At 35.3% G+C, this 57,671-nt stretch carries 55 protein-coding genes and 1 pseudogene (1 of these 56 cut by a window edge); 36 read left to right on the top strand and 20 right to left on the bottom strand.

What is annotated here, in order from left to right; all coding sequences use genetic code 11:
* Together DPQ31_RS02295 and lepB are read left to right on the top strand one after the other, a co-directional pair.
* A protein-coding gene (locus tag DPQ31_RS02295; protein WP_001102002.1) for a lysoplasmalogenase crosses the window boundary here: on the top strand, nucleotides 1–168 show its 3' portion. 513 nt of this gene lie to the left of the window's left edge; 168 of the gene's 681 nt are visible here — the last part of the coding sequence; the start codon falls outside the window, past its left edge; the stop codon is at nucleotides 166–168.
* A gap of 277 nt (nucleotides 169–445) precedes the next feature.
* The gene (gene lepB, locus DPQ31_RS02290; RefSeq protein WP_087971187.1) at nucleotides 446–982 is read left to right on the top strand and encodes a signal peptidase I; all 537 of its coding nucleotides are present in this window, start codon (nucleotides 446–448) and stop codon (nucleotides 980–982) included.
* Nucleotides 983–1,024: 42 nt separating this feature from the next.
* Here lepB and DPQ31_RS02285 read toward each other — a convergent pair whose 3' ends face one another.
* Nucleotides 1,025–3,787, bottom strand: coding sequence for a tetratricopeptide repeat protein (locus tag DPQ31_RS02285; protein ID WP_000151398.1), 2,763 nt, complete (start codon nucleotides 3,785–3,787; stop codon nucleotides 1,025–1,027).
* A gap of 402 nt (nucleotides 3,788–4,189) precedes the next feature.
* Between DPQ31_RS02285 and DPQ31_RS02280 the strand changes: the two genes are divergently transcribed.
* Nucleotides 4,190–4,783 carry a DedA family protein gene (locus tag DPQ31_RS02280; protein WP_000434868.1) on the top strand — a complete coding sequence of 198 codons (594 nt, stop codon included), beginning with the start codon at nucleotides 4,190–4,192 and terminating at the stop codon, nucleotides 4,781–4,783.
* 11 nt (nucleotides 4,784–4,794) lie between these two features.
* Here the strand turns inward: DPQ31_RS02280 and DPQ31_RS02275 are convergent, their stop codons facing one another.
* The 3 genes from DPQ31_RS02275 to DPQ31_RS02265 form a co-directional block, all read right to left on the bottom strand.
* Nucleotides 4,795–5,223, bottom strand: a complete 429-nt coding sequence (locus DPQ31_RS02275; RefSeq protein WP_000100302.1) for an EamA family transporter — start codon at nucleotides 5,221–5,223, stop codon at nucleotides 4,795–4,797.
* Nucleotides 5,224–5,329: 106 nt separating this feature from the next.
* Complete coding sequence (locus DPQ31_RS02270) at nucleotides 5,330–5,476, bottom strand: BH0509 family protein (RefSeq protein ID WP_000817786.1); 147 nt, start codon at nucleotides 5,474–5,476, stop codon at nucleotides 5,330–5,332.
* 154 nt (nucleotides 5,477–5,630) lie between these two features.
* On the bottom strand, nucleotides 5,631–6,047 hold the full coding sequence (locus DPQ31_RS02265) for a pyridoxamine 5'-phosphate oxidase family protein (RefSeq protein ID WP_000550219.1): 417 nt from the start codon (nucleotides 6,045–6,047) through the stop codon (nucleotides 5,631–5,633).
* A 179-nt stretch (nucleotides 6,048–6,226) separates the two neighbouring features.
* Here DPQ31_RS02265 and cax point away from each other — a divergent pair, with 179 nt between their 5' ends.
* Nucleotides 6,227–7,282 (top strand): calcium/proton exchanger, encoded by a 1,056-nt coding sequence (gene cax / locus DPQ31_RS02260; RefSeq protein ID WP_002093843.1) that lies wholly within the window; start codon nucleotides 6,227–6,229, stop codon nucleotides 7,280–7,282.
* Nucleotides 7,283–7,363: 81 nt separating this feature from the next.
* Nucleotides 7,364–8,161, top strand: coding sequence for a YfkD famly protein (locus tag DPQ31_RS02255; RefSeq protein WP_002093842.1), 798 nt, complete (start codon nucleotides 7,364–7,366; stop codon nucleotides 8,159–8,161).
* 39 nt (nucleotides 8,162–8,200) lie between these two features.
* On the opposite strand, the gene yfkAB is transcribed toward DPQ31_RS02255, so the two are convergent.
* Nucleotides 8,201–9,328, bottom strand: a complete 1,128-nt coding sequence (yfkAB, locus tag DPQ31_RS02250; RefSeq protein WP_000156032.1) for a radical SAM/CxCxxxxC motif protein YfkAB — start codon at nucleotides 9,326–9,328, stop codon at nucleotides 8,201–8,203.
* 213 nt (nucleotides 9,329–9,541) lie between these two features.
* Between yfkAB and DPQ31_RS02245 the strand changes: the two genes are divergently transcribed.
* From DPQ31_RS02245 to truA, 6 genes are all read left to right on the top strand, one after another.
* Nucleotides 9,542–9,724 (top strand): SE1561 family protein, encoded by a 183-nt coding sequence (locus tag DPQ31_RS02245; protein ID WP_000513558.1) that lies wholly within the window; start codon nucleotides 9,542–9,544, stop codon nucleotides 9,722–9,724.
* Nucleotides 9,725–10,080: 356 nt separating this feature from the next.
* Nucleotides 10,081–11,601 carry a class I fumarate hydratase gene (fumA, locus tag DPQ31_RS02240; RefSeq protein ID WP_000413539.1) on the top strand — a complete coding sequence of 507 codons (1,521 nt, stop codon included), beginning with the start codon at nucleotides 10,081–10,083 and terminating at the stop codon, nucleotides 11,599–11,601.
* A 126-nt stretch (nucleotides 11,602–11,727) separates the two neighbouring features.
* Nucleotides 11,728–12,510: a delta-lactam-biosynthetic de-N-acetylase gene (pdaA, locus tag DPQ31_RS02235; RefSeq protein WP_097957055.1), complete on the top strand. Its 783-nt coding sequence runs from the start codon at nucleotides 11,728–11,730 to the stop codon at nucleotides 12,508–12,510.
* Nucleotides 12,511–12,569: 59 nt separating this feature from the next.
* Nucleotides 12,570–13,433, top strand: a complete 864-nt coding sequence (locus DPQ31_RS02230) for a DNA-3-methyladenine glycosylase family protein (protein ID WP_208731499.1) — start codon at nucleotides 12,570–12,572, stop codon at nucleotides 13,431–13,433.
* Nucleotides 13,434–13,443: 10 nt separating this feature from the next.
* Nucleotides 13,444–14,823, top strand: a complete 1,380-nt coding sequence (gene rlmD, locus DPQ31_RS02225) for a 23S rRNA (uracil(1939)-C(5))-methyltransferase RlmD (RefSeq protein WP_000615220.1) — start codon at nucleotides 13,444–13,446, stop codon at nucleotides 14,821–14,823.
* Nucleotides 14,824–14,879: 56 nt separating this feature from the next.
* Nucleotides 14,880–15,617: a tRNA pseudouridine(38-40) synthase TruA gene (truA, locus tag DPQ31_RS02220; RefSeq protein WP_000553127.1), complete on the top strand. Its 738-nt coding sequence runs from the start codon at nucleotides 14,880–14,882 to the stop codon at nucleotides 15,615–15,617.
* Nucleotides 15,618–15,665: 48 nt separating this feature from the next.
* Here truA and DPQ31_RS02215 read toward each other — a convergent pair whose 3' ends face one another.
* Together DPQ31_RS02215 and DPQ31_RS02210 are read right to left on the bottom strand one after the other, a co-directional pair.
* A complete protein-coding gene (locus DPQ31_RS02215; RefSeq protein ID WP_000063850.1) occupies nucleotides 15,666–15,869 on the bottom strand; it encodes a hypothetical protein in 204 nt (67 codons plus the stop codon).
* Nucleotides 15,870–15,950: 81 nt separating this feature from the next.
* Nucleotides 15,951–17,354, bottom strand: a complete 1,404-nt coding sequence (locus tag DPQ31_RS02210; RefSeq protein WP_199632325.1) for a sigma-54 interaction domain-containing protein — start codon at nucleotides 17,352–17,354, stop codon at nucleotides 15,951–15,953.
* 301 nt (nucleotides 17,355–17,655) lie between these two features.
* On the opposite strand from DPQ31_RS02210, the gene DPQ31_RS02205 reads away from it, so the two are divergent.
* The 3 genes from DPQ31_RS02205 (at nucleotide 17,656) to DPQ31_RS02195 (ending at nucleotide 20,938) form a co-directional block, all read left to right on the top strand.
* Nucleotides 17,656–17,910: a biotin/lipoyl attachment domain-containing protein gene (locus DPQ31_RS02205; RefSeq protein ID WP_000859494.1), complete on the top strand. Its 255-nt coding sequence runs from the start codon at nucleotides 17,656–17,658 to the stop codon at nucleotides 17,908–17,910.
* A gap of 106 nt (nucleotides 17,911–18,016) precedes the next feature.
* Nucleotides 18,017–19,456 carry an amino acid permease gene (locus DPQ31_RS02200; RefSeq protein WP_000969264.1) on the top strand — a complete coding sequence of 480 codons (1,440 nt, stop codon included), beginning with the start codon at nucleotides 18,017–18,019 and terminating at the stop codon, nucleotides 19,454–19,456.
* Between the two features lie 159 nt (nucleotides 19,457–19,615).
* Complete coding sequence (locus DPQ31_RS02195; RefSeq protein ID WP_106081024.1) at nucleotides 19,616–20,938, top strand: acetylornithine deacetylase; 1,323 nt, start codon at nucleotides 19,616–19,618, stop codon at nucleotides 20,936–20,938.
* 256 nt (nucleotides 20,939–21,194) lie between these two features.
* Here DPQ31_RS02195 and DPQ31_RS02190 read toward each other — a convergent pair whose 3' ends face one another.
* Nucleotides 21,195–21,848: a DUF1232 domain-containing protein gene (locus tag DPQ31_RS02190; RefSeq protein WP_001123710.1), complete on the bottom strand. Its 654-nt coding sequence runs from the start codon at nucleotides 21,846–21,848 to the stop codon at nucleotides 21,195–21,197.
* 129 nt (nucleotides 21,849–21,977) lie between these two features.
* Between DPQ31_RS02190 and ytaF the strand changes: the two genes are divergently transcribed.
* A complete protein-coding gene (ytaF, locus tag DPQ31_RS02185) occupies nucleotides 21,978–22,589 on the top strand; it encodes a sporulation membrane protein YtaF (protein WP_199632326.1) in 612 nt (203 codons plus the stop codon).
* A gap of 113 nt (nucleotides 22,590–22,702) precedes the next feature.
* Here the strand turns inward: ytaF and DPQ31_RS02180 are convergent, their stop codons facing one another.
* Together DPQ31_RS02180 and glsA are read right to left on the bottom strand one after the other, a co-directional pair.
* Nucleotides 22,703–23,044 (bottom strand): DUF3969 family protein, encoded by a 342-nt coding sequence (locus DPQ31_RS02180; protein WP_000766598.1) that lies wholly within the window; start codon nucleotides 23,042–23,044, stop codon nucleotides 22,703–22,705.
* A 170-nt stretch (nucleotides 23,045–23,214) separates the two neighbouring features.
* Nucleotides 23,215–24,144, bottom strand: a complete 930-nt coding sequence (gene glsA / locus DPQ31_RS02175) for a glutaminase A (RefSeq protein ID WP_001149858.1) — start codon at nucleotides 24,142–24,144, stop codon at nucleotides 23,215–23,217.
* Nucleotides 24,145–24,468: 324 nt separating this feature from the next.
* On the opposite strand from glsA, the gene nagE reads away from it, so the two are divergent.
* From nagE to DPQ31_RS02115, 13 genes and pseudogenes are all read left to right on the top strand, one after another.
* Entirely contained in the window at nucleotides 24,469–25,971 is a 1,503-nt protein-coding gene (gene nagE / locus DPQ31_RS02170; RefSeq protein ID WP_000938904.1) for an N-acetylglucosamine-specific PTS transporter subunit IIBC, read from the top strand.
* 242 nt (nucleotides 25,972–26,213) lie between these two features.
* Nucleotides 26,214–27,458 carry a serine hydrolase domain-containing protein gene (locus DPQ31_RS02165; protein WP_097954439.1) on the top strand — a complete coding sequence of 415 codons (1,245 nt, stop codon included), beginning with the start codon at nucleotides 26,214–26,216 and terminating at the stop codon, nucleotides 27,456–27,458.
* A 241-nt stretch (nucleotides 27,459–27,699) separates the two neighbouring features.
* Nucleotides 27,700–28,515, top strand: a complete 816-nt coding sequence (locus DPQ31_RS02160) for a sugar ABC transporter ATP-binding protein (RefSeq protein WP_097957049.1) — start codon at nucleotides 27,700–27,702, stop codon at nucleotides 28,513–28,515.
* A gap of 169 nt (nucleotides 28,516–28,684) precedes the next feature.
* Nucleotides 28,685–29,086 (top strand): DUF2642 domain-containing protein, encoded by a 402-nt coding sequence (locus DPQ31_RS02155; protein WP_208731498.1) that lies wholly within the window; start codon nucleotides 28,685–28,687, stop codon nucleotides 29,084–29,086.
* Nucleotides 29,087–29,102: 16 nt separating this feature from the next.
* Entirely contained in the window at nucleotides 29,103–29,297 is a 195-nt protein-coding gene (locus DPQ31_RS02150; RefSeq protein ID WP_000899471.1) for a hypothetical protein, read from the top strand.
* Between the two features lie 13 nt (nucleotides 29,298–29,310).
* Nucleotides 29,311–30,858, top strand: coding sequence for a glycosyltransferase family 2 protein (locus tag DPQ31_RS02145; RefSeq protein WP_261797497.1), 1,548 nt, complete (start codon nucleotides 29,311–29,313; stop codon nucleotides 30,856–30,858).
* Entirely contained in the window at nucleotides 30,848–32,092 is a 1,245-nt protein-coding gene (locus DPQ31_RS02140) for a nucleotide sugar dehydrogenase (RefSeq protein WP_097957047.1), read from the top strand. The genes DPQ31_RS02145 and DPQ31_RS02140 overlap by 11 nt, the downstream gene beginning before the upstream one ends.
* Nucleotides 32,089–33,054 carry a UDP-N-acetyl-alpha-D-glucosaminuronate decarboxylase gene (locus DPQ31_RS02135; protein WP_000037046.1) on the top strand — a complete coding sequence of 322 codons (966 nt, stop codon included), beginning with the start codon at nucleotides 32,089–32,091 and terminating at the stop codon, nucleotides 33,052–33,054. The genes DPQ31_RS02140 and DPQ31_RS02135 overlap by 4 nt, the downstream gene beginning before the upstream one ends.
* Nucleotides 33,047–34,591, top strand: a complete 1,545-nt coding sequence (locus DPQ31_RS02130) for a glycosyltransferase family 2 protein (protein WP_106081026.1) — start codon at nucleotides 33,047–33,049, stop codon at nucleotides 34,589–34,591. Before DPQ31_RS02135 ends, DPQ31_RS02130 begins: the two co-directional genes overlap by 8 nt.
* Nucleotides 34,560–34,779 (top strand): annotated as a pseudogene (locus DPQ31_RS29170) (hypothetical protein). The gene DPQ31_RS02130 and the pseudogene DPQ31_RS29170 overlap by 32 nt, the downstream one beginning before the upstream one ends.
* Before the next feature lie 152 nt (nucleotides 34,780–34,931).
* Entirely contained in the window at nucleotides 34,932–37,181 is a 2,250-nt protein-coding gene (gene pflB, locus DPQ31_RS02125) for a formate C-acetyltransferase (RefSeq protein WP_000192129.1), read from the top strand.
* A gap of 69 nt (nucleotides 37,182–37,250) precedes the next feature.
* Entirely contained in the window at nucleotides 37,251–37,982 is a 732-nt protein-coding gene (gene pflA, locus DPQ31_RS02120; RefSeq protein ID WP_098711278.1) for a pyruvate formate-lyase-activating protein, read from the top strand.
* A gap of 412 nt (nucleotides 37,983–38,394) precedes the next feature.
* The gene (locus DPQ31_RS02115; RefSeq protein ID WP_000594698.1) at nucleotides 38,395–39,561 is read left to right on the top strand and encodes a diglucosyl diacylglycerol synthase; all 1,167 of its coding nucleotides are present in this window, start codon (nucleotides 38,395–38,397) and stop codon (nucleotides 39,559–39,561) included.
* Nucleotides 39,562–40,020: 459 nt separating this feature from the next.
* On the opposite strand, the gene DPQ31_RS02110 is transcribed toward DPQ31_RS02115, so the two are convergent.
* The 4 genes from DPQ31_RS02110 to DPQ31_RS02095 all read right to left on the bottom strand — a co-directional run bounded on the left by DPQ31_RS02110 (nucleotide 40,021) and on the right by DPQ31_RS02095 (nucleotide 43,228).
* Nucleotides 40,021–40,140: a YfhE family protein gene (locus DPQ31_RS02110; RefSeq protein WP_000358484.1), complete on the bottom strand. Its 120-nt coding sequence runs from the start codon at nucleotides 40,138–40,140 to the stop codon at nucleotides 40,021–40,023.
* A gap of 110 nt (nucleotides 40,141–40,250) precedes the next feature.
* Nucleotides 40,251–40,808, bottom strand: a complete 558-nt coding sequence (locus DPQ31_RS02105) for a GNAT family N-acetyltransferase (RefSeq protein ID WP_000914740.1) — start codon at nucleotides 40,806–40,808, stop codon at nucleotides 40,251–40,253.
* A gap of 241 nt (nucleotides 40,809–41,049) precedes the next feature.
* A complete protein-coding gene (locus DPQ31_RS02100; protein ID WP_000698290.1) occupies nucleotides 41,050–42,180 on the bottom strand; it encodes an amidohydrolase in 1,131 nt (376 codons plus the stop codon).
* A gap of 142 nt (nucleotides 42,181–42,322) precedes the next feature.
* A complete protein-coding gene (locus tag DPQ31_RS02095) occupies nucleotides 42,323–43,228 on the bottom strand; it encodes a TIGR01777 family oxidoreductase (RefSeq protein WP_000684404.1) in 906 nt (301 codons plus the stop codon).
* 81 nt (nucleotides 43,229–43,309) lie between these two features.
* On the opposite strand from DPQ31_RS02095, the gene recX reads away from it, so the two are divergent.
* Both recX and DPQ31_RS02085 read left to right on the top strand, forming a co-directional pair.
* Complete coding sequence (gene recX / locus DPQ31_RS02090; protein ID WP_000268510.1) at nucleotides 43,310–44,122, top strand: recombination regulator RecX; 813 nt, start codon at nucleotides 43,310–43,312, stop codon at nucleotides 44,120–44,122.
* Nucleotides 44,123–44,135: 13 nt separating this feature from the next.
* The gene (locus DPQ31_RS02085; RefSeq protein WP_001057020.1) at nucleotides 44,136–44,453 is read left to right on the top strand and encodes a YfhH family protein; all 318 of its coding nucleotides are present in this window, start codon (nucleotides 44,136–44,138) and stop codon (nucleotides 44,451–44,453) included.
* 64 nt (nucleotides 44,454–44,517) lie between these two features.
* Here DPQ31_RS02085 and DPQ31_RS02080 read toward each other — a convergent pair whose 3' ends face one another.
* Together DPQ31_RS02080 and DPQ31_RS02075 are read right to left on the bottom strand one after the other, a co-directional pair.
* A complete protein-coding gene (locus tag DPQ31_RS02080) occupies nucleotides 44,518–44,670 on the bottom strand; it encodes a YpzG family protein (RefSeq protein ID WP_000122093.1) in 153 nt (50 codons plus the stop codon).
* A 46-nt stretch (nucleotides 44,671–44,716) separates the two neighbouring features.
* Nucleotides 44,717–44,875 (bottom strand): small, acid-soluble spore protein K, encoded by a 159-nt coding sequence (locus DPQ31_RS02075; RefSeq protein WP_000517891.1) that lies wholly within the window; start codon nucleotides 44,873–44,875, stop codon nucleotides 44,717–44,719.
* Nucleotides 44,876–44,997: 122 nt separating this feature from the next.
* Between DPQ31_RS02075 and DPQ31_RS02070 the strand changes: the two genes are divergently transcribed.
* Nucleotides 44,998–45,264, top strand: a complete 267-nt coding sequence (locus DPQ31_RS02070; protein ID WP_000998161.1) for a YfhJ family protein — start codon at nucleotides 44,998–45,000, stop codon at nucleotides 45,262–45,264.
* A 23-nt stretch (nucleotides 45,265–45,287) separates the two neighbouring features.
* On the opposite strand, the gene DPQ31_RS02065 is transcribed toward DPQ31_RS02070, so the two are convergent.
* Nucleotides 45,288–46,268 carry a metal-dependent hydrolase gene (locus tag DPQ31_RS02065; RefSeq protein WP_000379139.1) on the bottom strand — a complete coding sequence of 327 codons (981 nt, stop codon included), beginning with the start codon at nucleotides 46,266–46,268 and terminating at the stop codon, nucleotides 45,288–45,290.
* Nucleotides 46,269–46,418: 150 nt separating this feature from the next.
* Here DPQ31_RS02065 and mutY point away from each other — a divergent pair, with 150 nt between their 5' ends.
* Nucleotides 46,419–47,516, top strand: a complete 1,098-nt coding sequence (gene mutY / locus DPQ31_RS02060; protein ID WP_000171373.1) for an A/G-specific adenine glycosylase — start codon at nucleotides 46,419–46,421, stop codon at nucleotides 47,514–47,516.
* 187 nt (nucleotides 47,517–47,703) lie between these two features.
* On the opposite strand, the gene DPQ31_RS02055 is transcribed toward mutY, so the two are convergent.
* Nucleotides 47,704–47,928 (bottom strand): hypothetical protein, encoded by a 225-nt coding sequence (locus DPQ31_RS02055; protein ID WP_000275432.1) that lies wholly within the window; start codon nucleotides 47,926–47,928, stop codon nucleotides 47,704–47,706.
* A 125-nt stretch (nucleotides 47,929–48,053) separates the two neighbouring features.
* On the opposite strand from DPQ31_RS02055, the gene DPQ31_RS02050 reads away from it, so the two are divergent.
* From DPQ31_RS02050 to DPQ31_RS02035, 4 genes are all read left to right on the top strand, one after another.
* Complete coding sequence (locus DPQ31_RS02050; protein ID WP_000039034.1) at nucleotides 48,054–48,335, top strand: gamma-type small acid-soluble spore protein; 282 nt, start codon at nucleotides 48,054–48,056, stop codon at nucleotides 48,333–48,335.
* 188 nt (nucleotides 48,336–48,523) lie between these two features.
* Nucleotides 48,524–48,784: a YgaB family protein gene (locus tag DPQ31_RS02045; protein ID WP_000651154.1), complete on the top strand. Its 261-nt coding sequence runs from the start codon at nucleotides 48,524–48,526 to the stop codon at nucleotides 48,782–48,784.
* Nucleotides 48,785–49,058: 274 nt separating this feature from the next.
* Nucleotides 49,059–49,589 carry a nucleoside tri-diphosphate phosphatase gene (locus DPQ31_RS02040; protein WP_000885402.1) on the top strand — a complete coding sequence of 177 codons (531 nt, stop codon included), beginning with the start codon at nucleotides 49,059–49,061 and terminating at the stop codon, nucleotides 49,587–49,589.
* A gap of 54 nt (nucleotides 49,590–49,643) precedes the next feature.
* On the top strand, nucleotides 49,644–51,404 hold the full coding sequence (locus DPQ31_RS02035; protein WP_208731497.1) for an ABC transporter ATP-binding protein: 1,761 nt from the start codon (nucleotides 49,644–49,646) through the stop codon (nucleotides 51,402–51,404).
* Between the two features lie 13 nt (nucleotides 51,405–51,417).
* Here the strand turns inward: DPQ31_RS02035 and DPQ31_RS02030 are convergent, their stop codons facing one another.
* Nucleotides 51,418–52,506, bottom strand: coding sequence for an aromatic acid exporter family protein (locus DPQ31_RS02030; protein ID WP_087969380.1), 1,089 nt, complete (start codon nucleotides 52,504–52,506; stop codon nucleotides 51,418–51,420).
* 414 nt (nucleotides 52,507–52,920) lie between these two features.
* Nucleotides 52,921–57,357 (bottom strand): glutamate synthase-related protein, encoded by a 4,437-nt coding sequence (locus tag DPQ31_RS02025; protein WP_098912246.1) that lies wholly within the window; start codon nucleotides 57,355–57,357, stop codon nucleotides 52,921–52,923.
* Nucleotides 57,358–57,671 lie beyond the last annotated feature (314 nt).

The raw sequence follows: 57,671 nt of genomic DNA, 5'->3' as shown, positions 1-57,671 counted from the left end.
AATACAGGAATATGGTGGATACCAGCGCTTGGTGGTTTGCTGTTTGTGATTTCTGATTTTATTATTGGTGTGACAGATATTGGTGGCCGCAAGCTGAAGTATGAACCACTTTGGATTTGGTTTACATATGTCGCTGCTCAGATGTGTATTGTATATGTAGGACTATAAAAAGATGCTCTCAAAAATAGTAGATAGACTATTTTGAGAGTATCTTTTTCTTTGATATTCTAATATATTTGTTTAATTAGTTTTAGTATTTGTTAAGTGTAAAATTCATAGGAAAATTTCTGCTTAATAAATATAAAATATGATATATCAAAATAATAAACTTGTAAGGAATAGTGTTTTAAAATTTGTAATATTATAATTATATAATTTAGAATTTTATGGAAAACAACTATCTGAAGTATTTATAATATAAATAAAAAGACAATGAGATGGTGGAATGATGCAAAAGAAAAAACGTTTGCGTGAGTTCTTTGGAATAATTGCAAGTGCATGTTTATTAGCGTTTTTGGCAAAAATCTTTTTGTTTTTCCCTACAACTGTAAAAGGAGCATCTATGAAGCCAACGTTACAAGATGGGGATAAGATAATTGTTAATAAGTTGGCAAAGCAATTTGAAAGTTATGGTAGAGAAGACATTATTGTTGTGAAGACGGATAATTTTTATGTGAAAAGAGTGATTGGGTTACCGGGTGATGTAATTGAGATGAGAAATGACCAATTATATGTGAATCATGAGGTGAAAAATGAGGAGTATTTGCATAGTAATAAAAAACAAGCTGAAAAAAAACTGATGAATTTAACAGAGGACTTTGGACCTATTACAATTCCTAAAAATAAGATTTTTGTTATGGGAGATAATCGCTTAATAAGTAGGGATAGTAGAAATGGTTTAGGACTTATTGATAGAGCAGATGTATTAGGAAAGTTAGCGGCAATTTATTATCCATTTGAACATGTGAAAATAATAAATTAAAGTAAAAAACCAAGCAAATTTCAGTTTGCTTGGTTTTTTATGTTAAACAGTAGGAGACTCGTTAGATACAAAGACGTCTTCATTGTTTTGGTTAGTACTTATAACAAATTTGTGTTGCAATAGTTGTAGTTTAAATAATGCTAAAGGATCATGATAAGTTTCTGGGTTGCTTCTTAGCGTTGCTAATGTTTGTTCGTCTTCTTGTATTTCAAGTTGAGCGGCTTCTACATTTTGTTTCAATACGCTAAGTGGATCTTTAAAGAACATCATGATATCACGCTCTAGTGCACCTTCAAATACTTCAAATTGAAGGAAGAATTGTTTTGAAATTGTTTGGGCAATTTCTGTATAGTCTTCCGTTTCAATATATTGTTTATATTTGTTTGCGAGCATAGATTGGTTTTTTTGCATATTACCAAATAATTTTCCGGCACTCTTTAAGAAAAATTGTGTCGGTGTGAAGCGTAATAAAATGTTGATGTTCGTTACTGTAATTCTATTTGTCATTCGTACGACATCTCGATGCCAATCATCTAGTAATTTGAAATCGCAAGGAAGTTTCATACGTTCTTCTTTATATAATTTATTGAACGTTTCACTCATTTCATCTAAATAAGCTTGAGCTTGAATAAATTCATTATGTGCTGTTTCAATCCAGTCTTGAATAGACCCAGTAAATTTAGGAAGAAGCACTTGTTGTACATGTTTGTCAATTCGTTCGTTCATCGCAGCATTTAATTCTTCATGAACTAATTTGAAATCACTATCTTCTTGAACAAGGTCAGAACAGCTCTGTAATAATTCAGGAATTTGAGAATGTATATCTTGTGTAATTTCTTCTTTCGTTAAAAGATAAGATTCTGTAATAGAACGGATTTTGTCTTTTTCAAGAGCAGTAAGATTGTTAATAAATCCATTAAGTTTTACAGATATATGTTTATTCCAGCGTACTGATTTCACTAATGTATGTTCTAATTCTACACGTTCATTTACAAGGTAAGCGATTGTCTTTTGAGTAAACCATATTAGCTTTTCTATACGTTCTTTCTCTATGTCACGTTCTGCAAGATTAGAGAGAATGGACTCTGTTACATCCCCAAGTTGCTGGCTACTCTCTTGGGAAGGAGAGTACGGGAAGAATTTTGCATTTGGGAAATGGACTGTAAGTTTACTAATTAGATTTTCATTGGTAGTCGTATTATTTGTGTGTAATACGAAATGAATTTGTAAGTTTGGCACTTGTTCACGTAAATAAAGTAATGTATCAAGTTCTTCGCCATGTAATGGTGAGGCAGAATTTAATATGTAAATAAGGCTCTCTGCTGCCTGTAAGTATTCAAAGTATGAGCTGTTTTTATCCAATTGTCCTTGAACAGATGGTGTAACAAGAAATGCAAACTTATTTTTTCTTAAAAATCTACTTGGTAACTTAATTTCTATACATTTTTTCTCAAGTTCTGACTGGGAAGATGTATCCATTATTTGATGGACTTCATCAAAGTTCGAGATGTTTTTTACATCTAGATCATTGAATTCCGTTATTGCAGTTTGACTATCGTCTTTAAATAGAATAGGAGCTGTTAAAGTCTCAGTTAAGATGTTCTCTCCTAATATTGAATTAACGAATGACGCTTTATCATGGTCACTTGTTCCAGCTATTAGTAGTTTATTAACATGTAAATCACATAGTTCATGGACGAGTAGCGTAAATTGATGACTTAAATCTACATCATTTTTCTCGGCCCATTCAGCAATTGTTTCGAATAGATGAGAAACGGTTTCCATATCTACATTTGTTTCAGCTGATGAATTAGAAAGTAAGGCTCCAGCACTTTTTACGAGTAATGATTCTAAAGTTGTAGGTGCAACTTCATTCCATGCTAATACGGCGGCAGAAACAAGTAAGGAATCCTTTGCTTTTGTTAAACTAAACCAATTTGTTAATAAATCAGGAACAAGACCGTTTAATTCATGCATAAAATGATCGCCAGTAATTAATGCAAAGTATGTTTCTTGGTAGCGGATAGAAATTTCATTCCAATTGTCATTGTTATCTGTTTCAATATGTAAAAATAAATGATTCATGCTTTGGATCCAAGAAAGGTATAATGGTTCATTTTGATAGCTGTTCCAAAGGGCAATAACAAACTCTTTAAATTGGACTTGGTCAATTGCATATAAAGCTTTTAAAGAATCATAGAAATATTCTGGTTTGATTTGTTTAGTAAATCCTTGGTTTACGTAATGGATTAAAGTATCGAACCAATGTAATGACTTTGTTCGAATTCCCTCTTGAACTGCAAGTTCGATAGCGTTGTTCCAATCTTCTTGTTTTTCATAGAAAGAACGTGCGATTGCAGTAATATTCGGATAGTCTGGTTGAAATGCCACAGCTTCACTAATCGTCTTAAAAGCTAATCCTAAACGATCTTGCTCGATATAAAGAGAAAGAAGTTGCAAGGAAACTTCCATCGTAAGAGTTGTACCTTCAGTTTGAATAGATTGATAAATTTCTTCTGCTTTTGGTAAGAATCCGAGTTCAAAATAGGCATCAGCAATATTTTTGGTTGCCCAAAGTTCAAGGTCGTTATTTACTTTCTCCCACTTAAATATGGCTGCTTCAAAATCTTTATTTTGATAATAAAATTCACCTTGAGCAAAGCGAATATTAGAAATGTTGGAGAATTCATTTTTAGATTCATTTATGTATGCTTCACCGAGTACTTCCGATACTGGAGTAGAAATTTCTTCTGTTAAAAATGTTTTATAGTAAACTTTTTGGATAAATTGATTTTCAATGGTCATGTTCGTTCCCCCCTGTATAATTTAGAAAAATGATGTTGTATGTAAAAGGGTACATGTTTTTTAATAGATAGAAGTTGTATTATATAGACCAAACTATGTTTTTGCTAGATGTATCATTTTTCTTGAGAGTTAAACCGTTGCGAAAAGTAGCTTTCCTTTATTGTAACAAAAAAACAAGCATATGAATTTTTATTTTTTAATCCTGATTGGTGTGGGCTAATAATCAGTGGAGATAGACAAAATACCCACTGATTAAAGTTTCACTTGATCGCTGTTAAAAGAATGGGTAGAAGTAGAGTTCATTATAAAAACAATGTATAGTGAATATGTATACCATGTTTGTCTTAAAGAGAGAACGGGCAAAATGTGGAATAACGATCGTGCATAGGATGTGTCTTCCGAATGGAACAACATATTGGCGAGTTAATCGCGCATTATGGGTATTTTGGAATTATTATAGCATTGGCTGGTGGGATTGTCGGATTACCGATACCAGACGAGTTTTTATTGACCTTTGTTGGTTATAATGTTTCAAAAGGCGTTATGTCAGGAACTGCTGCTTTTTCAAGTGGGATGGCGGGTGCGATGTTAGGTATTACATTAAGTTACATATTAGGTTTAAAACTCGGTCTGCCTGTTTTAAAAAAATATGGGCCGAAAGTTAGAATTAAAGAACATCACATTGAAAAAACACATGTTTTATTTGAAAAATACGGTCCATTTCTTTTAATGATTGGTTACTTTATACCAGGAGTACGTCATTTAACAGCATATTTTGCTGGGGTTTCGAATTTAACATTTTGGCGTTTTTGCTTGTACGCTTACGGTGGTGCGCTCATTTGGATAAGTGTTTTTATCGGACTTGGCTGGAAATTAGGAGAGAAGTGGCGATTTGTCGAGTATAGTTTACATCATTATGGAATATGGATTTTAATCATTTCAGCAGTTGTTACATGCATTGTATGGTTTTACATAAAGAAAAAGAAAAACCGCTAATAGCGGTTTTTTTAGCTGAAAGCAATAAATAGTACACCAGCTGTAATAAAGACTACACCGATACCAGTCATAAAGTTTAACTTTTCACCGAGTATAATCATCGCAAGAATAATAGAAAACACTACACTTAATTTATCGATAGGGGCTACTTGAGAGACCTTTCCTGTTTTTAAGGCAAGAAAATAAAATAGCCATGACGAAGCACCTGCAACCCCACTTAATGTGATAAATAGCAGTGCTTTTTTATTTAGCAGTACGTCGCCGATATTTTGAAATTTACCTTGTATAATAATAACGCCTATCATAAATAATGCCATAATAATAGAACGAACTGTCGTAGCAACATTGGCATCGATTCCATCTAAACCAATCTTTCCAAAAATAGATACAAGGGCAGCAGCAATTGCTGATAATAGTGCGAATAATAGCCATGAGCTCATAGTAAAATTCCTCCAATCTTACATTATTATACATGAAAATCATTCTCATGTATTAATAACGAAATAATCCCCACCTTATATTTTTAATAAGGTGGGGATTATTATACTACTCTGCAATTTCCTCATATAAAAAGTAAGTTACATTATAAATATGTTCTACTTCATCGTCTGTCATAAACAATAATTCGTCACGCTCAATTCCTTTTTTCTTTTCAATAAACTCAATCATGTTTTTACGTTCTTCTCTTTTCATCAATTTTATTTCTCCTCTCAGTCTGTTTTAATACAGTTTATTTAAGTTACTGCTATTATATAACAGAATCTTTAGAAAGTTCCACCTATTTTATTGTTTTTTTCAGAAGAACTTTTCGACAAAACAAGCCCACCTAAGGGGGGCTTGTTTTATTTTATAGTCGTAAAAACTCGGGCTCCGTCGTACCTGCACCATCGATGTAATAAATTGTGTCAGGATTGATTTTTATTAATACGTAATTAGGGTCTTCAGGACCAAGTAACCAGCGTTTTAAGCTATTATTCCAAAACTTGTTTTTTAATGTTGAGTCTTCCTCGATTGAAGCTAAGCCTTCAACTTCTATATAATCTTCATCTAATTTTTTTCCTTCTCGTCCAAGCAGTACATGTACATTTGGATTGTTTTCGATATCTGTTATCTTTTTTGATTGTCGATCTGTTGCAACGTATAGTACAAAATCTTCATGGAAAAACATCATAAAAGCGCTGTGTGGCTTCTCATTACGTACAGTAGATAACACACCTGTTCTTTGTCCTTGAATAATCGTTGCAATTTTTTCTTTTAAGTGCATACTTTTAACCTCTTTTCATAATTTATAATTTTCTCCGTTTAAACAAGATAAATTAAATATCTTTCATACTGTTTTCTTCAATCTGATTTTTTAAACGTAATTGTGATGAAATCGGACAAGTTAGGAGAAGAATAATATTAATGATGAGGAGAAATACATACGATGGAAGGATGGAAAGCATGTTTAATAAAATATTTCTTATAGTAGCGCTTATAGGTGTACCACTTTCTGTACTCGGAAAAACAATGCATTGGCCTCAAACGATTATGTTTGCTGTATATTGCATTACAATTATCGCATTAGCGGGGTTTATGGGGAGAGCAACAGAAAGTTTGGCAATTGTTTCTGGACCTCGAATAGGTGGATTATTAAATGCAACTTTCGGTAATGCCGTTGAACTTATCATTTCAATTTTCGCACTTCAGGCAGGATTAATTGAAGTTGTGTTAGCTTCGTTAACGGGTTCTGTACTTGGAAATTTACTATTAGTAGGAGGGCTGTCCTTTTTTATAGGTGGATTAAAATATAAAAGACAAAGCTTTAATGTTTACGACGCAAGACATAATTCAGCTTTATTAATTTTTGCTGTTGTCGTAGCCTTTGTTATTCCAGAAATTTTTTCAATGAAGATGGATGCGGGAAAGACGTATCAATTAAGTATTGGCGTATCTATTATTATGATTATTATGTACCTTGCTGCATTGCTATTTAAGTTAGTTACGCACCGTGGTGTATATCAACATAAAAGTGACGAAGTAGCGCATGAAGAAGAGCCAGAGTGGTCGAAAGGTAAAGCACTCCTTATTTTAGCGATAGCGACGATTGCAGTAGCTTATGTGTCGGAGGCTCTCGTGCATACATTTGAGACGGTTGCGAAGTCATTTGGCTGGTCAGAGTTATTTATAGGGGTTATTATCGTTGCAATTGTTGGAAATGCAGCGGAACATGCATCTGCAATTATTATGGCTTATAAAAATAAAGTAAATATTGCAGTTGAAATTGCAGTAGGTTCTACATTACAAATTGCGATGTTTGTTGCTCCTGTATTAGTATTGCTTTCTATGTTTTTTGTACAAAGGATGCCTTTAGTGTTTACAATACCAGAACTTGTGTCCATGATTACAGCTGTTTTCTTAACGATTGCAATCTCCAATGATGGGGATACAAACTGGTTTGAAGGAGGCACGTTATTAGCTGCGTACGTCATTATGGGAATTGGTTTTTATTTATTATGAAAAATAGGCATAACAATTGTGCTCAGAGAAAACAATAAACAAAGTAGTATATATACCTTTATGTAGGAAGGAGCCAGACAGGTGAAACGAGTATACAGCATATGTCTTTCAGCCATGGTCTCGTTTATTTTATTATTTCCTAACAGTAGTTTTGCAAAGACAACGGTAGAAACAAAAATGCCTTCATCTGTTTTAAATATTTCAAAAGACAATACGTTTCCAAACGATGCGCAAGATTTGCCGCGCTTGCAGCCTAGTAAATTTGCTCAAGAACTATTGAAAACAGCAAATATTAAAATTGAAAATCCGGACTTAATTCGGATGTTTAATGAAACGACAATTTCAAATGCACCGCTTGCAGTAGGGTACCGCGCGAAAATTTATTTAGGTCAATGGGCTTTAAATTATGAATCGGTAGATACATCGATTAATTGGGAATATAAACAAGTGAATCGTAATGTGTACGATAATCGAGGAGGAGATCGCTTATATCCACTTCGTTATAAGCAAGAAACTCAAAAGACGATTGAAGGCGATTTAACAGCAGATATGAAAGATGCTACAGATGTGAAAAAAATGATGCTGCTAAAAGCGCTTGAAAAAGTACAGTTGCCACTTTCATTTAAAACGACCATTGGTTATGGTACAGGACATGAGCGTGTGTATAATATTAGTCCGAGTCAACTTGGATATTTATATGCTTATACGCCAGCAGTAAATGAAAAAGGAAAAGTAACGTTTGGAGAAGTGTACCTTGTTTTAAAAGGAAATCAAAAAAGACTTGTTGTAAAAAATGTTACCTCTCAAGGAATTGGAGCAGCTATTCCAATTCATGATCATTTGTTTTTTAAATTTATTTCCTCGTCGCATGCGCAATGAAATAAAAAAACGTCAGCCCATATAAGCTGACGTTTTTATTTATAACATAAGGTTTGATTTTTTTGATAAGAAATTTTCTGTTGGATAGTAGCTGTTCTTTACAAGAACATTCGGTCCAAGACATTTCACCGCAGGGCAATGACAGCTTAATGATTTTGCTGTTTTTGAAGCGCTCCATTTCTCATATGCTTCTTGTAATGTGTTTGTTTGTATGTTTCCTAGAAGCGGAACATCACCAAAGTCCGTCACAATAATATTTCCATCGAAAATGTTTACATTTAAACGAGAACGGCCATCTGGATCATTACGTACAGTTACATTTTTACTTTCATGTAATTTCTTAAATGTAGCTAAATCGCGTTCATCATCACTACATGCATAGAAAGGTAATGTTCCAAATAACATCCATACATTTTCGTCACGAATTTCTAATAAATGTTCAATAGCTTTTCGAATTTCGTCTTTTGTTAAAATTTCAAGTGTGCTAGCGAAGTCACTTGGATACATCGGATGCACTTCATGACGTTTACAACCCATTTCCTCAACGATTTGACGATGAATATGTTCAATGTGTGGTAGAGTTCTTTTGTTTAACATCGTTTCGGCTGATACGAGTACACCTGCATCGGATAGAGCTTTACTATTGGTAATCATTCGTTCGAATAATTTTGCACGTTGTTCATAAGTAGGTTTACGCTCCATCATTGCAAATCCGCCTTCAACGAAGTCATCAATTGTTCCCCAGTTATGAGAAATATGCAGCACATCTAAATAAGGAATAATTTGTTCGTAACGTGCTAAATCTATAGTTAAGTTTGAGTTGATTTGAGTGCGAACGCCTCGTTCATGAGCGTATTTTAAGAGTGGTGTTACATAGTTGTCGACGGATTTCTTTGAAAGCATAGGTTCTCCGCCAGTAATACTTAAAGAACGTAAATGAGGAATCTCATCTAATCGTTTTAATAAAAGCTCCATCGGAAGCGGATTTGGATCTTTCGGCTGTAATGTGTAACCAACAGCACAATGCTCGCAACGCATATTGCATAACGTTGTCGTTGTAAACTCAACGTTTGTTAATAGTAGTTTGCCGTACTCTTCAAGGTCCATATACGCTTCCCATGGATCGTAAGAAGGAGTAATCGGCTTCATTTTTTGTGATATCGTCATATGAAATACTCCTTTGACTATTGAAATAACAATTTGTCCATTCTCTATAATAGAAGAATATGTACTTTTTATAAAGTGAAACTTTTTAGCGGAAAAAGAGAGAGGGCTTACATTATAGCGGATAATCGTGACAAAATTGATGAAATTTCATGCCCATAGCAATCATTTTTGCGGTATAATAAAAGTAACTCGAATTAAAAGGAGAGTGCCTTCATGGGAAAAGCAATTCAAGATAAAGATACACAATTAGTATATTTAAAAGAGCGTTTAAATATGTTCATTGAAGTAATTGATACAATTGAACCTGAAGAAGTAGAGTTAGAAGATGTAGATCGTCTTCTTGCGATGTTAGATGAATTAGAATTAAAATGTGAGCAATTTAAAAAAGACGAATAATATATTAAAAAGGCTGCCAATACAAAATTGGTAGCCTTTTTCTGTACGGATAATAGAAGGAATATAGAAAAAAAGGTATAATCAAGTTGTGAAAAATCTCATTTATACTTTAATAGCATGAAATAAAGTGAAACTTTAATCAGTGGGGAAGTTTATTCCCCACTGATTATTAGCCTTCACCAATCGGGCGTTTACGGGCAGCAGGGCTCCAACCTAACTTCTTTGCTCTAGTCAAATTTCGAGGTGGGAGTCTTACTGCCCGTTCATGCGGGATAAATAAAGGGCTGAAGAGTATAACGATGGAATTTTCATCTCGTAACGTTTTGGTAGCGTTCACAATTGAGGGGGAAGTAACAATGGAAAAGCTTCAAGAAAGTATGTATCAACTAGTTGTTGAAACGTCAACGAACTTACCGAAAGATGTTCGTCGTGCGATTCAACAAGCGAAAGAGCGAGAAAACGCAGGGACTCGTTCAGCGATGGCACTTGGCACAATTACGAATAACATTAAAATGGCAGATGATAACATCTCGCCGATTTGCCAAGATACAGGGATGCCAACTTTTAAAATTTATACACCAGTTGGTGTGAATCAATTAAAACTGAAGGAAGCTATCTATAGTGCACTTGAGCGGGCGACAAAAGATGGTAAACTTCGTCCCAACTCTGTTGATTCTCTTTTTGGAGACAATAGTGGAAACAATTTAGGACCAGGTACACCAGTTATTAAGTTTGAGCAATGGGAAAAAGATTATATTGATGCACGTTTAATTTTAAAGGGCGGCGGTTGTGAGAATAAAAATATTCAATATAGCTTACCGTGTGAATTAGAAGGACTTGGACGCGCAGGCCGTGATTTAGAAGGAATTCGTAAATGCCTTCTTCATGCTGTATATCAAGCACAAGGTCAAGGATGTAGTGCAGGTGTAATTGGTGTTGGTATCGGGGGAGACCGAACATCAGGTTACGAATTAGCGAAAAATCAATTATTCCGTACATTAGATGACATCAATCCTGTACCAGAGTTACAAAAACTTGAAGAATACGTATTAGAAAATGCGAATAAGCTTGGCATTGGTACGATGGGATTCGGCGGAGAAACAACTTTACTTGGTTGTAAAATTGGCGTATATAATCGCCTGCCAGCTAGCTTCTACGTATCTGTTGCGTATAATTGTTGGGCATATCGCCGCCTTGGTGTAAAAATCCATCCTGAAACAGGAGAAATTATGGATTGGCTATATCAAGAAGGCGACGATACACTGGAGCAAGAAGTGCAAGAAAAAACAGAGCAACGTGAAATTGTATTGCAAGCACCAATTACAGAAGAGCAAATTCGTGAACTTCGCGTTGGTGATGTTGTAACAATTAATGGCATGATGTATACAGGTCGTGATGCAATCCATAAACATTTAATGGATAACGATTGTCCAGTAGACTTAAATGGACAAGTTATTTATCACTGTGGTCCAGTTGTAGTGAAAGACGAGAATGACAATTGGCAAATTAAAGCAGCAGGACCAACGACAAGTATTCGTGAAGAACCATACCAAGGGGATATTATGAAGAAATTTGGTATTCGTGCTGTAATTGGTAAAGGCGGCATGGGTGCAAAAACATTAGCAGCATTAGAAGAACACGGCGGCGTGTACTTAAACGCAATTGGCGGTGCTGCGCAATATTATGCGGAATGTATTAAAGAAGTGAAAGATGTTGATTTCTTACAATTTGGTATTCCAGAAGCAATGTGGCATTTACGAATTGAAGGTTTTAAAGCCGTTGTAACGATGGACTCTCATGGCAATAGTTTGCATGCCGATGTTGATAAAACATCGCTTGAAAAATTAGCGAGCTTTAAAGAGCCAGTATTTAAGTAAACAAAAATGCACCTCGAATGATTCGAGGTGCATTTTTTTGGTATATATAGAAAAACATGTTCAGCATGAAAGAAAGCAGGGAAACAGAAACTACAGGTACGATTATATATGGAAAGGAGACTATTTATGAAATATAAATGGTTATATATAGGTCTCATTCTTTCAATTATGATGGCACTTGTTCCAGTTTCAACATTGGCTTATACAAACACTCCACATAACTGGGGAATTCCGCGTCCTAAAAATGAAACAGTACCAGATGCAGGGAAACTTTATACAGAATTGCTACAAAAAAATGGCGGATTTTATTTAGGGGATACGAAGAAAAAAGATATTTATTTAACATTTGATAATGGATATGAAAATGGTTATACAGGACAAATTTTAGATGTATTAAAAGAGAAGAAGGTACCAGCCACGTTCTTTGTAACAGGGCATTATATTAAAACTCAAAAAGATTTGTTGTTACGAATGAAAAATGAAGGGCATATTATTGGGAATCATTCTTGGAGTCACCCAGATTTTACAGCAGTAAACGATGCAAAACTTCGTGAAGAATTAACGAGTGTAACAGAGGAAATAAAAAAAGTAACAGGGCAAAAAGAAGTGAAATATGTACGTCCTCCGCGCGGCGTATTTAGTGAAAGAACATTAGCTCTTACGAAAGAAATGGGCTACTATAATGTATTTTGGTCACTTGCATTTCTTGATTGGAAAGTGGATCAGCAAAGAGGGTGGCAATATGCGCATAACAATGTAATGACGATGATTCATCCAGGATCTGTTTTATTACTTCATGCAATATCAAAAGATAATGCAGAAGCACTTGCGAAAATCATTGATGATTTGCGCGAGAAAGGGTATCATTTTAAAAGTCTAGATGACTTAGTGAAAAGCAATCAACCGTAAGCATGTATGCTTGCGGTTTTCTCATGCTATAATGATGTGTAAAAAGGATGGGGAAACGTATGTGGAGCGAACATGTTACGTTAGAGTATCCGTATCATTTTGAAGAAGTATTAAAACGTTTATCTTTTGATCCTCTCAACGTCATTCAATTAGATGAGAAAGTCATTTATGTCCCGCTTTGTATAGACGAGGAACAGGTTGTTGTTCGCTTGCAAGGGATTGGTACTGTTCAAAATCCACAGTTTTGGATTTCTAGTCAGACAGGAGATCCGGAGAAAGTCATGAAACGAATGAAGGCCATTTTTCATTGGAATGAACCGTTTCAAGATATACAAAATCATTTTTTAAACACATCATTACGTCCACTATTTGAAACATATGCTTATACTCCAATTATTTTAGAATTTGATTATTTTGCTTGTCTTCTTCGCTGTATCATTCACCAACAAATAAATTTGAAATTTGCTACTGTGCTAACAGAACAATTTGTGAAACGGTATGGAACAGAGAAGAACGGTGTATTCTTTTTCCCCACTCCGGAAATAGTAGCAAATATTTCAATAGAAGAATTGAGAGAGCAGAAGTTTAGTCAGCGAAAGGCTGAATATATAGTAGGATTAGCAGAACGTATTGCCCGTGGTACATTAGATTTAGCGAGTATAGAAACTGGGACGGAAGAAGAAGTTTCAGCACAATTGTTGCCAATTAGGGGAATTGGTGCATGGACAGTGCAAAACTTTTTAATGTTTGGGCTTGGGCGGAAAAATATGTTTCCGAAAGCGGACATTGGGATTCAGCGTGCAGTGCAAGGTGTATTTCAATTAGATGATAAACCTGATGATGCATTTTTAGAAAACGTGAAACAAGAGTGTGAACCATACTGCAGTTATGCAGCGTTATATTTATGGAAAAGTATAGAGTAGAGGTGTAATCATGATACAAAAGCAACATGAGAGTAAGTTGGAAGTTGGTCAAACGTTTCCTGTGACAATTAAACGTCTTGGGATTAACGGAGAAGGCGTTGGTTATTTTAAGAGACAAGTTGTTTTCATTCCAGGGGCATTACCAGGAGAAGAAGTCGTTGCTGAGACAACGAAAATTCAGCGTGGCTTCGCTGAAGCGAAAGTGAAAAAGGTTCGTAAAGCTTCACCACATCGTGTGAAAGCGCCATGTCCAGTATATGAGGAGTGCGGTGGCTGTCAGCTACAACATTTAGATTATAAAGAACAATTAAATCAAAAACGTGATATCGTTGTACAAGCATTTGAGAAGTACATGAATAACACTTTGGAAGAGAAAATTCGTCCGACGCTTGGTATGGAAAATCCATGGCATTATCGTAATAAGAGTCAATTACAAGTGGGGCGTAAAGACGAGAAAGTTATTACAGGGTTATATAAACAAAACTCACATCAGTTAATTGATATTGCCCATTGTATGATTCAACATAAAGCAACGAATGAAGCGACAAAAGTTGTAAGACGTATATTAGAAAAACTAAATGTTTCTATTTACAATGAGAAAAAACAAAAAGGTTTAGTACGCACAATTGTAACACGTACTGCAGTTCAAACAGGGGAAGTACAAGTTACACTTATTACAACAAAAGAAGAACTGCCAAATAAAGAACAATTTATTGCAGAAGTACAAAAACAGATGCCAGCTGTTAAATCAATTATGCAAAACGTAAACTGGCGTAAAACATCTGTTATTTTTGGCGACAAAACATTTAAATTAGCTGGAAAAGAAGTAATTCAAGAAACACTTGGTGATTTATCATTTGAATTATCAGCACGTGCATTCTTCCAACTGAATCCAGAGCAAACGGTTGTTTTATATGATGAAGCGAAAAAAGCAGCTGCTTTAACAGGGAATGAGAAAATTGTAGATGCGTACTGTGGTGTTGGTACAATTGGTCTTTGGCTTGCGAATGATGCAGCGGAAGTACGTGGTATGGATGTAATTCCAGAAGCGATTGCAGACGCAAGAAAAAATGCGAAACGTCACGGATTTACAAACACGAAGTATGAAGCAGGTAAAGCTGAACAATGGTTACCAAAGTGGGTAAAAGAAGGATGGCGTCCAGATGTAATTGTTGTCGATCCACCACGTACAGGTTGCGATGATAAATTATTGGAAACAATTTTAAAAGTACAGCCGAAACGAGTTGTGTACGTATCTTGTAATCCTTCATCGTTAGCACGTGATGTGAATGCATTAATGAAGAGTTATGAAGTGGAATATGTGCAGCCAGTTGATATGTTCCCGCATACAGCTCATGTAGAAAATGTAGTAAGACTTGTTAAAAAATAAAGTTTATTCATATTCCCTCACGATATGAGGGAATATTTTCTATGAAGGAGAATACTATGCATAATTATAAATTAACGATTCAGTATGACGGTGCGCGTTATAAAGGGTGGCAACGTCTCGGTAATAATGATAATACGATTCAAGGGAAAATTGAGAGTGTCATATCTGAAATGGTCGGGAAAGAAATTGAAATTATCGGCTGTAGTAGAACGGATGCTGGTGTACACGCTTTGAATCAAGTGGCTAACTTTAAGAGTGATGAGAAGTTAGTGGAACATAAAGTGAAAAAGTATTTAAATCAATATTTACCAAATGATATTAGTATTACAAATGTAGAAGAAGTGCCAGATCGTTTCCATGCTCGTTACAACTCTAAGGCGAAAACATATCTTTATAAGATTTGGAATGAAGAGCACACGAACCCATTCATGCGTAAACACAGCATGCACGTGAATAAAAAATTAAATGTGGAAAGCATGAAAAAAGCTGCGAAACATTTAGTTGGTTCACATGATTTTACTGCTTTTTCAAATGCAAAATCTAAGAAAAAGTCTATGGTTCGAGAAGTATATACGCTTGAGGTTTCTGAAGAGGCAGGATTTGTACAAATTAGAGTAAGTGGTAACGGCTTCCTTCATAATATGGTGCGAAAAATTGTTGGAGCATTAATTGAAGTTGGATTAGGACAATTAGATGCTGAAGCAATTCCGAACATTTTAGAGGAAAAACAGCGCAATCAAATTAATTGTCTTGCTGAGGCAAGTGGTTTGTATTTGGAGAGTGTTGAGTTTTAATCAGTAAAAAATCGAGCTGTGTAGGCTCGATTTTTTTATGTTTTGCTGTTAAGAAGATTTCTCTTTCTTCATACGTATTTTCAAATTCCAAAAAGCAGCAAGCATAATAGCTGCAAAGGAGCCGAAAATTGTTCCTAATAGCTTTGCATAAGGAGAGCTGCTTACATCGGCATTAATGAATAACATCATACAGAGAATAGTAGGGAAAAAGTATAAGTATTGTATTAACTTTAATTTTTTATCATTACTCATATATATCGCCCCTTTCTAGCATGTTATATGTTTAGTGTAACATATTTTACCAATTTTTCCGCGATTGGAGAAAGGTTCATTTCATATGTGTAAATGTAATTTTTTAATTCGATATTGTAAGTTTTGTCTACTCAATCCTAAAAATTTTGCTGCTTGTGAGATATTACCATTATTCTCTTTAAGAATTTGAGTGATGTAGTTCTTTTCTATTTCTTCTATCGTGTGCTTTAAAGTTTTAGGTGTATCAGCATTGTAATTAGTTAGTGAAGGTTGCATATTGAATTCTTTTTTTATTCGTTCGCGAAAGTGAGTGGGTATATGAAACGCTGTAATGATATTTTCATCTTCTATTAAGTTCATTGAACCTTCAATTATATGTTCCAATTCTCGTACGTTTCCGGGCCAATCGTATACATAAAAGAATTCTCTTACATGTACATCTACATCCGTTACGCTGAGCCCGAATTGAATATTGTACTTTTCGATAAAGTGCTGAACAAGAGCTGGAATATCTTCTTTTCGTTCCCGTAAAGGTGGAAGACATAAAGTAACGACGCTTAATCGGTAATATAAATCTTCTCTTAACCGATTGTGTGCAATAGCTTCAAGAGGGTCTTCATTAATAGTTGCTATAATACGAACATCAATTTCTTTTTCTTGTGCACCTCCGATTCTTCGTATTGTTTTTTCTTGTATAGCCCGTAGTAACTTAGCTTGAAGCGTTGGGCTTAATGAGTTGATTTCATCTAACAACAAAGTCCCGCCATTTGCTTCTTCAAATAAACCAGATTTATCTATTGCTCCTGTAAAGGCACCTCGATTCGTACCAAATAATAAGCTTTCCATTAGGGTATCAGGTATAGCTGCACAATTTTGTGAAATAAACGGTTTTGTTGAACGCTGACTTTCATTATGTATACTTTGTGCAAATAGTTCTTTGCCAGTCCCTGTTTCTCCTACAAGAAGTATAGATGAGGATGTACGAATTACCTTCTTTCCTTCTGCAATGATTGATTGAATAGCTCCAGAATCACCAATTATGTGGTCAAAGGTGAATTTAGTATTTTGTTTTCGAGAAGGGCTCATTCTTATCGGTTGCTTTAAGTGACTAATCTCTTTTGAAATTTCAATAGCGCCTTTAATTTTTCCATTTTCTATTATAGGGAAAGTATCGTTAATCGTCGTAATTTCTTGCCCTTTATTGTTAAAATACGTTTGTTTTATATTTTTTTTTGTTTTTCCAAATTTTAATGCCTCTATAAGAGTACTATTTTTATTTTCTTCAAATGCAAATACCTCTAAGGGACTTTTATATAGCACATCTAAGCGGTCCATTGATTCAATTTCCATCATTTTGCGGTTATAGATAATCGTTTTACCTTCCTCATTAATAATATGAATCCCGATATCGAGTTCATTGAGTAAAGCTTCATATAGTGCATTCATTTCAATAATTTGTTTGAAATTAATTTCTTCTGTATGCATGTATCATCTTCTCCTCGTTTCACCCTATGAAGACTGACTTTTTATAATTTTATTAAAATTCTCATAAAATCGCAAAAATTTTTTGCTATTTTCTTTTAAAACTTTTTAAATCATAGAAAAATTTTGCGGTTATGTAGATTTTTTTGTACGAAATCTTAATTTTTATATAGATATTGAGGTTGGTACGTATCTTGCATAAATAATAATTGAAATCTTTAAATGGAAGGAGTGGGTGAATTAGAACTTTTCATAGGGTATGCGACATTTCAGTGCAAATTAATTAAGAGGAGGAATTTATTAAGTGAAGACGGTTATAGAAGGCGTGTATAGTCCTTGTTACGGGAAAGTAGAGAAATTATTTGTTACTGAAAGTTCTTACGTATATGAGTGGGAGAAATTAGCGTTAATTGAAACGATAGATAAACAGAAAGTAGAAATTAAGGTAGGCATCAGTGGTTATATCGAATCTTTAGAAGTGGTAGAAGGACAAGCTATCGCTGATCAAAAACTATTAATAACAGTAAGGGATGACCTTTTAATAACAGGTAGTGATTAATATAAGTGATATGTATTTTGCACTTTTTAATAATTAATTTTACGATGAAGAATTTTAAAAGCGCTTACAATTAATGGGTCTTAAAAAATGAAAAGGGGGGATTTATGTGATGGATCAAAGCCAAGGATTAAAAAGGGAATTGAAAAGTCGGCACATATTTATGATTGCACTCGGAGGGGTTATTGGTACGGGTCTTTTTTTAGGATCTGGTTATACAATTCATGAAGCTGGACCTGGAGGAGCGATTATAGCGTATCTTGTTGGCGGGTTTGTTATGTATTTAACGATGCTCTGTCTAGGAGAGTTAGCGGTTGCAATGCCTGATGCAGGATCTTATCAAACGTATGCAACAAAGCACATTTCGCCTGCAGCGGGTTATGTAGTCGGCTGGATGTCGTGGCTAAACTGGTCTGCTACGATAGGCATTGAATTAATTGCAGTTAGTATTTTGATGAAACGCTGGTTTCCCGATGTACCGTCATGGATTTGGTGTGTAGTGTTCGCAGTACTGCTCTTTGCTATTAATGCGTTATCTTCAAGAAGTTTTGCGGAAGTTGAATTTTGGTTTGCAAGTATTAAAGTAATTACAATCATTGCATTTATTATTTTGGGCGGGGCAGCGATGTTCGGTTTTCTAGATATGAAAGGAAATGAACCAGCACCGATGTTTTCTAGTTTTACTGATTATGGAGGGTTGTTTCCAAATGGATTATCAGCAATTTTAATTACAATGATTGCAGTTAATTTTGCTTTCCAAGGAACAGAACTAGTTGGAATTGCAGCTGGTGAGAGTGAAAATCCAGAGAAAACGATCCCAAAGGCAATTAATAATACAGTTTGGCGCATACTCGTTTTCTTTGTACTATCTATTTTTATTCTTGCAGGACTATTTCCTTGGCAGCAAGCAGGCGTGATAGAAAGTCCATTTGTAGTCGTATTTGATAAAATTGGTATTCCTTATGCGGCTGATATTATAAATTTTGTTATTATTACAGCGGTATTATCGGTTGCGAATTCAGGATTATATGCAACTTCCCGTATGCTATGGTCTATGTCTAATCAAGGAATGATTAGCCCGATTTTTGGTAAGTTATCTAAAAACGGTGTTCCTATTTATGCGTTGATTGTAAGCACGATTGTAGGATGCCTCTCATTATTATCAGGTATTTATGCGGAAGATACAGTTTATTTATGGCTTCTTTCAATTGCAGGGTTCGGAGCAATATTAGTTTGGGCATCGATTGCTTTATCTAACTTATTAGCTAGAAGGACATACGTAAAGCAGGGCGGGGATATTAAGGATTTGAAATTTAAAACACCATTGTATCCATTTGTTCCACTTCTTGCGTTAGTATTAAATTTAACAGTAATTGTTGGCATGGCTTTTATTCCTGAACAAAGAATGGCTTTATATTGTGGTATTCCATTTATGATTGTTTGTTTACTGTTTTATCGCGCTACCAGAAATAAGAGAAGTAGCGTAGAACATATTGAAAAGACAAACACAACTGAATTAGAAAGTTTACCCCGCATTAACGGGCAGTAAAACTCCACTTCAAAATTCGGCTGGAGATAAACTGCCCGTAAACGCCCGATTGGTGAAGGCTAATAATCAGTGGGGGATGAACCTCCCCACTGATTATAGTTTCACTTTATAATAGTGAGTCATTTAGAGACTGTAAAATTGTAAACAGTCTCTTTTTTTGTGAAAATAAAGCTGGAAACATACTACGTATGCAAAGGGGAATTAGCGATGAATCCAGAAATTTCGCAGTTGTTAAAACAAATAGATTCAAGGAAAGAGGAATTGCTCGAACTTACAAAAACATTAATTCGTTTTGAAACACCAGCGCCACCAGCGAGAAATACAAATGAAGCACAAGAATTTGTTGCAGATTTTCTAAGAAAACGAAATTTTAGTATTGATAAATGGGAGGTATATCCGAATGACCCGAACGTTGTTGGTGTAAAAAAAGGGACGGAAAGCGGGACATATAAAAGTCTTATTATTAATGGACATATGGATGTAGCTGAAGTGTCGATAGATGAGGCATGGGAAACAAATCCGTTTGAGCCGTTTATAAAAGACGACTGGTTAGTTGGAAGAGGCGCGGCAGATATGAAAGGTGGATTAGCTGGATCCTTATTTGCTATTCAGCTTTTAGAAGAAGCGGGAATTGAATTGCCGGGTGATCTAATATTTCAATCAGTAATTGGAGAAGAAGTAGGAGAAGCAGGAACACTTCAATGTTGTAAACGTGGTTATGATGCTGATTTTGCAGTCGTAGTGGATACGAGCAATTTACATATGCAAGGACAGGGGGGCGTAATTACTGGATGGATTACTGTGAAAAGCCCGCGAACGTTTCATGATGCAACACGTAGACAAATGATTCATGCCGGAGGACGTCTATTTGGAGCGAGTGCAATTGAAAAAATGATGAAAATTGTGCAAAGCTTACAAGAACTGGAGCGCCACTGGGCAGTCATGAAAACGTATGAAGGCTATCCATCGGGAACAACAACAATTAATCCAGCTGTTATTGAAGGTGGCCGGCATGCAGCGTTTATTGCTGATGAGTGCCGATTGTGGATAACAGTACACTTCTATCCAAACGAAACGCATGAACAAATAATAGAAGAAATAGAAGCGTATATAAGAAAAGTAGCAGCTGCTGATCCATGGTTAAGTGAAAATCCACCGCAATTTAAGTGGGGCGGAGAGTCGATGATTGTGGATCGTGGTGAAATTTTTCCTTCTTTAGAAGTAGATAGTGAACATGTAGCTGTAAAAACTCTTAGTGCGGTACATGAATCTATTTTATCTAAAAATGCAATTTTAGATATGTCTGCAACAGTAACGGATGGTGGGTGGTTTAGTGAATTTCATATCCCAGCCATTATTTATGGGCCAGGTACACTAGAAGAGGCCCATTCTGTAAATGAGAAAGTTGAAGTTGAACAGTTAATTGAATTTACAAAAGTAATAACGACGTTCATATATGAATGGTGTCATACGAAAAAATAGATTTGTATATTGAAATCGTACGGGTCTGCAACTTGTACGATTTTTTAGTGAACTATTTCAGAGTTGAACTTAAACAACAACTGAAATAGTTTTTAATCCCGTTATTCGCCGGGCAGTAAGCCCCCCATCTCAAAATTCAGGGAAAGCAAAGAAGTTAGGTGGGAGATCAACGGCCCATAAAAACCCGATTGGTGAAGGCTAATAATCAGTGGGGGATGAACAAAACCCCTACTGATTAAAGTTTTACTTTATTTTTCTATGTCTTTCGTTTTAGTTCAATTAATTTCTCTTTTGCTAATTCAACAGCAATTGCATCATCTAAATAGCCAATTGGAAAGAGATAGTCGGGTATAATGTCGGTCGATAAAATGAAATACAGTAATGCACCCCCAAGAATTGCACGTTCTTCTTTTGAAATGGTTTCATTACAAAATTGTTGATACATATCTGTTAATTGTTCAATGAAAGGGCCTGCACTATCAATCTGTTCTAACTTGCTCGAAAAACTTTCATGAATACGTTTTTCACCTTCTGTTGTTTGAGCATAGCGTTCATAAGTTTCAAGTTCTTGTTTTACGCGAGTTGTTGTGTAATCGAAGTCGAATAAGTTAGAGGATTGTAAAGTTTGCTGAATTGTATCAAGAGATGTATACATATCCGTCTTTTCTTTATTTATGTGAGGAGAATTAGGATACATTTCATCAAATAACAATTGAGGCGGAACTTGCAGACATTCTGCAAATTTTTGTAGATGTTTTTGTTTTGGTTGTTGTTTACCATTCATAATTCTTGAGATTGTTGCTGGATCAATATCTGTAAGTATTCCTAGTTGGCGCATGGATAAGGCACGTTCTTTTAAAAGCTTTTTGATTAATTTACCAAGCCGATCGTTTGGGTTTTCTTTAGGCATAGTGAAGGCACCCCTTTTTATTGTTGAAAAAATGTTGAGCATTTATTACAAGTATATGAAACAGACAGGCACAGTTGCTCAACATTTTCATAATATGCATTGAGAAGTGAGAAAAAGGGGTGACTGTTTATGAGTACGGCAGGTATATTTTCAATTCTTTTAATCGGAATTGCTTCTAATTTAGATAATGCAGGTGTTGGGATTGCATATGGCATTCGTAAAATTCGTATTTCGTGGTTTAACAATTTTATCATCGCATTTTTTGGTTTTTTATTTACTTTATTAGCTGGTTTTTTGGGGGATTGGATCGCATTATTTATTTCAGAGTTTACAGCAAACCTGATTGGAGCAATTGTTTTAGGGATAATCGGAGTGTTTATTTTATGTCAGCCTTTCTTGAGTAAAAAGGACACCATAGAATCTAAAGATGGTAGTGTACTTTTGGGGATTTTACGTGATCCAGAAAAAGCAGATTTTGATGGATCGAAAACAATTAGTTTTTCTGAGGCTCTTGTTTTAGGGGTGGCATTATCTATTAATAATATTGCAGGTGGGTTTGATGCTGGAGTAACAAATTTGAATCTGTGGCTTACGGCATGTATTTCTGGGGTGTTTAGTTTCATTTGTATTAGTGGCTTTTCATATATAGGAAAACGATTTTTAGCTGAATACTTAGGGAAATGGGCGACGATAATTGCAGGCGTATTATTAATTCTTATTGGGATAGATCAGTTGTTGTAAACATAGAAAGGCAATGTTCGAGCATTTCCTCGGAAATACTTGAATAAATTTCATATATCGACATCGGATATTTATTTCTTAATAAACATAAAAAGCACCTACAAAGGTGCTTCTTAGCGTATATCTTCAATTAATTGTTCCGATTCTTCGTGCATACTATATTCACTTAAAACTTGGATACAAAGCCATTTTAGTTCCTCAATACTATGCTCAAGTTCTTCAGGGAGTACATGATGAATATCTTCGAGTCCCATTCCGAAATGTATAAGCTCTAGTACTTGATCATCGATGTTTCGATCCATTAATAGTTCAAGTACTTCTAAATTGAATATGTATCGGTGAGCTTCGTCGAGTGAAACAACTTTTAGCTTTAAGCTTTCTACAATACTCAATATAAAAAGAACAATTGTTTTTTCAAGAACAGGTTGTTTCGCCATTTGAAATATTAGTTTCATCTTTTACACCTCCACATATAGCGCTAGGTTGTACTATACTATTCAGGAGGGGGGAGCAAATATGCATAATAAAGAGAAACTTTCAGTACTGTTTTCGTAAGGATATTGATGACCAGTAACAATGAATTTTCCGTAAAAAAATCCTGCTATATTAGCAGGATACCGCCCAATTAAAAAATGCTCCAACCTTCTTGAGCAGAAAGAAGTTCAAGAATTTTAAAACCAGCGATACTATTTCCGTTTGCATCTAAAGCTGGCCCGAAAATGCCGATACCCATCTCGCCTTTTACGCAACCGAAAATACCACCAGCTACACCGCTTTTTGCAGGGATACCAACGCGAATTGCAAATTCACCAGATTCGTTATACATACCGCATGTAACCATAAATGTTTTACAGATTTTCGTAATATGTTTAGGGATAATTTGTTTTTTCTTATATGGATCATATCCGTCCATTGCAAAAATTAAGCCAATACGTGCTAAATCAATACAGTTTACTTCAACTGCACATTGACGAGTGTATAAATCCATAAGTTCCTCAATGTCACAATCGATAATTCCATTTTGTTTCATATAGTAACAAAGTGAACGATTTAAGTAAGCCGTCTCTAATTCTGAATTGGCAACTTTAGAAGAATAATTAATAGTAGGATTATCTGTTATTTCACGTACAAAATGAAGAATGCGCTCCATTTTTTCTTCGTTATCTTGTCCCGCTAACATGCTTGTAATAGCTAATGCTCCCGCATTAATCATTGGATTAAGAGGTTTGGAAGGACTTGTCGTTTCTAACTTAATAATAGAATTGAATGGGTCACCAGTTGGTTCCATTCCAACTTTAGAAAATACATATTCTTCACCGCGATCTAAAAGGGCAAGTGCAAGTGTAATTACTTTGGAAATACTTTGAAGAGTAAATAATGTCTGTGAGTTACCAGCATGGATATATTCTGTTTCTTTATGGAAAATGGCAATCCCTAAATCGTCTGGATTTGCATTTCCTAGTTCGGGGATATAAGTAGCAAGTTTTCCTTTTTTCGTATATGGTTTTACTTGTTCTAACAACTGTTGTAAGTTGTTTGTTTCAATGCACTGCATAGTACCAACGCTCCTATTTCGAATTAACTAAGTTTACTTTTCCCGATATGCTCGGAAATAAATAATAACATGAAAAAGTGGAATGATAAAACGAAAGTTACATGTTCTATAGTGAGTCGTTCGTTCCGACTATGCTATATTGAAAAAGGAGAATTTTCCTTTTATATAACAGTTTGGAAATAGAAAACTTATCCATAAAAAGTTCGGAAATAAAAACTACACATCTATACAACTATATGTTATTATGGTTATGTAAATAGAAAGCGTTTTCTAAGGCGTACTTATAATGATAACGATTTCATAAACTTGATAGGGGGAATTAAAATGTTGCAGTTTTTACAACGTATTGGTAAAGCGCTAATGCTTCCAATTGCCGTACTACCAGCAGCAGGATTATTGCTTCGTTTAGGGCAACCAGATGTATTTGATATTCCTGTTATGGCACAGGCCGGCGCAGCGGTTTTTGATAATTTAGCACTTATTTTTGCAATTGGTATTGCAATCGGTCTTTCAGTTGATGGTAGTGGTGCAGCAGGTCTTGCAGGTGCAATTGGTTATCTGGTTATGAAAAACAGTATTGATGCACTTAGTAAGGGATATTCTACTGTAGAATTACAAGATAAATTAGGTAAAGTTCAAGATTTAATAGGTAATAGCGCAAATATAGATCCATCTAAGCTGGCAGATACAATGACACAAGTATCTAAGGCCGCCGAATTATCGACTAAAGTGGATATGAAAGTTTTAGGTGGTATTATTGTCGGCGTTATAGCAGGATTCCTTTATAATAAATTCCATAAGATTAAACTTCCAGAATGGTTAGGTTTCTTTGCTGGAAAACGTTTCGTTCCGATTGTTACATCGGTTGTGATGCTAATATTAGGAATTCTATTCGCACAAATTTGGCCAGCAATTCAAAATGGCATCGATGCATTGGCTCATGGAATTGTTAATTTAGGTGCAGTTGGTTCAGGTCTATTTGGTTTATTAAACCGTCTATTAATTCCAATTGGCTTACACCATGTAATGAACACATACTTCTGGTTCGTATTTGGTGACTTTACAAATGCAGCAGGTAACGTTGTAAATGGTGATATTGCTCGCTTCCTTGCAGGGGATAAAACAGCAGGTATGTTTATGACTGGTTTCTTCCCAGTTATGATGTTCGGTTTACCAGCAGCATGTTTCGCAATGATTGCAGCTGCTAAACCAGAAAAACGTAAAATGGTTACAGGTATGTTAGGTGGCCTAGCATTGACTTCATTCTTAACTGGTATTACAGAACCGATTGAATTCTCATTCATGTTCCTATCACCAGTATTATATGGTATTCATGCCGTGTTAACAGGTATTTCTTTATTCGTAACAACATCACTTGGCATTCACGATGGTTTCACATTTAGTGCCGGTGCAATTGATTACTTCTTAAACTTTGGTATTGCAACAAAACCAGTATTGCTAGCGGGAATCGGTTTAATTTACGCAGTAATTTACTTTGTAGTATTCTACTTCTTAATTAAGAAGTTTGACTTGAAAACTCCTGGTCGTGAAGATGACGATGAGTTAGTTGAAGAGGGTGATGCACCAGTTGCAGGTTCAATTGGTGAAACTTACGTAGCAGCTTTAGGTGGAAAAGACAACTTAACAGTTATTGATAACTGTGCAACACGTCTACGCTTACAAGTGAAAGATGCTAGTCAAGTAAACGAAGCTGCATTAAAACGTGCGGGTGCGAAAGGTGTTATGAAATTAAGTAACACAAGTGTACAAGTTATCGTAGGTACAAATGTTGAATCTGTTGCCGATGATATGAAAAAACACGTATAAATAATTAAATAAGAGGATATCCAAAAAAACTGATAATATCAGTTTTTAGAGGATATCCTCTTTTTTTATGTTAAAAATTTAACGGGAATCTTACTTTTGTAAATTTTCTTTTTCTTTTTTGTACATATAGGTTGGTTATATGTACAGTGCGTGATAAAGTAGTGATGTTATAGAATAGATTATCCAAAATATAGGTGAAAATTAAAAGTAAATTATCGGTAAATAAGGGGAAAAAGGCAATCATGGATCAGGAAAAAAATAATGCGAATGGGAAAGCACGTCGGCCGATTGTATACATAAAAAGAACAATCATTCTCGTCTTACTATTATCACTTGTATATTTCATGTATACAAAAATTGTTGCGCATAATAAGAAAGAGGAAACTTTAAAAGCGGCAGCAGAAATGAAAAAACAAGAAGAGCTAAAAAAGAAAGAAGAAGAAAAAAAGAAGCAAGAAGCACAAAAACAAAAAGAGCAGGAAGAACAAGTGAAGCAAGCGCAAGCTGTGGAGAAGCCTGCTGAGGGACCACCTCAAGAAATTAATGAAAATGCTCAATTGGATCAATATTTACAGAGCATGGGATTTAGTGGAACAGCTGTTATTGTGAAGAATGGGAAAGTTCTTGTGAATAAAGGATACGGCATGGCTAATAAAGAGAATCAAGTGCCGAATAATTCAGAGACGACCTTTTATATTGGTTCTATTTCAAAAGCGTTTGTAGCGACTGCTATTATGCAATTAAAAGATCAAAATAAGTTACAAGTAGAGGATACAGTTACAAAGTATATTCCAGACTTTCCTCAAGGTAATAGCATACAGTTAAAACATCTATTAACACATACATCAGGAATTCCAGAGTATGAGCAGGGGACAGAGGATATTTCTCATGAAGAATTGATCAAACGAATAGGAAAGCAAAAGCGTATTGGGAGTCCGGGAGAGAAATGGAAGTATTCTGATTCAAACTATTCTATACTTGCTTACATTGCTGAGAAGGTAAGTGGACAGTCGCTCGAAGAATATATAAAACAGCATATTTTTGCGACCGCGGGTATGAAACATTCTGGTTTTGGTACAGCGTTGGAACAAACAAGATTCCCATCAACGGGTTATAAAATAGTGAATAACAATATGACAACACCTAATATTCCGAGCATGTCACAACTATATGGTTGTGGTGATATATATACGAGCGCACATGATTTATATTTATTTAATGAAGCACTCTTCTCTGGAAAATTAATTTCAAAAGAGAGTTATAATCAAATGTTTACTGCTGTGAAAAAAGATTACGGATTTGGCTGGTATGTTGATCCAGGAAGCTATTCAAATCATGGTGTAATGCCAGGTTGGAATTGTTTAAATGGTTTTAGTAAAAATGGTAGTGTATATGTTGTTTTATTATCTAACATTCAAAATAACATTAAATCATTTGGTAAAGTGAATAACGATATTTATACGATGTTACGAAATATTGAAGTGTAAAAGACTGTCTTTTTTGGATAGTCTTTTTTTATTGAGGAAGTGTATGTGCAATGGGATAATGAAATAAAGTGAAACTTTAATCAGTGGGGGTTTTCTTCATCCCCCACTGATTATTAGCCTTCACCAATCGGGCTTTTACGGGCAGTCGATCACCCACCTAACTTCTTTGCTTTCGCCGAATTTTGAAGTGTGGGTCTTATTGCCCGGCAAATAGCGGGATAAATGGAAAAGGGGACGGGATATGAGTATACATAAGCATCACGCACGTAATGCGAAACGTATTTTTTTTGTATCTGTCATTGTATGGATTATCGTTGCAATTGGATTAGTGATGGAATATAAAAAAGGGATGCTATTCACTTCAGAGAAAGACAATCTGCAATTAATAGGTATTGTACTACCAGTATTTGGATTATTAATATATAGCTTTATAGAAAAACGAAGATCAAAAATACTTAAACAGGAAAATTATAATATAGAGACTTCTGAATTACTTGAGCAACAAAAATTTGTTGTTCGGAAAGAGGTAGGGATATTTCAAGTAATAACGTACTTTGGATTAGAAGGAAATACAGTAGGTTTTTTAAAAGAAGAGTATGATTTTGTTATTCAAAGTGTATGGCAAGCTGTACTCTCTTTTCTTTTTAAGGGACTACATAAGCAACAATTTTATTTATATAATCACTCAGGAGAAAGATTGTTGCGTGTTCAAAAGAATATGGGAGTACGCAACTTCTATATTTTTTCGAATATGGATGGAAAGAAAATTGGGGAGTTGAAACAAGTACTAAGTTTAACAAAATGGGAATGGATCTTTTTAGGGGTGGATGGTAAAGAATTTGGTAAAGTGACTGGGGACCTTTCAGCAACAATGCAGAAAATAGACTGGCGAGATGGCACGCATATTGATGTGAAAGAAGATGGTATTCCGTTAGAAGCTGTTAAGTATTTTTCGGCAAGCGGTGGTTCTCTTGTTACAGCTTCTATCAGTGAACAGGCAGAATTACCACGAGCGGTTTATTACAGTACAGCTGCCATTGTTACAATTAAAAATTAAAATACTTATAAAGATAGATGGGATACCGTCTATCTTTTTTATTTAGTTAAAAATTCTTGTTTCTTTGAAAAATGTATGTCTTACCTATCACATAAAAAGCCTGCTTTGTATACATTAAGATGTATGAATGTATTTTTTATATTTTAAAAATAAATAGGAGGAGAAGTGTATGTGTCTGTTCAGAAAATATTGGCATAAATTATCCCGACTGTTTAATAGACAATTAGGTTATTTTTTAGATGACAAGTTACTGCCTGCTGTGGAACGACTTTTATTTTCGCAAAATTTTGCGAGATTTATTCAAAGAAATTCTAAGCAAGCTACAGAAGAATTTATTAAATCAAGTCAATTTCAATCGATTATTTGTAACATTTTAAAAGAATGTAATACATCACCGTTTAAAGAAATTGCAAAGCAATATTTAGATAAAAACGTCGAAATTACTGTGACGGTTGGGCAGTTAACAGGTGTTATTGTAGCAGTTGGCGACGATTTCTTAATACTGCAAGAAGGAATAGGAACTGAAGTTTTATTACCATTTACAAGTATTATATCAATTAAAGAAGTGTAAGAAAGGAGAGTTATATATGTTATTTACTGATGAACTGCGTAACCATGTTGGTGAGTTAGTGCAAGTTGTGACAGCTGTAGAAATTGTTGCAGGCATTCTTTTATCTGTGACAGACGGGGCAGTAAGTGTTCGTACTTCTCCTTCCTATGGACCACCGGAAGATGTAATTGTGCGTACTCCTATTATTGCCTATGTTCGCTTGGAAGGGTAAGCGTGATACAAGTATGAGAGTATCAGTTGTTATTCCGGCGCATAATGAAGCAAGTACGTTATCTCAAGTTTTAGTAGAAGTGGAGAAGCTGAAGCCGTATGAAATTATCGTAGTAGATAATGGATCGACAGATGGGACGAAAGAAATAGCAATACAACATCATTGTCATGTGATTTATTATAAACATTCTCTTGGCAATGATGTGGGACGGGCAATTGGAGCAAGAGAAGCAAAAGGTGAAATTGTCTTGTTTTTAGATGGTGACATCGTTATTGAGAGTAAAGAGTTACAAAGTTTCGTGAAAGGGATTCGGCAGGGGCACCAAATTGTTGTGAATAATTTAACATGGTCGGTTTATTTAAAGATGAGACCACATTATACGACAGTTGGAAAATTCATGTTGAATCGCTATTTGAATAAAAAGGAGCTTGTTGTTGGATCTTTAATCGCAATTCCACATGCGATGAGTAGGGAAGTTATTGAGAAACTTGGGTGGTGGAATTTAGCAGATCCAGCATTATTTCAAGCGATGGCGATGTCTAGAGGAGTAGATATTGTCGATATGGCTTCGGTCGATGTAATTCATACAAATAAGGTTCGTCCTGTGCATACGGGAACATCACCTGGTTCTCCTTATCCGAAAGCGACTAGTCGTATTATGGGTGATCATTTACGTGCTTTGCAATATGTAATTGAAATATATGGTAAACGCGGTGGTTTTTCGGAGGGAAACAGAGATAGAGAGTTTATAGGGAAATATAAACCAGCTGTATTAAAGAAGGAAAAAGCGAAATATAGTGCGATTATACCAGTGTCAGAAGAAAAGATGACTATAAAATCTGTTATACAAGAAGTGAAAAAAGCAGGAGTAGATGAAATTATTGTTGTTGCGAATGGAGCGGATATCGAGACTATTAAACAGGCACAGCTAGAGAATGTTATTGTTGTTGAATTCGGGGAGGCGCTTGGACATAATGTAGCGCGAGCGATAGGAGCCATCCATGCTACAGCTGATATTTGTTTATTTGTTGATGGTGATTTTGCTATTCCGTCAAAAAAACTAACTCCCTTTTTGCATGCTATTGAAGATGGGAGTGATATGGCATTAAATGATTTGCAATGTTTATTAGATATGTTTCATCCCGCGGATCCAATTAGTATGGGAAAATACTTTGTAAATTTAGTAGCGAAACGACCAGATTTATGGAATAACTCACTAACGGCAGTGCCACATGCTATGCATAAGAAGGTAATAGATAAAATTGGATATGACTCTCTCATTATCCCGCCATTAGCTCAAATGAAAGCTATTTTGGAGGGATTCTCTATTACAGCAGTACAATTTGTAGATGTTATAAAAACAAATCGAGTACGCCCAGAGCAACATGGATTTGTTAATGGACGTATTCCAGCATTTGACCGTATTTTCGGTGATCAACTTGAGGCGATTGCTTATCTATTACAATATACAGACGAACGCGGGAGTTTTACAGATGGAGAACGGGATAGAGATATTATTCAACAATTGAGAAAGGAAGAAAAGAATACAGATGAATGCTAGTAGTAAAGTAGCTATTATTGGATTAGGGTATGTTGGTCTTCCTTTAGCGGTCCATTTCGCAGAAAGAGGATATACAGTACTTGGACTAGATAAAGATACTAGGAAAATAGAATCGATTATAAAAGGAGAAAGTTATATTCCAGATGTTTCTTCTAAAGAGTTACAGAGTTTATTAACTAAAAAAAGCTTACTAGTAAATACACCAGATAAAGGTGTTACTGAGTTCCAAAAGAGTGATTATGTTATTGTTACTGTCCCGACTCCAATTAATGAGCAAAGAGAACCGGATTTAAGTGCTCTCATTTCAGCTTCGCATTATATACAACAAAACCTTCAAAAAGGACAAACCTTCATTTTTGAAAGCTCCACATATCCAGGTACACTTGAGGAAGTTATCATTCCTATTATTTCTCGAACTGGTAAAAAGGTAGGAGTGGATTATTATATTGGTTATTCACCGGAGAGAATTGATCCGGCAAATAGTCACTATTCAGTTCAATCGATTCCAAAGGTTATTAGTGGACAAACAGAACAATGTAAACAAAAGGTACAGGATTTGTATAGCACTATCTTCGATGTAGTTGTTCCTGTTAGTTCTCCAAAAGTAGCGGAGATGTGTAAGCTATTTGAAAATATTCAGCGCTTAGTTAACATTTCGTTAGTAAATGAGTTAAATATGCTATGTGAAAGTTTGAATATTAATTTTTATGAGGCGCTTGAAGCTGCATCTACAAAACCGTTTGGATTTACTCCGTATTGGCCAGGACCAGGAATAGGAGGACATTGTATTCCTGTAGATCCTTTATATTTTCAATGGAGAATAAAGAAAAATGGGGCTATTAGTCAATTAATTGAGGCGGCACATGTAATTAATGAAGAAATGCCAGAGAAAATAGTCGGAAAGGTAAAAGGCATGGTGCAATCACCCGCAACGGTTTTAATTGTAGGGATTGCGTATAAGAAAGATGTAAATGATTTGAGAGAATCACCAGCATTGCCAATTATTCAATTACTAATAAAAGAAGGATACGAGATAGAATACCATGATCCATATATTTCTTCTGCGGAAATTGGAGATAGGGTGTATCAATCTGTTTCCTTGGATGAACAAAAGGTTAAACAAGCAGATTGTATATTAATTTTAACTGATCACTCTAATATCGATTGGGAGCTTTTTAAAAGAATAAAGCGAGTAATCGATACACGTGGAATTATAAAGAAGGTGAGTGCATGAGTAAGAAATGTTTAATTACAGGTGGAGCAGGATTTATTGGATCACATCTAGCTGAAGAATTGGTGAAAAGAGGTTATGGAGTCACAATTGTGGATAACTTCTATAAAGGGAAAAATAAATATCATAATGAGTTAATGAAAGAGATTCCAGTTATTCCAATCAGTGTTTTAGACAAAAAGGCAATCGATGAATTAGTAAATCAACACGATGTAGTATTCCATTTGGCAGCAATATTAGGTGTTAAAACGACAATGGAAAAAAGTATAGAACTCATTGAAACAAATTTTGATGGAACGAGAAACATTTTACAAGCAGCATTAAAAGGCAAGAAAAAAGTAGTCTTTGCGTCTACTTCAGAAGTATATGGTAAGGGCAAGCCACCTTTCTCTGAAGAAGGAGATCGATTATACGGGGCAACTTCTAAAATACGCTGGAGTTATGCAGTTTGTAAAACGTTAGAAGAGACATTATGTTTAGGATACGCATTAGAAGGTTTACCGGTAACGATTGTTCGTTATTTTAATATTTATGGTCCAAGAGCGAAAGATGGTCCGTATGCAGGGGTAATCCCACGATTTATCCGTGCGGCTTTGCAAGGTGAAGACATTCTCGTATATGGCGATGGAAAGCAGACACGTTGCTTTACGTACGTAAGTGATGCAGTAGAGGCAACGATTCGAGCAATGGATGAGAATGTAAATGGTGAGATTATTAATATAGGTTCTGAGAATGAAAAAAATATTAAAGAAGTAGCAGAAGTAATCAAAAAACTAACAAATTCTTCTTCAAAAATTGTACAAGTTCCTTTTGAAAAAGTATATCCACATGGTTTTGAGGAAATTCCAAATAGAAGACCAGACGTAACAAAATTAAGAGAACTTGTTCAATTTCAAGCGACAATAACGTGGGAACAAGGATTGAAAGAAACTATTAAATGGTTTCGTGAAGAAAACAATGGCTAAGTCATTATCGGTTATTATTCCCGTATGTAATGAAGTGGATACGATTTCAGACGTGATTCAATCGGTAAAGCCATTCAATCCAGTAGAGATTATTGTAGTAGCTAATGGTTGTAATGATGGTACAGAAGGGGTTGCTGAGAGTTTAGGATGTAGAGTAATTCAGAATAAAGAGTCACTTGGTAACGACGTTGGCCGCGCAGTTGGTGCAAAACATGCGATAGGTGATGTATTACTGTTTATAGATGGAGATTTCGCTATTCAAACTTCAAAATTGCAATTATTTCTTAATCCGATTTTACATGATCAGGCTGACATCGTTTTAAATAATTTGGATGCATTATTTTTAAAAAAACAAAAACCACATTCCGTTACAGTATGGCGCCAAATATTAAATGCAATGTTAGAGCGCGAAGAATTAAAAATTGATTCTTTATTATCTGTACCTCATGCGTTGACGAAAGAAGTCGTTCAAAGTATTGGATATGAATGTTTTGTTAATCCTATTGTAGCTCATTTACGCTTAGCACAAAGTAAATGGAAAATTAGTCGTCATTGTGCAATTGACGTTATTACGCCGAATAAATTTCGGCCACTCGAGCATGCAGCATATGGCACGGATCTTGCACAAGCTGAAAAACGAATGATAGGTGACCATATAGAAGCTGTAGCGGAGCGGATAATAGGCAGCGATGAGCGTGGAGGATATTATGATGGAAATCGGAAAAGAGAGAGTGTCTATCATACTTTAAATTTTGAAGATTTTTATCAAGGATGGGGCGTTACATCTAATTTGTATAAAGGAAAGCAATTATCGGTAATTATTCCTGTACAAGATGAAGAGAAAACAATTGGAAACGTTATAGAGGAGCTTCGTAAAATTGAACCTTTTGAAATCATCGTTGTTGTAAATGGTTCGTCAGATAAAACGGCAACAATTGCAAAAGAAAAAGGAGCAACAACAATTATATATAAAGAAGCACTCGGAAACGATGTGGGGCGTTCGCTTGGAACTTATTTTGCAAAAGGAGAGATTGTGTTATTTATAGACGGTGATTTTGTTATTCCAGCTAGTGAGCTATATCCTTTTGCAAAAGCTATTGCAGATGGGCAAGATGTCGCATTAAATGATCTAAATCATTATTTAGATTTAAGAGTACCACTTCATCTCGTAACTGCATTTAAATATGCGTTAAATTTAGCTTGTGATAGAAAAGATTTAGGAGTAGGCTCTCTTATTGCCGTACCTAATGCATTTAGTAAGACGTGTTTGAAAGCAATAGGATATGGATCTTTACTGTCACCTTGTGTAGCGCAAGTGAAAGCTGTTCTTTCAGGATTCGAAATTGCATGTGTCAGTCGTGTTGAGGTCGATAAAATGAACCGTATTCGTCCCAGTGAACATTTTGCAAAAATAGGACATCCTCCAGCTGTACTTCGAATTATTGGTGATCATATCGAAGGATTAGAGCAATTAATTGCATTAAAGGGCAGTCGGGGTGGATTCTATGATGGAAATAGAAAAAGAGATGTTTTATAGGTAACAAAAAAAGTGTACAACATATGTACACTTTTTTGTTCCGTTATAAAAACTATAACAGATTAGGAGATAAGAGTATTACAGCTCTACAATGGGTATTGTTCTTATATTACAAAATAGGACTCGTATATAAGGATACCAAAAAAATACAATTAAAGAAAGGGTTAATTATAAAGACTTTTGAGTGAAGTTAACACTATGCATACAGTAGTTTGCTCAACATTTCACAAACATGTCACAACTATTTCGTTCACTTTCGCAAAAAAGTAGTATTCTAAGTGTGTAAGCTGTTATATAAAAAATCTTATTCCTGTACTAATCAAAAATGGAGGAGATTAGGATGACTCAAATATTAGAAAATGTAAAAAACGCATGGGAAAACTTTAAAGGTGAAAAATGGAAAGCAGAGATTGATGTTCGCGATTTCATTTTAAATAATGTAAACGTTTTCGAAGGGGACGAATCTTTCTTAGCGGGAGCAACAGAAGCAACGAAAACACTTTGGGATCAAGTAATGGATTTAACAACAAAAGAACGTGAAAACGGTGGCGTTCTTGATATGGATACAAAAATTGTTTCTTCTATTACATCACATGAACCAGGATATTTAAATAAAGATATTGAAAAAGTAGTCGGTTTCCAAACTGATAAGCCATTTAAACGTTCATTACAACCATATGGTGGTATTCGTATGGCGGAACAAGCTTGTGAATCTTATGGATACGAAATGGATAAAGAACTTAGTAAGATTTTCAGAGACTGGCGTAAAACTCATAATCAAGGTGTATTTGATGCATATACACCAGAAATGAAAGCGGCTCGTAAATCAGGTGTTATTACTGGTCTTCCAGATGCATATGGACGTGGACGTATTATCGGTGATTACCGCCGAGTAGCGCTATATGGTATAGATCATTTAATTGAAGCGAAAAAAGCTGATTTTAATTTAACTGGTGGTGTAATGAGCGAAGAGACAATGCGTTTACGCGAAGAGTTATCTGAGCAAATGCGTGCACTTCAAGAATTAAAACAAATGGCTTCTTCTCATGGTTTTGATATTTCTAAACCAGCAACAAATACACAAGAAGCTTTCCAATGGTTATACTTCGCATATCTTGCAGCGATTAAAGAGCAAAACGGAGCTGCAATGAGTCTTGGACGTACTTCTACATTCTTAGATATTTACATTGAAAGAGATTTAGAAAATGGTACTTTAACAGAAGAAGAAGTACAAGAAATCGTGGATCACTTCATTATGAAATTACGTCTTGTGAAATTCGCAAGAACACCTGATTATAATGAATTATTCTCTGGTGACCCAACTTGGGTAACTGAATCTATCGGTGGTATGGCTTTAGATGGTCGTCCATTAGTAACAAAGAACTCATTCCGTTTCTTGCATACATTAGATAATTTAGGACCAGCTCCAGAACCAAACTTAACAGTTCTTTGGTCTAAACAATTACCAGAGAACTTTAAAAACTACTGTGCAAAAATGTCTATTAAAACATCAGCAATTCAATATGAAAATGATGACATTATGCGTGCTGACTACGGTGATGACTATGGTATTGCTTGTTGTGTATCTGCAATGAGAATCGGTAAACAAATGCAGTTCTTCGGCGCACGTGCAAACTTAGCGAAAGCATTACTATATGCGATTAACGGCGGTAAAGATGAAAAATCTAAAGCTCAAGTTGGTCCTGAGTACGCACCAATTACTTCTGAAGTATTAGATTATGAAGAAGTTATGCATAAGTTTGATATGACAATGGAATGGTTAGCAGGTCTATATTTAAATACATTAAACGTTATCCACTATATGCACGATAAATATAGCTACGAGCGTATTGAAATGGCGCTTCATGATACAAATGTTCTTCGTACAATGGCGACAGGTATCGCAGGATTGTCTGTAGTAGCAGACTCATTAAGTGCAATTAAATACGGAAAAGTAAAACCAATTCGTGATGAAAATGGTATTGCAGTTGACTTTGAAATTGAAGGTGATTTCCCTAAATACGGTAACAACGATGATCGTGTAGATGAAATCGCAGTAAATCTTGTGAAAACATTTATGAATAAACTTCGTAAGCATAAAACATACAGAAATTCTGTTCATACAATGTCAATCTTAACAATTACATCTAACGTCGTATACGGTAAGAAAACTGGTAATACTCCAGATGGCCGTCGTACTGGAGAACCATTTGCACCGGGCGCAAACCCAATGCATGGTCGTGATACAAAAGGTGCATTAGCATCACTATTATCTGTAGCTAAATTACCATATGAAGATGCACAAGATGGTATTTCCAATACATTCTCTATTATTCCAAAAGCACTTGGTAAAGAAGATGATGTACAAGTACGCAACTTAGTATCTATGCTTGATGGTTATGCAATAAAAGAAGGACATCACTTAAATATTAACGTATTTAATCGTGAAACATTAATGGATGCAATGGAGCACCCTGAAAAATATCCACAATTAACAATTCGTGTATCTGGTTACGCTGTTAACTTTATTAAATTAACTCGTGAACAACAAATTGATGTAATTAACCGTACAATGCATGAAAGCATGTAAGTGAAAAAAGTGTCCCTCCGCTTTTAATATGTAGTGGAGGGAGGCTGTTTCAATAAAGGAGGAAGTAACATGGTAAAAGGAAGAATACATTCTGTAGAGTCTTGTGGTACTGTTGATGGCCCAGGGATTCGTTATGTCATATTTACACAAGGGTGTTTATTACGTTGTCAATATTGCCATAATGCTGATACGTGGGAGATCGGTAAAGGAAAAGAAATAACAGTTGAAGAAGTAATGCAGGATGTGACATGTTACCTTCCATTTATTGAAGCTTCTGGAGGCGGTATAACAGTTAGTGGTGGAGAACCATTATTACAGTTAGATTTCTTAATTGAATTATTTAAGAAATGTAAGGAAGTTGGAATTCATACAACAATTGATTCTTCTGGAGGTTGTTATTCTGAAGGGCCAGAATTCCAGCAAAAGTTGGATAAATTAATGGATTATACAGATTTAGTTTTATTGGATTTGAAACATATTGATTCAAAGAAACATCGTAAATTAACAGGGAAATCAAATGAACATATTTTACAATTTGCTCGTTATTTATCGGATAAGAATAAACCGATTTGGGTACGACATGTATTAGTTCCAGGTGTTACTGATAATGAAGAGGATCTGCAAAAATTATCTAGCTTTATTCAAAGTCTGTCTAATGTTCAGAAAGTTGAAGTGCTACCATATCATAAGCTTGGTGTATATAAATGGGAGGCGCTTGGGCATAAATATCCACTCGCAAATGTAGAACCACCTACGGAAAAAAATGTAGAACAAGCGAGACATATTTTAAAAGCAGTCTAATCCAAATATTGGATTAGACTTTTTGCTTTCTTTACAATAAAACCTAGAGTATATATATAGAAAAGAGTATACTGAAAAAAGAATATCCATATTTTTGTAAGGAATAAGTGGAGAAATTTACATAATTGTAAAGGGAAATCAAAATAGTAAAAAGAATTAAGAAGTAAAAGAGTGAGTATCATGGAATAGAGAACATTTGTAAGTTATTGCGAAAGCTCTTATAGGAAAGTATAATGTAAAGATATGAGCACGGATAGGATTAAGGGGTCAATCTTATATGCTTTGCATATCCACGACAGGTACATAGCTAACAGGGGAATATTGGAATCCAAGTATGTAATGTTTAAGGAAAATGTTTTTCCTATTGTCGTATATGCAATATGGAGAAACAAAAAGCTAGGAGTGGATTTGTTTGATAAAAAACCCCAAGGTTTTAATTTTAACTGCACATTACGGTAATGGTCATGTGCAAGTAGCGAAAACATTAGAACAAACATTTCGCCAAAAAGGAATTGAAAATGTAATTGTATGCGACTTGTTTGGAGAATCACATCCATTTATAACTGACATTACAAAATATTTATATTTAAAAAGTTATACAATAGGAAAAGAATTATATCGTTTGTTTTATTACGGGGTAGAAAAAATTTATGATAAAAAAATAGCATCTTGGTACGCAAATTTTGGAAGGAAACGTTTGAAATCACTTTTACAAGTGGAGAAACCGGATATCGTTATTAATACCTTTCCAATCATAGCTGTACCTGAGTTGAAAAAGCAAACAGGTATTTCAATCCCTGTTTATAATGTGTTGACGGATTTTTGTGTGCATAAAATATGGATTCATCGTGAAGTAGATCGTTATTTTGTAGCAACTGATCACGTGAAAAAGGTGATGGTTGATATTGGTGTACCTGCGGAACAAATTGTTGAAACTGGAATTCCAATTCGCAATAGTTTTGAGCTAAAGATAAATCAAGACATTATATATAATAAGTATCAGTTATGTAAGAATAAAAAGATTTTACTAATTGTAGCAGGTGCTCATGGGGTACTAGGAAGTGTAAAAGAACTATGCCAGTCATTTATGGCCGTACCTAATTTACAAGTAGTTGTCGTTTGCGGAAAAAATGAAGCTTTAAAACAGGATTTATTAGGATTACAGGAACAAAATTCGGATGCTTTAAAAGTATTTGGTTATGTTGAAAACATTGATGAGTTATTCCGTGTTACTTCTTGTATGATTACGAAGCCAGGTGGTATTACATTAAGCGAAGCAGCAGCATTACAAGTACCTGTCATTTTATATAAGCCTGTCCCAGGACAAGAAAATGAAAATGCGTTGTATTTTGAAAAAAAAGGAGCTGCAGTTGTAATCCGTGATGACAGTGAGGTTTTTGCAAAAACAGAGGCGTTATTACAAGATGATATGAAGCTTCTCCAAATGAAAGAAGCAATGAAAAATATTTATCGTCCTGAACCGGCATGTCATATCGTGGATACAATTTTGGAAGAAAATCATGCAGAGCCGAATCATATACCTATGAAATCACCTGCTCTTGCAGAATCATTTACTTAATATGTAACCCTCTTTTATATGTTTAAAGAGGGTTCCTTTTATTGTAAAGATTCCTTTATCCGGCTATTTGAGGGAAGTAAGACTCCCATCTTGAAATTGGGCGAATGCGAGGACGTTAGGTGGGAGATAGCTTCCCGTAAAAGCCTTCACTTTATCCACAAAGGGATGCGCTTTCATTAGACGGTAAAGTCGGAATATTAACAACTATATCCACATTGTCCACAATTTTTAGAAAAATATCCACAATTCCAGTAGTTGATATGTGCGAAAATATATAAAAATATCAAAGTTTTTAGAAAAATATTCACAATCATATCGATGTTGTGGATAAAGTTGTCCACAACAAAAGAGTTCCCTTATGTATAAGGGAACTCTTTTAGGTTATTTCTGTCAGTCGGGAAAATTATGTAATGAAAATGAATAATTAGGGGGGAAAACTTCTAATTATTCATTTTCACTTTAAATACTTTTTGAGCGATATCCCGCTGCACGATCTGCTTTTCGAAATTCTCGTTGGTATAGAACTTCTTGTGTACTAGATAATGTATTTTTCGCTTTGTCACGTTTCTTTTTATCCATTACAAATCACCTCGTGTCCTAAAGTCACTATCTATCGTTTCCAAAGACATGGGGTGATATACATATATGCCAAACGGTTAATGATTAATTATTATTTCTAAAAATTTAGATTACGCTTCTTTTAAGTGGTGGGCGTCTTGGAATGTTGTATCACGCATTGTTGCAAGTGTATATTGATCTTTTGGAATTTCATATAGATTATATACTTCTTCATTTACGTTAATTTCATCATAAACGGCTTTTCTCGTTTCATTTGCTAGATTCACATATTGTAGTTTTTCGGCAGCTTTAATAGAACGAATATTTATTTTGCGAATACGCATAAAGATGGTTTCAATATCTAACTCATAGAAAAGTTCGCTAAAAAATGAATCTTTCGCCAATTTATTATAGCCTTTGCCATGGTATGGTTTTCCAAGCCATGTTCCAAGGAATCCAGCTTTTTCTTGCACATCAAATAAAGTAATTGTTCCGATAGGGTTACCCCATTCATCTAAAATTGTGCGTGAAATTAACTCTCCACGCTCTTCGGCTTCAATGGTTTGTTTCGTTAAAAATAAATATTCCTCATAAGAATAAGCCTTTTGACGCACAAAAGGGAAGACAGCTGGATCCACCATTAACTCGTATAGAACGTGGCTGTCGTGTAAGTCGCGTTTTTTCAACACACTAACTCCTCCTCACACGAGGGTAGCATGACGAAAAAGCACCCCACCCTCGAAATTTTTATATCAATCTTTAAAAAATTTCGGGGTGGGAATCGAACCCACTAGAACCAGTTTATAACGCTGGTGGCGCACCATTTGCCTTCCCCATTCATCAATTTGAAAATGATAATCACGACACAAATTGATTATGGTTTCATTCAGTTTATAATCGTATAATACTTTATCTAGTCAAAAAAATAAACTAGTTTTTTTTATTTTTTTTGTAAATTATTTTTCCGTCAATCATAGTTAGTACAGGCTTGGCTAAATAATGGAAAGGATGATGTGTCCATAACACGAGATCAGCGTCTTTTCCAACCTCAATGCTTCCAATTCTATCCTCTAAACGCAAATTTCTCGCTGGAAATATAGTGATTCCTTCCAATGCAGTTTTCTCGTCTAATCCTTCCCTTACTGCGACAGCAGCACAAACATTTAAATATTGAATTGGTGTATAAGGGTGATCAGTTGTTATAGAAACTTCTACTCCATTTTTAGATAATATATGGTAAGTATCCCATGTTTTGTTTTTTAGTTCGATTTTAGACCGGCGTGTAAGAGTGGGACCAACTGAAACTTTTAAATTGTGTTTTGAAAGCTCTTCAACAATAAAGTGTCCTTCTGTACAATGCTCAATACGTAAATCAAGATTGAATTCTGTTGCAAAGCGTAAAGCAGAACTAATATCGTCAGCACGGTGAGCGTGGATACGTACCGGTATTTCGCGGCGTAATGCTTTTAAAATAGGGAGCATTCGAAAATCAGCTTCATGCCCGTAGTGCTGTGCTTCATAGAATGATTCCCGAAGTAATCCCATAATCCCCATACGTGTTATGGACTCTTTCGTTCCATTACTATGGACCTTTTTAGGATTTTCTCCAAAGGCAATCTTTAAGCCGGCAGGTTCTTGAATAATCATATGATCAATACAAGTTCCAGCTGTTTTTATTACACAAGTAGTACCGCCGATAATATTTTGGCTCCCAGGCATAACGTGAACAGTTGTGATCCCGTTTTGTACAGCGTCTTGAAATGCGATATCAAAAGGATGGATTCCGTCTAAAGAACGGATATGTGGTGTTGAAACTTCAGAGGTTTCATTAGCGTCATTTCCAGCCCAACCAGTGCCTTCATCATAGAGACCAAGGTGAGTATGGACATCAATAAATCCAGGTAAGAGATGAAGAGCTCGCGCATCTATAACGGTCATATCTTGAGTAGGCTGAATAGAAGGTTTGACCTCAGCAATTCGTTCTCCTATAACGAGTACATCACCTTGAAACTTGGGAGATGTAATAGGATACACAATGGCTTGTTTGAGCAATATTTTCATAGGTACCTCATTTCTGTTACTTTACAATATTAATGTGATTGAAGAAAAAGTAACTGAAAGGTTATTTGTGTAGTAATGCTCTGAATCCTAGAAAATGAAAGTTTTGAAAGGGAACCCCTTGTAAAACTGTGTTTTAGAAGTACTACATTGTATGCGAAAGTATATTTTGTAATGCATGGTCTATTGTCGGAAATGTGTATTGGTACCCATGTTCAATTGCTTTACTAGGTAATACATGTTGCCCTTCTAGTACAAGTATACTCATCTCACCCAATAAAGCGTGAAGCATAAATGAAGGGACAGGTAACCAATGAGGTTTTCTCATTATAGTTGCCATGGTTTCTCCAAATTCCTTCATTCTTATAGGTAACGGGGCTGTAATATTAAGAGGACCATTAATTTCTTCTTTGTGTATGATGAAATCAATCATGCGAACGACATCATCTATATGAATCCATGATAACCATTGGTTTCCAGATCCAATTGTGCCTCCGATATAAAATTGATAGGGAAGTAGCATCTTTGGAAGAGCACCTCCGTCTGCACCTAATATGACTCCGAATCTTGCGTATATTGTTCTGATTTCAAGAGAACGTGCTTTACATGCTTCTTGCTCCCATAAAAATACTGTTTCTGCTAAAAAGTCATTTCCGGGAGTTTCTTGCTGCTCGGTAAAAGACTCTGTTTCAGAAGTTCCGTAGTATCCAATAGCACTTGCGTTAATAAATGTATGTGGTTTTGTGCTGAGTGTTTGTAGTTGTTTAATAAGTCCTCTTGTTGCTTGAATTCTACTGTTTAAAATTGCTTCTTTTTGTTTTTTTGTCCATCTACTATTGATTGACTCTCCAGCTAGATTAATAACTATATCAATAGAAGAGAGGGGGAAAGTAGGTAAATCTGGTGTCCATTGTACGTATTGAAGGTTAGGGTTTGAAGTTTCAATTTTATTTTTTCGGGTAAGGATATAGACTGTGTATCCCTTTTGAATGAAAAAAGTAGATAGATATTTGCCGATAAAGCCAGTACCACCAGAAATTGCAATTTTCATAATTATTTCCTCCTCATTATATATATTCTTGAAAAGCAAAAATGTTCCTTGACTATGTTAAAATAATAGAGAGGTGAGAGTATGGCTGTCATTACAAAAATAGAAGTGCAAAAACGATCGAAAGAGCGATTTAATATTTATATTGATAAAGGTCAAGGTGAAGAGTACGGATTTAGTGTGGATCAAGTAATCTTAATGAAACATGGATTACAAAAAGGTTTAGAAATTGATGAAATAGAGTTAGGCAATATTTTGTTCAATGAAGAGGTACAAAAAGCATATTTACAAGCAATCTCCTATTTATCCTATCAAATGAGAACGAAACAAGAAATAGAAGATTTTTTACGAAAAAAAGAAGTGGGACAGGCCATCATCTCTGAAGTCGTTTCGAAATTATTACATGACCGATATATTAATGATAAAGAGTATGCCATTTTATATACGCGAACGCAAAGTAATGTGAATCGAAAAGGTCCAACTGTTATAAAAAGAGAGCTGTTAAATAAAGGAGTTCAGGATCTAATCATTACACATAGTTTACAAGAGTATCCAAAGGAGAAGCAAATTGAAAATGCTTTGATTCTTGTAGAAAAAAAGAAAAAATCTTATCAAAAGCATTCATTTTTACAAATGAAGCTAAAGTTAGATGAAATGCTTGTTCGTAAAGGATATTCTAGAGATGTGATTCAAATTTGTTTGGAAGAATTGAAAGACGAAAAAGATGACGAAAAGCAACAAGAAGCTTTACACTATCATGGGAATAAATATTATGAGAAATATAGGAAGTATGATGGATGGACATTCGAAAATAAGATGAAACAAGCGTTATATCGAAAAGGATTTTCTATTGATGAAATAGAGATATTTTTACAAATGAAACGTGAAGAGGGATGAGGGGAATAATAAGATGAATATGCCAAAACGCTACAGTGAAATGACACCGCATGAGCTTAGAGAAGAAATTGGCGCTTTGAAGGAGCAAGCAGTAAAGGCTGAGCAACTTGGAATTGTAAATGAATTCGATGTATTAATGAGAAAGATGGCCATGGCCCGTGCTTACATGACTGATATAAACAAATTCCATATTGGTGAGACATATGAATTAGTAGAAGAACCTGGTGTATTATTTAAAATTACGTACTTCAATGGGGTATTTGCTTGGGGTTATAAGCAAAATGATAATGAAGAGATTGGGATACCAATTTCCTTGTTGCAAGAAAAATAAAAACCAGAGAGCGAATATCTCTCTGGTTTTCATCTTTGGTAGGCGTTAAAGGAGATAGGAGATTCTAAAATTGGCGTTTTTTACATTCGTTGGCCAATATAATGAGAGACTGGGTTTGTTGCGTCTGTCCGTTAACTTGCGCTTTCGCATGTTTCGGACGAGTCCACGTATGGTTAAATAATTCAGAACGACTATCTAAACGATCACGGTAGCTCATCTTTATCACCTCGTGTAGGAAGTTAATTTTTTAGGCTGTACCTGTACTACTCTTCCTGCTGATTTGCAGCACGCATACGTTCTTGTGGGTGCGTGTTAATTGTGCCGTTAGGTCGTTTCGAAGCGAAGCGTGATTTCGCTTTCGGCTGACCGTCGATTTTGCTGTTGTTTTTTGACTCAGACCAAAATTCGGCTTGTTTACCCATTGCGAACGCCCTCCTCATCATCAGTTGATACCTCTTTAAGAAGTATCACTTATAGAATGTGCAAAATAGAAGAAACTATCCTTTAGAAATGAAGGGATAAATAGGTAAAAGGAGATTAGAACATGAATGATATTTATGAAGCATTAACGAAAGAATTATTAGACAAGAATGACAAGCTTTCTTACGGACAAGCTCGTGCGTGGGTTGAATTACTTTGGGAAGATTTTCAAACAACTTATGCGAAATCAGGTCGTTATCAAGGGGAGGAGATGACTGAGCAAGTAGTAAGAACATGGATTAATAATCATGGAGCGCGTCTTCATGAAATGCGTACAAATAATCCGAAATACAGCCATTTAATTAATCAAGAAGACCATTTAAAACATTAAAAAAGCGACTAAAGTCGCTTTTTTTAATGTGGAAGCAATTCCAGTTTCTTTCGAAGTTTTTCTTCGCTGAAAATCCATCCGGTATAAGAATTAATAATATTTAAATTTTGATCGAGCTGAACGATTGCAACGAATGGATAATAATCTTTACTTCGATAGCGCAAATCAATGAATCGAATTTCGTAATAGTTATCATAATCAAAAATATCCCAACGATATACAGGAGAGAAAGATAAGAAGGCCGAGATGTTTTCATCTTGTTTAGCAGCTCTCATAATAGCGTTATCTGGGAACGGTACCCGATCGAACTTATCGTATATCATAATGTTACCACGATGCCATCTCGCAACGTAGTAATAATCAGTCGTAACGACTGCTAAATGATAATGATAAAATCGATAAGAAGGAGAAATGATGATCTTCTCAACATGTTTGAAACGTTTGTGTACAACGCTTCTTATATTTCTATGCATCATAATCCGTCCGATATAGTAAACAATCATTAATATATATGCAGCTAAGGCTGTATATCCTTTATGGGAACCTACGAGCATGCAAGCAATCGCAAGTATATGGATAAAGAAAATCACAGTATCAAACGTATTAATTATGCCGAGTGCGACCCATTTTTTTGTGAAAGGCCGTAACGCTTGTGTACCGTAGGCATTGAAAATATCTACAAAGACGTGAAGAAAGACAGCTATAAATGACCAAAGTAGTAGATGAAGATATGGAGCGTCTGAAAAGAAGGCGAAAGAGATGCCGCTTATAAGGAATGACCAAAGAATTACTGCAGGAATGGAATGAGTAACCCCGCGATGATTTCTTATATATTTAGCGTTATTACGCAATTTTAAAACTGTATCGATGTCAGGAATATTGGAACCAGCAATTGTAGCGAGCATAACTGCTTGTGGTCCAATATCACTTTGCGCTATAGCTGGGTCTAATGTTGCCAAACTACCTAAAGTGACACCCATAACAAGGTGAGTGGCTGTGTCCATAGAAATCCACCTCCGTTTTTTATTAATGTAACTCTTTTTATTCGATACCTCAAGTCCTTTGCCTTCTATTTCCTATGTCATCTTACTTAAATTTTTTCCTAAAAATCTTTATAATAGTACGTATATGCAAAAAAATGAGGGGGATCAAGTTTGACACTTGAAATATTAGAAAAATTTAACATAGAGCAGTTTCAAAATGATTTAATTGGTTGGTTTGAAAAAGAGCAACGCGACTTACCGTGGCGAAAAAATAAAGATCCATACCGTGTTTGGGTTTCGGAAATTATGTTACAGCAAACAAGGGTAGAAGCTGTAAAACCATATTACGCAAATTTTATGGGGAAGTTCCCTACGTTGGAAGCTTTAGCAAATGCTGATGATGAAGAAGTATTAAAAGCATGGGAAGGTTTAGGGTATTATTCTAGAGCACGAAATTTACACACGGCTGTAAAAGAGGTAAAAGAAGTATATGGCGGGATAGTACCGAGTGATGTAAAGAAAATTGAAAAATTAAAAGGAGTGGGACCATATACAAAAGGTGCAATTTTAAGTATCGCATATGGTATACCAGAGCCAGCAGTTGACGGAAATGTTATGCGCGTGTTATCCCGTATTTTATCAGTATGGGATGACATTGCAAAACCGAAAACTAGAAAAGTGTTTGAAGAGATTGTGCGGGAAATTATTTCAGCTGAAAATCCATCTTATTTTAATCAAGGTTTGATGGAATTAGGTGCACTAATTTGTATTCCTAAAAATCCAGCATGCTTACTTTGTCCTGTACGTGAGCATTGTAGGGGATATGCTGAAGGTGTTCAAAAAGAACTACCAGTAAAAAGTAAAGCGAAAGCTCCTACAATGGTACCGCTTGTTGCAGGAGTACTTCAAACTGAAGATGGTCGTTACGTTATTAATAAACGTCCAAGTAGCGGATTATTAGCTAATATGTGGGAGTTTCCGAATATTGAACTTGGTGAAGGGATTCGAAGTCAGAAAGAACAGCTTATAGATTATATGAAGGAAAAGTTTGAGCTTTCGATTTCTATTGATGAGTACGCAATGAATGTGCAACATACGTTTACGCATCGCACCTGGGATATATTCGTATTTTACGGAAAAGTAACTGGTGATATTGTTGAAACAGATACATTAAAGTTTGTATCGAAAGAAGCATTTGAGCAGTTACCTTTCTCTAAATCGCATCGTACGATTTATGAGAGTTGTGTTGAGAAAATTACAATGCAATAAAGTGAAACTTTAATCAGTGGGGGTTTTCTTCATCCCCCACTGATTATTAGTTGAACTAATCGGACTTTTATGGGCAGTTGATCCCCCACATAAATTCTTTGCTTTCGCTGCATTTTGAGGTGGGGGTCTTACTGCCCATTAAAGCGGGATAAACAAAAAAAGTGTTCCCTAGATTGGGAACACTTTTTTAATCGTAAGAAATTTTTGTCCCATGAGTCCAACTGGCATTACCTTCTTGTAAGCCACCTCTTGATTCAATTTCTATTACAATTTCTTTATAAATACTTTGACCTTCTGCGTTTAAATAGGGCAAAATCTGTTGTAATGAATGATGAAAATAAGCTAATTCATCTTCTTTCCATTCATTTTTTGAAATCATCGTTAGTTCAGTCATATCGCGTCCTATATACATATTTCCACCTCCGTACCCTATAGTTTGAATGAGTATTAAGAGATATATGCGGAAATTTTTCAACAAAAAATTACGGATAGTTTCCGAGTGAATTGGTTACATTATTGGTTGTGGAGGTGAGAAAGATGAGTAAAAAACAACAAGGTTATAACAAGGCAACTTCTGGTGCTAGCATTCAAAGTACAAATGCTAGTTATGGTACAGAGTTTGCGACTGAAACAAATGTACAAGCAGTAAAACAAGCAAACGCACAATCAGAAGCAAAGAAAGCACAAGCTTCTGGTGCACAAAGTGCAAACGCTAGTTATGGTACAGAATTTGCAACTGAAACAGACGTGCATGCTGTGAAAAAACAAAATGCAAAATCAGCTGCAAAACAATCACAATCTTCTAGTTCAAACGAGTAATGAAAGAAAAACACTTCTCCAATTCGAGAGAAGTGTTTTCTTTGTGTGCGGGTCATTGTAATGAAAAGAAAGTGAACGACATAACTTCTAATAAGTCAACAAATGTAGTCAAAGGAGAAGGAAGTTAAAGATTAGAAATATGTAATTAGGAATAATAACTAATGAATAAATCTAAAAGGGGGTAAGTAATGAAGGATTTTGATAAGTTGGTAGGAGAGCAATTGGAAACGATGGATGAGCTGTTAAAATTGCAATCACACTTAGAGAAGTATCAGCAAATTGAAGTGAGTGAAAAGGATACGTGCGATAAAAAAGACTTACATTTTATTCGCCAAGAAATATATAGAACAGAAATAGCATTGAAACTATTACATGAAAAATTCGAAAAGCAAACGAATAGTGTGATTAAATCTTTTGAAACTGAAAAAATGATTTCAAATTTAGGATAAGATATGTTCTTACCTTCAGATGAAAAGTCCTTCTTAACATGAAAATAAGGAAGGGCTTTTTCTGTTATTATTTCCTCATTTATAAATGAGTCAGGAAAAGCCTCAGTAGGGATATGGTATTCAACAATAAACATGCAGTGTGAAAAATAGAGTCTTGTCGCTTTAGTTTTAAAATTTCGACAAAAAAGTTATAATAGAAAAAAAGTGAATGCAGTTCAAAGGATAGTTGATTTAATTTAAGAAGGGCATTTGCAGTTGAAAGAAGGGAGCATATATGGCATTTCCCAAAGAAGGAGAAAAAGTACAAATACATAGTTATAAACATAATGGCTCCATTCATAGAATGTGGGAAGAGACAACGATTTTAAAAGGGACACAGAGTCTTGTAATTGGAGCGAATGATCGAACAATAGTTACAGAATCAGATGGCCGAACATGGGTTACTCGGGAACCTGCAATTTGTTATTTTCATGCAAACTATTGGTTTAATGTGATTGGGATGCTAAGAGAAGAGGGTGTATATTATTATTGTAATTTAAGTTCTCCTTTTGCATATGATTCAGAAGCATTAAAGTATATTGATTATGATTTAGATATTAAAGTGTATCCAGATATGACATATACACTGTTAGATGAAGATGAGTATGAAAAGCATAGTCAAATCATGCAATATCCACCTGTTATTGATACAATTTTAAAGCGAAATGTAGCACATTTAACGCAGTGGATTCATCAAAGAAAAGGTCCATTTGCACCAGATTTCGTAGATATGTGGTATGAGAGATATTTAATGTACAGAAATTAAAACAAACCTGCAGGGGATTTCCCGGCAGGTTTGTCCTATTAGAGGGGGGATTATGTGCAAGGTATAAAAAGATATTTACAATTTGTTAAACCATATAGATGGCTTATTGCTATTACAATTGTTATCGGTCTAGTTAAGTTCGGTATCCCGCTTATTATGCCATGGTTATTAAAGTATATTATCGACGATGTAATCCAAGGTGGGGGTTCACTTCAAGATAAAACGTCCCAATTAATAACGGCGATTGGGATAGCCTTTTTTATTTTTGCAGTATTAAGGCCACCGATTGAATATTATCGTCAATATTTCGCGCAACGTATCGCGAATACAATACTATATGATTTGCGGAAACATATTTTTGGTCACTTGCAAAAATTGAGCTTGCGTTATTATTCGAATACAAAAACAGGAGAGCTTATTTCACGTGTAATCCATGATGTAGAGCAAACGAAGGATTTTGTAATTACCGGTTTAATGAATGTTTGGTTAGATACTGCGACAATTGCGATTGCTATTATTGTTATGTTTTCTATGAACATAAAGTTAACGTTTGTTGCTTTATTGATTTTACCTATTTATGTTGTTGCGGTGAAATATTTTTTCGGACGTCTTCGAAAATTGACGAAAGAACGTTCACAAGCGTTAGCAACTATGCAAGGTTATTTACATGAACGTATTCAAGGAATGCAAGTGACGCGTAGCTTTGCATTAGAAGAGTATGAGGGTAAGCAGTTTGAAAAAAGAAATAATGAATTTTTAACGAAAGCATTAACGCATACAAGTTGGACGGCGAGAACATTTTCGGCAGTAAATACTTTAACTGATTTAGGCCCGTTACTTGTCATTGGTTTTGCAGCATATGAAGTAATTCAAGGTCGGTTAACGCTAGGGACTATGGTAGCTTTTGTTGGTTATATGGATAGTTTATATAGTCCGCTTCGCCGCCTTGTTAATTCATCTACAACATTAACGCAATCTTTCGCCTCGATGGATCGAGTGTTTGAACTGTTAGATGAAAAGTACGATATTGTTAATGTGCCAAATGCGGTACAAGCGAAAAAATTAAATGGAGAAATTGTATTTGATAATGTGTCTTTTCGTTATAATACAGATGAAAAAGAGATATTACATAACTTGTCATTAACTATGCGGCCAGGAGAGAAGGTAGCACTTGTAGGAGCGAGTGGGGGAGGAAAGTCATCTCTTGCTAGTTTAATTCCGCGTTTCTATGATGTTTCGGAAGGGTCAGTTTATGTAGATGGGATAGATGTAAGAAAGTATGATATGAGAAATTTACGTAGCCATATTGGAATTGTACTGCAAGATAATTTATTATTTAGCGATACAATCGGAGCTAATATTTTATATGGAAATCCGAAAGCTAAAGAGACAGAAGTGATTGCAGCAGCCAAAGCCGCGCAAATTCATGATTTTATTATAGAGTTACCAGATGGTTACAATACTGTTGTTGGAGAACGTGGTGTGAAGTTATCTGGTGGGCAAAGGCAACGTGTAGCAATTGCGCGAGTATTTCTAAAGAATCCATCGTTACTTATATTAGATGAAGCAACTTCTGCTTTAGATTTAGAAAACGAACGGTATATTCAAGAGGCACTTCAAACGTTAGCTGCTGATCGGACGACGATTATAATTGCACATCGATTAGCAACGATTACGCATGTTGATACAATTATTTACATTGAAGATGGTGAAATTAAAGAAACAGGTTCTCATGAAGAGTTAATGAAAAAAAGGGGATTCTATTACAATTTATATCAACTTCAAAATATAACAGAAACAGCTCCTTTAGCGTAAAAGGAGCTGTTTTTTATTCGTCTTCTTTTTTATCGTCGATTTGGAGTTCTGTTTCTGGTTTATGGTATGTGTAGAAGCTATCCACAAGTAAATCTAAATGCTCTACTTCTTCACTATAATTAATAATTGAAGAAATAAGAGGGAATAGATGTAACCATGTTTTATATGCTTCCTCATCATCTTTGTTTTGATACTCCATAAAGATATCAATTAATTCTTGTTTACCTGTTTCAACTTCATCAAGCATCTCAACGGATTGTTGTTTCTTTGCTTTACCAATAAATTTTAATAAAACTTGTTCATGATAATGCGTTAATGAGTCAAGTTCGTTTTGAATAGATTCCTGAAATTCTTCTGGCATATAGCGCAGTTCATTTTCAGTGCGATGTAATGATTTTAACGTACTTAAAGCACGGCTTGTCGTCGCTAACATTTGTCTGAATAAAACGAGCTTACGAATTTTTGCGAACTGTACTTTTTTCGTGTAGCTTCTTTCTTCTTTATACAGCAAATAGTAATGGTTTAGTTTGATCATTTTTTCTTTCATACGATCAATATCAGTTTTTAACGTTGTAAAGTCAGAAGCTTGCCTGCTATTCATTCGAATCCATTTCACAATTTCCTCTGTATTATCAACGATACGATGATAAAGCTTTGTTTCGTATTTTGGCGGCATAAACACTAAATTTACAATTGAAGCCGCAATAATTCCGATCATAATCGTCGCAAAGCGAAGTAAGGCAAAACTAAAGAAATCTTCGCCTTGATACTCCATAATGGCGATAACTGTTACTAAAGCAATTGATATTGTGTTTTCTAATCGTAATTGTAATGTAAGAGCAATTACTAATATACATGTTAATCCAATAATAAAAGGATTATGTCCAAAAGCAGTAGCAAATACGATAGCGAATACCGCACCAATTACGTTTGCTTGAATTTGTTCAAGTGCAGTTAAATATGAACGATATACAGACGGTTGAACAGCGAATATAGCTGAGATTCCCGCAAATACCGGACTCGGTAAGTGAAGTAAAATACAAGCAAATAAAGCTAATGTGATGGCAATACCCGTTTTTAAAATGCGAGCACCAAGTTTCATACCCTTAATAAGATCCTTTCTCTTGTCATAATGAATGTACAACATGATACTATACATTCATTACAATATGTTAGCAAGTGATATTTTAGTGATATAAAAAAAGAAATTAAGATTCATTTATCCCGCTATTTGCGGGCAGTAGAACTCCTACCTCAAAGTTCGGCTAGAGCAAAGGAGTTAGGTGGGAGTCGGGCTGCCCGTAAATGCCCGATTGGTGTGGGCTAATAATCAGTGGGGGATGAACAAAACCCCCACTGATTAAAGTTTCACTTTATAATTTTTTCCTAATTCTTTTTAAACATTAATTTTTAGTAAAAAAACCTGCTGAATTTCAGCAGGTTTCAAATTGTTACTATAGATTACTATGAGAAGTATACTTCGTCAATTTTTTATTGAAAATAAAAAGGGTATATATCACTCAGTTGAGATAGATGGATCAGCCTGCTCCTTTTTCGGGATAATTTCAAAAAATTGCTGCTGCATATCATCTAGTAACGGGGTTAACAAAGCAACTTCCTCATATTGCTCATGCTCATTTAATACACGAATATAATCTAGCAATAGTTCAGTTACATCTTGCACACCATTTTTACTAATTGATTGTAATGTAACATTTGCACCTTTTGCGATTCTTCTTTTTAAGGCTTTTTCTGTTAAACCTAAGTTTGAATCATGACGTAAATAAACAACACCACCAGTCATACCAGCACAGATCCATGGACCAGGATCTCCTAAAACAAGAGCCCGCCCATTTGTCATATATTCAAAAGCGAAACCTTTAATATTCGAGTATGATCCTATATTTCCTTGCTCTTTTTCACGGAGTGGTTTTGTCATTCTCCCTCCAATTATCATGTCTGCTCCAGAAAGGCGAATACCAGCACGAGCGTCAGCGTTACCTTGCACGTATAATGCACCTTTTTGTGCACCATATCCAAATCCTTTTCCGACAGACCCATTATAATATGTTCCATTTTTACCTTTTGCTTTCGTTATATAAATGCCACCGCCAAATGAAGTTTTGCCAATGCCATCTTGTGCGCCGCCATTTACGTGTATAAATAAGTTTTCACTATTGTAAGCACCTAATCCATTTCCAGGAACAGAGCCATTTGTATACTTTAATGTAAGTGGTTCAAGCTTTGTATCTTCATATAATTTACTACGAACGCGATAACAAGATTCTAAACCGCCCATAACTCGTTGTTCTACGCCAACTCCTACTAATTCTTTTGAGTGAGGAGAATGCACTGTTTCAAATTGTTTTTCTTCCACAGATACTCTTGTTGTAACAGTTGAATTTTCTATCGTTTGTAGTAAATTACATAACTCTAACAAATCTTGACCTCGAACTTGTTCTAATAAATCGGAACGCCCGACAATTTCTTGTAAATTTGTATAACCGAGTTGCCCTGTTAACCGTTTTAATTCTAAACCGAAAGTGGTGAATAAATTTAATAGGCCAGCAACTGCGCTTTCTAATTCGCGCGGGACGAAGCGGCGTAATCCATGTTCTTTCGCTTGTGCTTCAGATTCAATTTGTGTTGCAATTCCAACGTGGCAAGTATCTAGATGACAACCACGGCAAGTTGTACAGCCGATGGCAATCATTGATAATGTACCAAACCCAATACGGTTTGCTCCAAGAAGCATGATTTTTAAGGCATCATTTACACTTCGAATACCACCATCTGCCCAAATTTCTACTTTATGTCTCATACCTGCTTCTAGTAGAGCGTTGTGAGCAGCTTTAACACCGATTTCTACTGGAAGACCTACATGTTGTAATGCATGAATACGTGCAGCCCCTGTTCCGCCGTCAAATCCGCTAATGTTAATAAAATCAGCGCCAGCTTTAGCGATACCGACAGCAATTGTTCCAATGTTAGGAACGACAGGGACTTTTACGGCTACTTTTGCAAGTTGATTAGCCGTTTTAATTTCTGTAATCATTTGAGCTAAATCTTCAATCGAATAAATATCATGGTTGTTAGAAGGCGAAATTAAATCTGATCCAATTGTAGCGTTACGTGCCTCAGCAATTTTTGCGGTTACTTTAGAACCTGGTAAATGTCCGCCTTCGCCAGGTTTTGCGCCTTGACCGATTTTTATTTCAATTAAATTTGATGAATTTAGTAGTTCAGCGTTTACTCCAAATCGGCCAGATGCAACTTGTTGTCCACGTGTATTTGGGTATTTGCCAATCATATCTTTAATTTCGCCGCCTTCACCGTTCAAACTAATCATATTTAGCTGATCGGCAGCTTCTGCATATGCACGAAAGGCAATTTCATTTTGAGAACCGAATGACATGGAACTAATAATAAACGGTAAATCATGATTTTGAATGCTAATAGACACTTCTTCAGCCGGAACGACATGCTTTGTTTGTTTCGTTTGAACAAGGTGTCTGATTGCAATCGGATTATTGTCTTCTAATTCACTTAACTTTTCGCGGTAATCATCATAAGAATTTCCTTTTGCAACATCACCAATTGCTTTCCAAATCCGTGGGAATATATGAAATGATTTTCGCATTCTAATTTTAGGGTTGTTATAATCATTTGCCCGCGATTTCGCATCTTTAGCAAGCGATTCAAGTGAAAAAGCTAAATCATTTGAACCGAAGAAATTCGTAATTTGTAATATATTTGCGATTTCCTCATGTAATCCGATAGAGGAATAGAGGCGGCCGTAACCACGTAACTCATGAATTCCAATTGTTGAAATGACTTTCTCTAGTCCTTTATTAAGTGCATTATACAGATTCATAATTGGTGTTTTTGATCCATCATTTACGGTCGCGAACAATAAATATGGATTAATACTGTCTGCTCCTAATCCATATAGTGTGACGATATCGTGTAAGGAACGAAGGGCACCAGAACGTATAACGAGAGAACAGTTTCTGCGTAATTTATTTTCACTTAATACTTGATGTACTTTAGCGGTAACTAAATGTGGATCCATCCATAACTGTTCATTTAGATGAGCTTTTGCGTCATCTAATAATAGTAGGGAAGCACCATTGTTAACGGCAGCTATCGCTTCGGAACTAATTCGATTTAATGCGCATTGTAAAGTTTCTAACGGACTGAAGGTGGCAGAAATTGTAGCGATAGAACTATGTGTAACGAACAACTGTATAAGTTGTTCGTACGTAATTGTGTGCAATTCCTCTGCGATAGATTGTGCAACACTTCCTTCTAAAATAATTGGTGAAAGCATCTCAACTACAAATGGCTGTTTAGCGCCGCTTAATAAACTTGGACGCTCTCCAAGTATCGTCCGTGTGGAGAAGTGTTCGACCTCTCGATCGCGATCGATTGCTGGATTTGTAACAACGGCTACACTTTCCTTAATAAAGTCAGCAATATTTCGTCTATCCGTATCGAGTGCAGCAAGTGGCGAGTCATGACCAAGTGACCGAATTGGCTCAACTCCTTTTGTTGCCATCTGTTCAAGGAGCTGAATATGCTCTCGATCCCACCCGAAAGAAACGTACTGTTTCGTTTCAACTTGAACAGAATCACATAATCCTTGGATTTCTTTCGCTTCAGGGATAGATAAGTTTAAATGATAATTGTTAACATCGATTCGTTTTTGGAAACGATTATATACTTCAATTTGGTATTTGTCGTATTCATAAAGAACAAGTTCATCTTGTTCATTCCATTTTAATCCGACCTTTTCTCCAGGAGCGAGTGGTTTCGGTTCTTCTACATATTCGGTTGGTGATACAACTCCAGGTTCAGAAGAGAAAATATAAGAGCTTTCTGTTTCTACTTTCCATACTGGTCGTAGGCCAAGGGAATCGACGCTGAATACAGCTTCATCTTTATAGCGTGAAATAATGCCAGCTGGTCCTTGTGCGAAATGTCCCCAAGCTTCTCTTATATAAGTGTATAAGTTTTGTAAGTTTGTTTCGTATAGTTTTATTTCATTAATAATTGGTGGGAATAGTATATCCATCGCTTCAAATAAGCTGTAGTTATATTGAACAAGAAGAGTCTCTAAGGTGCGGTTTAAATCTTGGGAGTCACTTCCCCCTGCCGTTAGTGGTACATGAATCATTTCGGCTTGATCACGTAATTTGGCAATTGTATTAATTTCACCATTATGTCCGAGAATGCTAAATGGTTGTACACGAAAAAAATTAGATAATGTATTAGTAGAATAGCGATTATGTCCTAGTGTCATAGTTGAAGCGATAAGTGGGTGTTGTAAATCGTTGTAATAGGCAACAAGTGTATCTCCAGCACCTAGAACTTTATATACAACATGATCACGACTTAATGAAGCAACGTGAATCGCTTCGTTTTCCTCTATTTTTATCGTTACAGCAAATAATGTTTGCTCAATACTTTTAACTTCATTTTCAGCGATAAGGGCAACTTGCCAAAATAAAGGTTCTTCCTGTTTACCAAGTGGACCGAGTGCATCGGAATTTATTACATCATCACTTTCGAAAATAATAGTAAAGTTTTCATTGTTTAATTGCGTACGAATGTAATTTTTTAAGTCAACAATATTTTCTTTTTTGTTTAGAAAAAAATGTCCAACGATAAAGTGGGGATGATCCACAATCGTTGGATTATATCCGCTACTTTTCAATTTTTCGTTCCAAAGTGCTTTTGGTACATCAATATGGATTCCAATACCATCGCCTTCGCCATTGATGAAACCAGCTCTATGGTTCATTTTGATTAGTGATTGTATACAAAGGTCGATATTTTCTTTTGTAGGAATTTTTCTTTTTTCCATAACGGAAACGATTCCACACGCATCATGTTCTGCATTTTTATAATCTCGAAATAAAGACGGTGTCCATGTATTTTTTTTATTGAGCATCCGTCAATCCCCCCTCTTGTAAAAGATTGAATAATCTTACTATTTAAGGTGTAAATCACCTTGTACACAGAGATAATAACGATCTAAAAGAATATAAAACAGATAATTATGAATAATTATACTATTAATGCGGGATTTATGAAATAGAAAAAAGGAAAAAAGAAAGGTAACCTTTCTTTTTTCCTCAGGCTGTGGAGAAAGTCTTCTCCACAGCCTGTTTATGTGTCTGAACCTCTCTTTATGTGTCAACACTGATAAAAAAGAGGTAAAGGAGAGATTTTTTATGATGGGTGCTTTAAAAAATCATCGTGATG

Origin of the sequence: Bacillus sp. COPE52 (genome assembly GCF_003355115.1) — a bacterium.
Classification (GTDB): Bacteria; Bacillota; Bacilli; order Bacillales; family Bacillaceae_G; genus Bacillus_A; species Bacillus_A toyonensis.
Note: the sequence above shows the minus strand (reverse complement) of the source record. Positions and strands in the feature narration are given on the sequence as shown.

Excerpts from the sequence above, each read along its gene's own strand:
- glsA (WP_001149858.1), bottom strand. The coding sequence starts at position 24,144 with ATGCAGTGCATTGAAACAAACAACTTACAACAGTTGTTAGAACAAGTA.
- DPQ31_RS02270 (WP_000817786.1), bottom strand. The coding sequence starts at position 5,476 with ATGAAAAGAGAAGAACGTAAAAACATGATTGAGTTTATTGAAAAGAAA.
- DPQ31_RS02080 (WP_000122093.1), bottom strand. The coding sequence starts at position 44,670 with ATGAGCTACCGTGATCGTTTAGATAGTCGTTCTGAATTATTTAACCAT.
- pdaA (WP_097957055.1), top strand. The coding sequence starts at position 11,728 with ATGAAATATAAATGGTTATATATAGGTCTCATTCTTTCAATTATGATG.
- DPQ31_RS02040 (WP_000885402.1), top strand. The coding sequence starts at position 49,059 with ATGGCATTTCCCAAAGAAGGAGAAAAAGTACAAATACATAGTTATAAA.
- DPQ31_RS02165 (WP_097954439.1), top strand. The coding sequence starts at position 26,214 with ATGGATCAGGAAAAAAATAATGCGAATGGGAAAGCACGTCGGCCGATT.
- DPQ31_RS02135 (WP_000037046.1), top strand. The coding sequence starts at position 32,089 with ATGAGTAAGAAATGTTTAATTACAGGTGGAGCAGGATTTATTGGATCA.
- DPQ31_RS02075 (WP_000517891.1), bottom strand. The coding sequence starts at position 44,875 with ATGGGTAAACAAGCCGAATTTTGGTCTGAGTCAAAAAACAACAGCAAA.
- DPQ31_RS02070 (WP_000998161.1), top strand. The coding sequence starts at position 44,998 with ATGAATGATATTTATGAAGCATTAACGAAAGAATTATTAGACAAGAAT.
- fumA (WP_000413539.1), top strand. The coding sequence starts at position 10,081 with ATGGAAAAGCTTCAAGAAAGTATGTATCAACTAGTTGTTGAAACGTCA.
- DPQ31_RS02190 (WP_001123710.1), bottom strand. The coding sequence starts at position 21,848 with ATGCCTAAAGAAAACCCAAACGATCGGCTTGGTAAATTAATCAAAAAG.
- DPQ31_RS02065 (WP_000379139.1), bottom strand. The coding sequence starts at position 46,268 with ATGGACACAGCCACTCACCTTGTTATGGGTGTCACTTTAGGTAGTTTG.
- DPQ31_RS02210 (WP_199632325.1), bottom strand. The coding sequence starts at position 17,354 with ATGCATACAGAAGAAATTAATTTCAAACAAATTATTGAAATGAATGCA.
- DPQ31_RS02130 (WP_106081026.1), top strand. The coding sequence starts at position 33,047 with ATGGCTAAGTCATTATCGGTTATTATTCCCGTATGTAATGAAGTGGAT.
- DPQ31_RS02230 (WP_208731499.1), top strand. The coding sequence starts at position 12,570 with ATGTGGAGCGAACATGTTACGTTAGAGTATCCGTATCATTTTGAAGAA.
- DPQ31_RS02025 (WP_098912246.1), bottom strand. The coding sequence starts at position 57,357 with ATGCTCAATAAAAAAAATACATGGACACCGTCTTTATTTCGAGATTAT.
- DPQ31_RS02160 (WP_097957049.1), top strand. The coding sequence starts at position 27,700 with ATGAGTATACATAAGCATCACGCACGTAATGCGAAACGTATTTTTTTT.
- pflB (WP_000192129.1), top strand. The coding sequence starts at position 34,932 with ATGACTCAAATATTAGAAAATGTAAAAAACGCATGGGAAAACTTTAAA.
- DPQ31_RS02285 (WP_000151398.1), bottom strand. The coding sequence starts at position 3,787 with ATGACCATTGAAAATCAATTTATCCAAAAAGTTTACTATAAAACATTT.
- DPQ31_RS02085 (WP_001057020.1), top strand. The coding sequence starts at position 44,136 with ATGAATATGCCAAAACGCTACAGTGAAATGACACCGCATGAGCTTAGA.
- DPQ31_RS02265 (WP_000550219.1), bottom strand. The coding sequence starts at position 6,047 with ATGCACTTAAAAGAAAAAATTGCAACGATTATTCAAGGACAAAGAACA.
- DPQ31_RS02245 (WP_000513558.1), top strand. The coding sequence starts at position 9,542 with ATGGGAAAAGCAATTCAAGATAAAGATACACAATTAGTATATTTAAAA.
- DPQ31_RS02180 (WP_000766598.1), bottom strand. The coding sequence starts at position 23,044 with ATGAAACTAATATTTCAAATGGCGAAACAACCTGTTCTTGAAAAAACA.
- DPQ31_RS02050 (WP_000039034.1), top strand. The coding sequence starts at position 48,054 with ATGAGTAAAAAACAACAAGGTTATAACAAGGCAACTTCTGGTGCTAGC.
- DPQ31_RS02110 (WP_000358484.1), bottom strand. The coding sequence starts at position 40,140 with ATGGATAAAAAGAAACGTGACAAAGCGAAAAATACATTATCTAGTACA.
- DPQ31_RS02275 (WP_000100302.1), bottom strand. The coding sequence starts at position 5,223 with ATGAGCTCATGGCTATTATTCGCACTATTATCAGCAATTGCTGCTGCC.
- truA (WP_000553127.1), top strand. The coding sequence starts at position 14,880 with ATGCATAATTATAAATTAACGATTCAGTATGACGGTGCGCGTTATAAA.
- recX (WP_000268510.1), top strand. The coding sequence starts at position 43,310 with ATGGCTGTCATTACAAAAATAGAAGTGCAAAAACGATCGAAAGAGCGA.
- DPQ31_RS02280 (WP_000434868.1), top strand. The coding sequence starts at position 4,190 with ATGGAACAACATATTGGCGAGTTAATCGCGCATTATGGGTATTTTGGA.
- DPQ31_RS02100 (WP_000698290.1), bottom strand. The coding sequence starts at position 42,180 with ATGAAAATATTGCTCAAACAAGCCATTGTGTATCCTATTACATCTCCC.
- DPQ31_RS02140 (WP_097957047.1), top strand. The coding sequence starts at position 30,848 with ATGAATGCTAGTAGTAAAGTAGCTATTATTGGATTAGGGTATGTTGGT.
- DPQ31_RS02155 (WP_208731498.1), top strand. The coding sequence starts at position 28,685 with ATGTGTCTGTTCAGAAAATATTGGCATAAATTATCCCGACTGTTTAAT.
- cax (WP_002093843.1), top strand. The coding sequence starts at position 6,227 with ATGTTTAATAAAATATTTCTTATAGTAGCGCTTATAGGTGTACCACTT.
- DPQ31_RS02095 (WP_000684404.1), bottom strand. The coding sequence starts at position 43,228 with ATGAAAATTGCAATTTCTGGTGGTACTGGCTTTATCGGCAAATATCTA.
- lepB (WP_087971187.1), top strand. The coding sequence starts at position 446 with ATGATGCAAAAGAAAAAACGTTTGCGTGAGTTCTTTGGAATAATTGCA.
- ytaF (WP_199632326.1), top strand. The coding sequence starts at position 21,978 with ATGAGTACGGCAGGTATATTTTCAATTCTTTTAATCGGAATTGCTTCT.
- nagE (WP_000938904.1), top strand. The coding sequence starts at position 24,469 with ATGTTGCAGTTTTTACAACGTATTGGTAAAGCGCTAATGCTTCCAATT.
- DPQ31_RS02045 (WP_000651154.1), top strand. The coding sequence starts at position 48,524 with ATGAAGGATTTTGATAAGTTGGTAGGAGAGCAATTGGAAACGATGGAT.
- yfkAB (WP_000156032.1), bottom strand. The coding sequence starts at position 9,328 with ATGACGATATCACAAAAAATGAAGCCGATTACTCCTTCTTACGATCCA.
- DPQ31_RS02030 (WP_087969380.1), bottom strand. The coding sequence starts at position 52,506 with ATGAAACTTGGTGCTCGCATTTTAAAAACGGGTATTGCCATCACATTA.
- DPQ31_RS02215 (WP_000063850.1), bottom strand. The coding sequence starts at position 15,869 with ATGAGTAATGATAAAAAATTAAAGTTAATACAATACTTATACTTTTTC.
- DPQ31_RS02055 (WP_000275432.1), bottom strand. The coding sequence starts at position 47,928 with ATGTATATAGGACGCGATATGACTGAACTAACGATGATTTCAAAAAAT.
- DPQ31_RS02145 (WP_261797497.1), top strand. The coding sequence starts at position 29,311 with ATGAGAGTATCAGTTGTTATTCCGGCGCATAATGAAGCAAGTACGTTA.
- DPQ31_RS02150 (WP_000899471.1), top strand. The coding sequence starts at position 29,103 with ATGTTATTTACTGATGAACTGCGTAACCATGTTGGTGAGTTAGTGCAA.
- pflA (WP_098711278.1), top strand. The coding sequence starts at position 37,251 with ATGGTAAAAGGAAGAATACATTCTGTAGAGTCTTGTGGTACTGTTGAT.
- rlmD (WP_000615220.1), top strand. The coding sequence starts at position 13,444 with ATGATACAAAAGCAACATGAGAGTAAGTTGGAAGTTGGTCAAACGTTT.